Annotated in this window: 43 protein-coding genes, 1 tRNA gene and 1 pseudogene (2 of these 45 cut by a window edge); 29 read left to right on the forward strand and 16 right to left on the reverse strand. The window is 40.3% G+C overall.

The window, feature by feature from the left end; all coding sequences use genetic code 11:
• Together DOD25_RS01845 and nox are read right to left on the reverse strand one after the other, a co-directional pair.
• A protein-coding gene (locus tag DOD25_RS01845) for a 4-hydroxybutyrate dehydrogenase (RefSeq protein WP_004107157.1) crosses the window boundary here: on the reverse strand, window positions 1-650 show its 5' portion. It extends 481 nt beyond the left edge of the window; the window shows 650 of its 1131 coding nt (coding positions 1-650); its start codon is at window positions 648-650; its stop codon lies beyond the left edge, outside the window.
• A gap of 192 nt (window positions 651-842) precedes the next feature.
• Complete coding sequence (nox, locus tag DOD25_RS01850; RefSeq protein WP_032842526.1) at window positions 843-2183, reverse strand: H2O-forming NADH oxidase; 1341 nt, start codon at window positions 2181-2183, stop codon at window positions 843-845.
• 408 nt (window positions 2184-2591) lie between these two features.
• Between nox and DOD25_RS01855 the strand changes: the two genes are divergently transcribed.
• On the forward strand, window positions 2592-3197 hold the full coding sequence (locus DOD25_RS01855; RefSeq protein WP_112928595.1) for a pyroglutamyl-peptidase I: 606 nt from the start codon (window positions 2592-2594) through the stop codon (window positions 3195-3197).
• Between the two features lie 63 nt (window positions 3198-3260).
• On the opposite strand, the gene DOD25_RS01860 is transcribed toward DOD25_RS01855, so the two are convergent.
• Window positions 3261-3704 (reverse strand): toxin-antitoxin system HicB family antitoxin, encoded by a 444-nt coding sequence (locus DOD25_RS01860; protein WP_004119931.1) that lies wholly within the window; start codon window positions 3702-3704, stop codon window positions 3261-3263.
• Between the two features lie 153 nt (window positions 3705-3857).
• Between DOD25_RS01860 and DOD25_RS01865 the strand changes: the two genes are divergently transcribed.
• The 5 genes from DOD25_RS01865 (at window position 3858) to DOD25_RS01885 (ending at window position 10045) form a co-directional block, all read left to right on the forward strand.
• Window positions 3858-4595 carry a hypothetical protein gene (locus DOD25_RS01865; RefSeq protein WP_032842525.1) on the forward strand — a complete coding sequence of 246 codons (738 nt, stop codon included), beginning with the start codon at window positions 3858-3860 and terminating at the stop codon, window positions 4593-4595.
• Window positions 4585-7188 carry an HAD-IC family P-type ATPase gene (locus tag DOD25_RS01870; RefSeq protein WP_112928596.1) on the forward strand — a complete coding sequence of 868 codons (2604 nt, stop codon included), beginning with the start codon at window positions 4585-4587 and terminating at the stop codon, window positions 7186-7188. Before DOD25_RS01865 ends, DOD25_RS01870 begins: the two co-directional genes overlap by 11 nt.
• 85 nt (window positions 7189-7273) lie before the next feature.
• Window positions 7274-8806, forward strand: coding sequence for an L-serine ammonia-lyase (locus tag DOD25_RS01875; protein WP_112928597.1), 1533 nt, complete (start codon window positions 7274-7276; stop codon window positions 8804-8806).
• 280 nt (window positions 8807-9086) lie between these two features.
• Window positions 9087-9494, forward strand: a complete 408-nt coding sequence (locus DOD25_RS01880) for an FKBP-type peptidyl-prolyl cis-trans isomerase (protein ID WP_004107148.1) — start codon at window positions 9087-9089, stop codon at window positions 9492-9494.
• 71 nt (window positions 9495-9565) lie between these two features.
• On the forward strand, window positions 9566-10045 hold the full coding sequence (locus tag DOD25_RS01885; RefSeq protein ID WP_004107146.1) for a GreA/GreB family elongation factor: 480 nt from the start codon (window positions 9566-9568) through the stop codon (window positions 10043-10045).
• A 231-nt stretch (window positions 10046-10276) separates the two neighbouring features.
• On the opposite strand, the gene lexA is transcribed toward DOD25_RS01885, so the two are convergent.
• Window positions 10277-10951: a transcriptional repressor LexA gene (gene lexA / locus DOD25_RS01890; RefSeq protein ID WP_100066613.1), complete on the reverse strand. Its 675-nt coding sequence runs from the start codon at window positions 10949-10951 to the stop codon at window positions 10277-10279.
• 217 nt (window positions 10952-11168) lie between these two features.
• Here lexA and DOD25_RS01895 point away from each other — a divergent pair, with 217 nt between their 5' ends.
• Both DOD25_RS01895 and nrdR read left to right on the forward strand, forming a co-directional pair.
• Window positions 11169-11546, forward strand: coding sequence for a LysM peptidoglycan-binding domain-containing protein (locus tag DOD25_RS01895; protein ID WP_004119920.1), 378 nt, complete (start codon window positions 11169-11171; stop codon window positions 11544-11546).
• A 232-nt stretch (window positions 11547-11778) separates the two neighbouring features.
• Window positions 11779-12234, forward strand: a complete 456-nt coding sequence (gene nrdR, locus DOD25_RS01900) for a transcriptional regulator NrdR (RefSeq protein WP_004119918.1) — start codon at window positions 11779-11781, stop codon at window positions 12232-12234.
• Window positions 12235-12295: 61 nt separating this feature from the next.
• Here the strand turns inward: nrdR and DOD25_RS01905 are convergent, their stop codons facing one another.
• Both DOD25_RS01905 and DOD25_RS01910 read right to left on the reverse strand, forming a co-directional pair.
• Window positions 12296-14572 (reverse strand): HelD family protein, encoded by a 2277-nt coding sequence (locus tag DOD25_RS01905; RefSeq protein ID WP_112928877.1) that lies wholly within the window; start codon window positions 14570-14572, stop codon window positions 12296-12298.
• A gap of 112 nt (window positions 14573-14684) precedes the next feature.
• On the reverse strand, window positions 14685-15611 hold the full coding sequence (locus tag DOD25_RS01910; protein ID WP_112928598.1) for a hemagglutinin: 927 nt from the start codon (window positions 15609-15611) through the stop codon (window positions 14685-14687).
• Window positions 15612-15860: 249 nt separating this feature from the next.
• On the opposite strand from DOD25_RS01910, the gene DOD25_RS01915 reads away from it, so the two are divergent.
• Window positions 15861-17318: an MFS transporter gene (locus DOD25_RS01915; protein WP_004107137.1), complete on the forward strand. Its 1458-nt coding sequence runs from the start codon at window positions 15861-15863 to the stop codon at window positions 17316-17318.
• Window positions 17319-17460: 142 nt separating this feature from the next.
• Here DOD25_RS01915 and hrpA read toward each other — a convergent pair.
• A pseudogene (gene hrpA, locus DOD25_RS01920) lies at window positions 17461-21573 on the reverse strand (ATP-dependent RNA helicase HrpA); the annotation flags it as partial.
• Window positions 21574-21591: 18 nt separating this feature from the next.
• The gene (locus DOD25_RS01925; RefSeq protein ID WP_004107129.1) at window positions 21592-22293 is read right to left on the reverse strand and encodes a class I SAM-dependent methyltransferase; all 702 of its coding nucleotides are present in this window, start codon (window positions 22291-22293) and stop codon (window positions 21592-21594) included.
• A gap of 264 nt (window positions 22294-22557) precedes the next feature.
• Here DOD25_RS01925 and hflX point away from each other — a divergent pair, with 264 nt between their 5' ends.
• The 4 genes from hflX (at window position 22558) to DOD25_RS01945 (ending at window position 27186) form a co-directional block, all read left to right on the forward strand.
• Window positions 22558-24012: a GTPase HflX gene (gene hflX / locus DOD25_RS01930; protein WP_112928878.1), complete on the forward strand. Its 1455-nt coding sequence runs from the start codon at window positions 22558-22560 to the stop codon at window positions 24010-24012.
• Window positions 24013-24155: 143 nt separating this feature from the next.
• A complete protein-coding gene (locus DOD25_RS01935) occupies window positions 24156-25118 on the forward strand; it encodes an L-lactate dehydrogenase (RefSeq protein ID WP_004107125.1) in 963 nt (320 codons plus the stop codon).
• 124 nt (window positions 25119-25242) lie between these two features.
• Window positions 25243-26727 (forward strand): sensor histidine kinase, encoded by a 1485-nt coding sequence (locus tag DOD25_RS01940; RefSeq protein WP_004107121.1) that lies wholly within the window; start codon window positions 25243-25245, stop codon window positions 26725-26727.
• A gap of 186 nt (window positions 26728-26913) precedes the next feature.
• Complete coding sequence (locus DOD25_RS01945; protein ID WP_004107118.1) at window positions 26914-27186, forward strand: WhiB family transcriptional regulator; 273 nt, start codon at window positions 26914-26916, stop codon at window positions 27184-27186.
• Between the two features lie 7 nt (window positions 27187-27193).
• On the opposite strand, the gene DOD25_RS01950 is transcribed toward DOD25_RS01945, so the two are convergent.
• The 3 genes from DOD25_RS01950 to DOD25_RS01960 form a co-directional block, all read right to left on the reverse strand.
• Entirely contained in the window at window positions 27194-29017 is a 1824-nt protein-coding gene (locus DOD25_RS01950; RefSeq protein WP_112928600.1) for an FtsK/SpoIIIE domain-containing protein, read from the reverse strand.
• A 235-nt stretch (window positions 29018-29252) separates the two neighbouring features.
• Window positions 29253-30551, reverse strand: coding sequence for an LCP family protein (locus tag DOD25_RS01955; RefSeq protein ID WP_032842522.1), 1299 nt, complete (start codon window positions 30549-30551; stop codon window positions 29253-29255).
• A gap of 103 nt (window positions 30552-30654) precedes the next feature.
• Entirely contained in the window at window positions 30655-32088 is a 1434-nt protein-coding gene (locus tag DOD25_RS01960; RefSeq protein ID WP_196776777.1) for an LCP family protein, read from the reverse strand.
• A gap of 321 nt (window positions 32089-32409) precedes the next feature.
• On the opposite strand from DOD25_RS01960, the gene DOD25_RS01965 reads away from it, so the two are divergent.
• A complete protein-coding gene (locus tag DOD25_RS01965) occupies window positions 32410-35811 on the forward strand; it encodes a glycosyltransferase family 2 protein (RefSeq protein WP_112928602.1) in 3402 nt (1133 codons plus the stop codon).
• Window positions 35798-37384, forward strand: coding sequence for a DUF5719 family protein (locus DOD25_RS01970; RefSeq protein WP_004119870.1), 1587 nt, complete (start codon window positions 35798-35800; stop codon window positions 37382-37384). Before DOD25_RS01965 ends, DOD25_RS01970 begins: the two co-directional genes overlap by 14 nt.
• A gap of 76 nt (window positions 37385-37460) precedes the next feature.
• Here DOD25_RS01970 and DOD25_RS01975 read toward each other — a convergent pair whose 3' ends face one another.
• Window positions 37461-37889: a metallopeptidase family protein gene (locus DOD25_RS01975; RefSeq protein WP_004119868.1), complete on the reverse strand. Its 429-nt coding sequence runs from the start codon at window positions 37887-37889 to the stop codon at window positions 37461-37463.
• Between the two features lie 119 nt (window positions 37890-38008).
• On the opposite strand from DOD25_RS01975, the gene DOD25_RS01980 reads away from it, so the two are divergent.
• On the forward strand, window positions 38009-38830 hold the full coding sequence (locus DOD25_RS01980) for an HAD-IIB family hydrolase (RefSeq protein ID WP_004119866.1): 822 nt from the start codon (window positions 38009-38011) through the stop codon (window positions 38828-38830).
• Between the two features lie 91 nt (window positions 38831-38921).
• A complete protein-coding gene (locus DOD25_RS01985; protein ID WP_112928603.1) occupies window positions 38922-39815 on the forward strand; it encodes a ComF family protein in 894 nt (297 codons plus the stop codon).
• On the opposite strand, the gene DOD25_RS01990 is transcribed toward DOD25_RS01985, so the two are convergent.
• The 3 genes from DOD25_RS01990 to glgB all read right to left on the reverse strand — a co-directional run bounded on the left by DOD25_RS01990 (window position 39812) and on the right by glgB (window position 44091).
• Window positions 39812-40987 carry a sensor histidine kinase gene (locus tag DOD25_RS01990; protein ID WP_004107079.1) on the reverse strand — a complete coding sequence of 392 codons (1176 nt, stop codon included), beginning with the start codon at window positions 40985-40987 and terminating at the stop codon, window positions 39812-39814. The genes DOD25_RS01985 and DOD25_RS01990 overlap by 4 nt on opposite strands.
• 61 nt (window positions 40988-41048) lie before the next feature.
• Window positions 41049-41801: a response regulator transcription factor gene (locus DOD25_RS01995; protein ID WP_004107076.1), complete on the reverse strand. Its 753-nt coding sequence runs from the start codon at window positions 41799-41801 to the stop codon at window positions 41049-41051.
• A gap of 16 nt (window positions 41802-41817) precedes the next feature.
• Complete coding sequence (gene glgB, locus DOD25_RS02000) at window positions 41818-44091, reverse strand: 1,4-alpha-glucan branching protein GlgB (protein ID WP_064340691.1); 2274 nt, start codon at window positions 44089-44091, stop codon at window positions 41818-41820.
• Between the two features lie 134 nt (window positions 44092-44225).
• Here glgB and DOD25_RS02005 point away from each other — a divergent pair, with 134 nt between their 5' ends.
• On the forward strand, window positions 44226-44822 hold the full coding sequence (locus DOD25_RS02005) for a CarD family transcriptional regulator (RefSeq protein ID WP_180946758.1): 597 nt from the start codon (window positions 44226-44228) through the stop codon (window positions 44820-44822).
• A gap of 214 nt (window positions 44823-45036) precedes the next feature.
• Here DOD25_RS02005 and DOD25_RS02010 read toward each other — a convergent pair whose 3' ends face one another.
• Window positions 45037-46089, reverse strand: a complete 1053-nt coding sequence (locus DOD25_RS02010) for a metal ABC transporter solute-binding protein, Zn/Mn family (protein ID WP_004119288.1) — start codon at window positions 46087-46089, stop codon at window positions 45037-45039.
• Window positions 46090-46211: 122 nt separating this feature from the next.
• Here DOD25_RS02010 and DOD25_RS02015 point away from each other — a divergent pair, with 122 nt between their 5' ends.
• The 11 genes from DOD25_RS02015 to pulA all read left to right on the forward strand — a co-directional run.
• Window positions 46212-47096, forward strand: coding sequence for a bifunctional methylenetetrahydrofolate dehydrogenase/methenyltetrahydrofolate cyclohydrolase (locus DOD25_RS02015; RefSeq protein ID WP_064340688.1), 885 nt, complete (start codon window positions 46212-46214; stop codon window positions 47094-47096).
• A 146-nt stretch (window positions 47097-47242) separates the two neighbouring features.
• Window positions 47243-48745, forward strand: a complete 1503-nt coding sequence (gene rpsA, locus DOD25_RS02020) for a 30S ribosomal protein S1 (RefSeq protein WP_004107061.1) — start codon at window positions 47243-47245, stop codon at window positions 48743-48745.
• 211 nt (window positions 48746-48956) lie between these two features.
• A complete protein-coding gene (locus DOD25_RS02025) occupies window positions 48957-49283 on the forward strand; it encodes a TM2 domain-containing protein (RefSeq protein ID WP_004119289.1) in 327 nt (108 codons plus the stop codon).
• 67 nt (window positions 49284-49350) lie between these two features.
• Window positions 49351-50061 (forward strand): dephospho-CoA kinase, encoded by a 711-nt coding sequence (coaE, locus tag DOD25_RS02030; RefSeq protein ID WP_064340202.1) that lies wholly within the window; start codon window positions 49351-49353, stop codon window positions 50059-50061.
• A gap of 6 nt (window positions 50062-50067) precedes the next feature.
• Window positions 50068-52182 (forward strand): excinuclease ABC subunit UvrB, encoded by a 2115-nt coding sequence (gene uvrB / locus DOD25_RS02035; protein ID WP_064340200.1) that lies wholly within the window; start codon window positions 50068-50070, stop codon window positions 52180-52182.
• Window positions 52183-52482: 300 nt separating this feature from the next.
• The gene (locus DOD25_RS02040) at window positions 52483-52755 is read left to right on the forward strand and encodes a type II toxin-antitoxin system RelB/DinJ family antitoxin (RefSeq protein WP_004107052.1); all 273 of its coding nucleotides are present in this window, start codon (window positions 52483-52485) and stop codon (window positions 52753-52755) included.
• A complete protein-coding gene (locus DOD25_RS02045; protein WP_004107050.1) occupies window positions 52752-53033 on the forward strand; it encodes a type II toxin-antitoxin system YafQ family toxin in 282 nt (93 codons plus the stop codon). The genes DOD25_RS02040 and DOD25_RS02045 overlap by 4 nt, the downstream gene beginning before the upstream one ends.
• A gap of 397 nt (window positions 53034-53430) precedes the next feature.
• On the forward strand, window positions 53431-54870 hold the full coding sequence (gene pyk / locus DOD25_RS02050; RefSeq protein WP_004107046.1) for a pyruvate kinase: 1440 nt from the start codon (window positions 53431-53433) through the stop codon (window positions 54868-54870).
• Window positions 54871-55102: 232 nt separating this feature from the next.
• Window positions 55103-55176, forward strand: a tRNA-Leu gene (locus DOD25_RS02055).
• Between the two features lie 224 nt (window positions 55177-55400).
• Window positions 55401-56960 carry an alpha-amylase gene (locus tag DOD25_RS02060; protein WP_064340201.1) on the forward strand — a complete coding sequence of 520 codons (1560 nt, stop codon included), beginning with the start codon at window positions 55401-55403 and terminating at the stop codon, window positions 56958-56960.
• A 247-nt stretch (window positions 56961-57207) separates the two neighbouring features.
• Window positions 57208-57671, forward strand: partial view of a type I pullulanase gene (gene pulA, locus DOD25_RS02065; RefSeq protein WP_112928604.1) — the beginning only. The gene runs 5494 nt beyond the window's last position; the window shows 464 of its 5958 coding nt (coding positions 1-464); the start codon lies at window positions 57208-57210; its stop codon lies beyond the right edge, outside the window.

Genomic DNA, 57671 nt, shown 5'->3' on the forward strand with positions numbered 1-57671 from the left:
ACTCGCATATAACTTTGCAAAATAAGTCCGCAAGCCTTGTAACTAAACATTTTTGTAAGCTCTGTTGCAATAGGAGAAAGTGCGGACTCAATCGAATGTGTAAGAGCGTCAATAGAGCTGGTTGCAAAAACGTAATCCGGTAGGCTCTTTAACAATTCCGGAATAAGAACCGCGTCCGTAGCGTAGCAAGCATCGTTTGCCAAACCTTTCTTGGTATTGCGCTTAGTAAGCGAGAACACGGCAACGTTCGTAACTTCAGAACCGGTTCCGCAAGTAGTTGGCACAAGAATAAGATCAGCGCCTTTTTGTGCAGGAATCTTGCCGTCGACCAAGTCTTCAAGCGGGCTAGTTTGTTTCAACGCACAAACCTTCGAAATATCCAAAACAGTGCCGCCACCAATGCCAATCACGCGCTTTGGAGTTGTGTGAATGTCGCTAACGATTGCATCAACCATTGCATCGCTCGGCTCACCCTTGCCGTATTTCTCTTGGAAAATAACGTCGCAATCAAGATTCAAATCACCAAAATAAGGCTCCCAAATGTATTGGTTTGTAATAACCAAATCACCCTTGCCGAGCTTGAATTCTTGCGCAAAGTCGCGTGCCTGCTCGAACTTATGAATAGTTGGTTTAATAGAAAGCTGCTTCATCCTAGACTCCTTTGTTTTAATCTGCATGTCTTACGCTAATATGCGCGTCGTGTGCGCGCTTTTGTGCGCGGATGATTAAAAAACCAAGCAACTGCTCCATTATAGAACAGATTGCTTGGTTTAATAAATGCGATTTAAGCTAATAGCAGAAGCTAATCGCAGAGATTAATCATCAAAGATTACAGATATTAATCATCCCTTCAACAAAGCAGTGTAAGCAGCCATCGTAATGTAGTTGTATGGCTGGTTGAAGTGAGGCATGAAGAAGATGTCGCACAAAGCAAGTTCCTTAATCGTGACTTTCTTCTGAATAGCCAGCGAGAACAGGTGAATTGCGGCAGACATATCGTAGTTAGAAGCCAATTGGCAACCAACAATAACCTTCGTATCCTTCTTGTAAACGATGCGAATCTTCACCTCTGGATTCTCAACTTCCATAAACGCAGGCTTTTGAGTATCTTCGAAATCAACGTAATCAACATCCATGCCCTCTTTTTGAGCGGCAGTTAAGCTCAAGCCGGTGCAAACAAGCTTGTAGTCGTAGATCATCATTGCGCTAGAACCTTGCACGCCCTCGGTTTCTACAGGAGTTCCGCAAACGTTGTGACCTGCAATCAAGCCGCTTCGAACTGCGTTAGTAGCGAGCGCAATGTAGTTTACGCGGTCTCGAGCGTTGTCGTAGATTGTAGCGCAGTCGCCAATTGCGTACACGTCCGGATCGGAAGTTTGCTGCTTCTTGTCAACGAGGAAAGCGCCATTAGCATACTGCTTTAAGTGATCTTTGCCGAGCGCAACGTTTGGGTGGAAGCCAATAGCGCAAATCACCATGTCTGCATCGTAAGTGCCTTTGCTTGTTTTAACAGCCTTGACTTCAGTGTCTCCAACAATTTCTTCAACAGTTTGACCAAGTTCAAACTTAATGCCTTTATCTTCCATAATTTGCTTCAAATTATCGGAAAACTCTGGGTCAAAGTAGCCGTTAAGAATATGGTCTTCCATGTCAATAAGAGTTACGTTCTTGCCAAGGCGCTTAAAAGCTTCTGCGAGTTCCACGCCAATGTAGCCTCCGCCAAGAACCACGACGTTACGGAAATCGCGCTCTTGAAGCTTAGCGATAACAGTTTGAGCGTTCTGGAAAAGCTTTACCATTTGCACGTTTTCCAAGTCAATGCCCTTAATGCGAGGCCTGTTTGGAAGGCTGCCGGTAGCAAGAACCAGCTTGTCGTAAGAATCGTGAATAACAGTGCCGTCTTTAAGTTCGACTGTTACTTCTTTCTTTGCGTAATCAATGTCGAGAACTTTACTTTCAAGATTTACCTTAGCGCCTTTTTTAACGAAATCTTCTGGCTTCTGATAGAACAGTCCGTCGCTGCTTTGAATTTGCTTGCCAATCCACAAAGCCATGCCGCAACCAAGGAAGGAAATATTACTATTCTGATCGTAGATGGTAAGCTCGTTTCCTGGGTAGCTCAAAATGGTGTTAGCGCAGGCAGTGCCGGCGTGATTTGCGCCAATCTGAATGATCTTCGTCATCGGTAATCTCTTTTCGTCGTTGAATCTAGTTTAATTTTATTTATTTCTGTTGAATTCTGCTGAAATTAATTTAATTTAGTTAATTTAATTTCGCTAAATTCTGTTGAAATTATTGTATGTGCTTCAACTGCTTTGTTTAATTCACGCTGCGGCGCGAATGCACATCCAATGCATAATACTATTACACGAATGCGAGTCTTACCAATTTTGATTTTGTGCGTGTTGTGGGGGGAGTTGTGTGGTTATTTCACAATCTGACTATCACTAATCTTTTCGCGAACATGAATTACATAGTAGAATCCTGAAGTTTGTATACAGTTTATATACAGTGACATTCACATATGTACAGTTTTTTGTGATGCGTTTTAATGTTTTAATAAAGTGATATTCGTGTGAAGGGGTATTGTGATGCGTATTTTGATTACTGGTTTTACGCCGTTTAATAATGAGTCTATAAATCCGTCGTGGGAGATTGCACAATCAGTGCATGCGCCTGAGGGTGTGGAACTTGTTCGTTTGCAGATTCCTACGGAATTTAACAAGGGCGCGCGAAAAGTTATTGAGAAAATAGAGGAAGTTCAGCCGGATGCTGTGCTTTCATTAGGACAATTTGGTGGTTCTGCTTGTTTTAACGTTGAGTATGTTGGAATTAACTGTAGAGCTGCGCGCATACCAGATAATAGTGGGTATAAGCCTTGGTATGAGCCTGTTGAGCAGGATGGTGACGTGGCGTATAAAGCGACTTTGCCAGTTGTGAATATAGTTGAGGCTTTGAATAAGGCGAAATTGCCGGCGTCTGTGTCTTTTTCTGCGGGCGCGTACGTGTGCAATGACGTACTTTACAGTGTTTGTTATTATTGCCAGACTAGGAAATTGCCGATTAAGAGCGGTTTTATTCACGTTCCGTATTTGCCTGAGCAAGTTCTTGATAAGCCGACTACGAGTTCTATGAGTTTAGCTGATATGCTTCGAGGTATTGAAGTTGCATTACAAGTAATTGCGGATGATTGCTAATAATTGCAAGTAATTACTAATGAATAGTGTGAAATTTTGGGGAATAACCCGAAATTTTATTCTCTATGCTCGCTCAAGCACGCGTTCAATAGCGTTATTTTGCGAAAGAAGATACACGCAATACTGGTTCATGCTTATGCCTTCGGCTTGAGATTGCTCAGCCAACTGCCTGTGTAATTCTTTAGGAAGACGTAACTTGAATTGTCCGGAATAGTCATTTAATTCAGTGCGAGACGGCTCTTTTATGTTGATTTTGCTTTCAAGTGCTGCTTCAATCCAAGCGTGCTTAGCGTCCTGCGCATTTGCTGCTGCTTCCTGTTCGGAGTCTCCCGAACTTATGCATCCTGGCAAATCAGGGTAGTAGGACACAAATCCGCCTTCGTCTGGATCCTTTACAATTTCCAACTTATACGGTAGTGACATGTAGTAGCTGAGTGTTTTATTTGTTAGTGTTTTGGCGTTGTTTTTATGAGTGATATTTTTGCTAGCTTTATTTGTTTTAGTCATATTTGATTTCATATTATGCTGATTTTTAAAAGTTTTATAAAAGTATAAGTGGTGTTATATGTGGTGTCAATGTGTTAATGTATTACAATTTGTAGAATTGCATGAAATACCCCAAAACCACCACTTATGTTGAAGGTGTGGTATAAAAGTCTTATGTTTTCTAAACGCGCTATTACCATTTTTGCGACTACTGTCGTAACTGCTTTAGCGCTGGGTGCGTTGAGTGCTTGCGAGCCGCAGGGTAAAGCTGTGGGGAATACTGGTCGCGTTGGAGACATAATTCACGACGGTGTGGATATTGACGATATTCATCTACTTGTAATTGGTTCAAAATTAGCTGCGCTTGATGACGAAGTTATGAAGCATTGTAAAACGTCAAAATTGAGTGCCTCTTATGTGCCGCTATCCAATGTTGCTAATCCTAACGAAGCTGCTCAGCAAGCTATTCGCGCTGCAAGCGAGCAGCCTGTTTCATTAATACTTATAGACGCGCTCGACGTAACAGGCGTTGACGACCTGCATAATGCTAATAATCAACCTAATATAAAAGAGAATAACAAGCTTAATAACAGCACTCGCAATAAACAAAACGAAAGCAAAGCATGGATTTCTGCGCTGCAATACGCGCGTTATGCTGGAGTGCCAGTTGCGTTAATAAATCCTGTAAAAGCGCCAAAAGACGCAACTTTATACGCCGCTACTTTGTATTTTGATGGCGATGGAAGTGAAATCGGCAAAAATATTCATGAATCTGATTTATCAAAAAATAGCGAATCTTTAAACAATAAAAGCAAGGGATCAAAATTTGAGCGTTCGTCTTTGCTAAGCATTGTTCGAGCAATAATTGACAATACGCCACACAGCAGGGAAGTGATTATAAATGACAAATAACGAACAAAATGCAATAGCGTCTACAGAAAGCAGCAAAAATAACGCTATTGCGGTGCTTCCTAAAGTAGAAATTTCTGGTTTGAGTGACGAAGAGGTTGCGGAGGCAGTTTCTCGCGGAGATGTGAATATTACTTCTAAGCAGACTTCTCGTTCTTTAATGGATATTGTGCGCGCGAACGTGTTTACATTGTTTAACGCGATTATTTTCACAGCAATGGTTGTCGTGCTTGCCACGGGTTCGTGGAAGGATGCTGTTTTTGGTGTAGTAATTCTGGTAAACACTGGAATTGGCATTGTGACTGAGTTAAAAGCAAAGCACACTTTGGATAGGCTTTCTATATTGATTGCCGCTCGCGCAATGGTGCGTAGAGGCGGAGAAAATATTGAGATTGCGCACAAAGATATTGTGCTTGGGGATGTTTTGTGGCTCAGAGCCGGCGAGCAGGTTCCAGCAGACGTAGAAGTGCTGGAATCGTGGGGATTGGAAATGGACGAGTCCATGCTCACAGGCGAATCTGCTACAGTTCGAAAAGCCCAAGGTGACGACGTTTATTCCGGATCTACTGCAGTTTCTGGAATGGCTTTAACGCGTGTTACTGCCGTAGGTGAGCACAGTTATGCTGCAAAATTGGCTGCGCAAGCGAAGGTTTATACCAAAACAATTTCCGACTTAAGTCGTGGAATTAATACGATTTTGAAGTATATGACGATGGTTGTGGTGCCTTTGTGTGTGCTGCTTGTGTGGTCGCAAATGCACAAGGTTGGCGGATTTGTTGAAGCTTGGCAGACTGGTGCTTGGAGGGGAGCTGTTGTCTCTGCTGTTGCAGGCGTTGTTGGCATGATTCCAGAAGGATTGGTTCTTCTTACTTCGCTTAATTTTGCGGTGGCTGCTATGCGACTTGCGCGTAAGCAAACGTTAGTTCAGGAGTTGGAATCTGTAGAAACTTTAGCGCGCGTAGACTGCTTGAACCTAGACAAAACTGGCACTATAACCGATGGTGGTATTGCATTCGTTGGTGTAGAAAATCTAGATAATAGTAGTGTAAAAATATCTTTACAGACCAGCTTGCAAACTAATCAAGCTTTATTTGATTTATCCAATGAAGAAAATCCTAACGCAACAGGCGTTGCAATTATGCAAGGGCTTGATGCTCAAGGAGTTGCAGCTAGCGCGCATGTATCTAATCGTCTTCCATTCTCGTCTGCTAGAAAATGGAGCGCTGTGCAATATGTGCAAAGTAGTGGAGAGCGTGCAACTTGGTATATGGGTGCTCCGGAAGTGTTGCTAAGTGCGATTAATTATGCAAATTCTAATGAACTTTTAGCGAAAGTTAATTCTTATGCTGAGCAAGGCGAGCGCGTGCTGCTTCTTGCAAAAGTAAGTAGCGTTGAAAGTAACGAGGTAAATAGCGTAACAGAAACAGATAAAACTTTTGGCAATTCTCCTACTATTTGTGCAAATGCTCAGCCTGTTGCTTTAGTTCGCTGCTCTGAGCGTATTCGTGAAGACGCTCGTAAAACTCTTTCATGGTTCCGTGAGCAGGGTGTGCGGTGCCGCGTAATTTCAGGAGATAATCCTAGAACTGTTGCGGCTGTTGCTGCAAAAGTTGGCTTAACAGGAGATCGCAAGCCTGTTGCAATGGACGCTAGAAAACTGCCAGAAGATATTAACGAATTGGCTAAAGTGCTTGAAAATGTGGATGTGCTTGGACGTGTGCTTCCTCATCAAAAGAAAGCGATTGTTCAGGCGCTTCACACTCAAGGTCATGTGGTCGCTATGACTGGTGACGGCGTGAACGATACTTTGGCTCTTAAAGAAGCTGATTTGGGCGTTGCTATGGGCAATGCTGCTCCTGCTGCAAAAGCTGTATCCCAAGTGGTTCTTGTCGATTCACGATTCTCGCATTTGCCTGATGTTGTTGCTCGCGGTAGGCAAGTGATGGCAAATATGGAACGTGTGGCTGGCTTGTTCCTTGTAAAAACTGTTTATTCTGCGCTTATTTCTGCAGGAGTTGTGCTTCTAGCGTTACACTTCCCGTATTTGCCTCGTCACATTACTTATATTGGTTCTTTAACTATTGGTATTCCAGCATTTTTGCTCGCTCTGGCGCCTAATACTCGTCGATATATTCCAGGATTCTTGAAGCGAGTTGTTCGTTTTGCTGTTCCTAGCGGATTTGCTATAGCTGCTTCTGTGCTCGCTACTGCTGTTATAGCTCCACGAGTTTTGGGATTAAATCTTGACGATGTTGTTGCAAATAATTTGATAGCATCTCGTTTTATTGTTTCGAACGTGCAAGCTTTGGCAACCACTCGCAGTATTTGTTCCGTAATCGTATTTGTTCTTGGCATACTCGTGCTTGCAAGCGTCGCCAAGCCTTTGTGCTCGTGGAGAGGAATTATGGTTGCGCTATTTGCTGCAGCTGGAGTTGCTGGAGCTTTTATACCGTTTACTGCGAAATTCTTCGAAATTCACGTGCCGACTGCAGGAAGTGCGTTTACGGTAATGCTTATAGCTGTTGTGTTAGCTGTAATCTTATGGTTTGCGTGTGTGAGTTTAGCAAACTTGTTATCTAAACAAAGTAAGAAGTGAACAATCTAACATATTTCTCATGTAATTAGTGTGTCGACGTGAGCTTAATAATGCTTACAATAGATACGTGTTTAGTATTTTAGAGATGTTTTCAGTTGGAGTTGGTCCTAGTTCTTCACATACAGTAGGTCCTATGCGAGCTGCATGCTCGTTTGTTTCATCGCTTAAAAAAAGTGGTAGTCTTGCAAACGTTGCGCATGTAAGTGTGACTCTTTACGGATCGTTGTCTTTAACGGGTCTTGGTCATGGTACTGATCGTGCTTGCGTTGCAGGTCTTGAAGGAAATCTTCCAGATAATGTAGACACTGATCATATGCTTACTATTCGTCAGGAATGCAAAAAAACTGGCACTTTAATGCTCGCAGGTGAACATACTATTGCTTTTGATTACGATAAGGACGTAATTTTTGAAAAATGGATGCGAATGGTTGTTCATCCTAATGGAATGCGTTTTGTTGCAACTGATTCTGACGGAAATAAAATCGATGAGCAAGTTTGGTATTCAATTGGCGGCGGATTTATTCGTCAAGGGTGTGCAGATGATGCAATGGTTGGCTTGCATGAGCGTGTTACTGAGCAGGATGAAAATAATGCCAATAAGAATGGTGTAAGCGAGAATAATAGCGAAAGTAATAACGAGAATAATAACGAAAGTAATAACGGAAATAGTAGCGATAATGCTGCAAACTCCTCAAATCAAACAAAAGATTCCACTGTACCTTATCCTTTTACTTCATGCGACGAGCTTATAAATATTTGCCGAGAAAAGCATATGTCAATAAGCGATGTTGTGTGGCAAAACGAGCTTGCATTGCATGAAGGTGATGCCGACTACGTGCGCAACTATTTGCTGCATGTTTGGAAAGTTATGAGTAAATGTGTAGAAAACGGATGCAACTCAAAGCAACCGATTTTGCCAGGAGGCCTTGATGTGCCTCGTAGAGCTCCTCACATGTATGAGCGCTTAGCTGCAAATTCAGACATGCTTCGCAACAATCGTCGTCGTTCGGATGCTGCTTTAGAAAGTTCAGACTCTGCGTGGGTTAATCTTTTTGCGCTCGCTGTTAGTGAAGAGAATGCTGGTGGTGGGCGTATTGTTACTGCTCCAACGAATGGTTCTGCAGGAATTATTCCTGCAGTATTGCAGTATTATTGGCGATTTGTTGATTCTGCTGATGAAGATGGAGTTGTGCGATTCTTGCTTGCTGCAGGTGCTGTTGGTTACTTATTTAAGCGAAATGCTTCAATTTCTGGAGCTGAAGTTGGTTGTCAAGGAGAGGTTGGTTCTGCCTGTTCAATGGCTGCTGCAGGATTGTGCGAAGTGTTGGGAGGAACCCCGGAACAGGTTGAAAATGCTGCAGAAATCGGTATAGAACACCATTTGGGATTAACTTGCGATCCTGTAGGCGGTTTGGTACAAATTCCTTGTATTGAGCGCAATGCTATGGCTGCAAATACTGCAATTAATGCCGTTCGAATGGCAATGCTTGGAGATGGCTCGCACATGGTAAGCCTTGACAAAGCGATTAAGACTATGAAAGAAACTGGTCATGACATGATGTCTAAATATCGCGAAACCTCAAAAGGTGGGCTAGCTGTAAACGTTGTTGAGTGCTAATTTGCTAATATTTTTGCATTAATTCGCTAATGTTTTGAGATTAATTTTTGCTAAGTTATACACAATGCGTATATTTCATGTACATACGTAACGTTTCAGTGCTAATCTAGGACAGGTTAATCTAGGAAGTGTTAGTCTAAACTGCATTTATTCGAATGTGCATTTACTTAAATGTACTATTTAAAATGCGCTGCTTTAGTAATGCAGGATGGTTAAAAGCTGTCTGTGTAGATGTTATACTGTTCAGATTATACTGTTTGGAGTTTGTAAAGGAGGAAATATGGCACAAGATATGCCAGAAGTGATTGCAGAATTTGGCACTACGCCAACGGTGACGTTCCCTGAATCTGAACCGCCAGCAGGTCTTAAAGTTGTTGAATTAGTTGAAGGTAATGGTCCTGTAGTTCGTGCCGGTGACACTGTAACTGTGAATTATCATGGTGTGGTTTGGGGCAGCGACAAGCCATTTGATTCAAGCTTTGCTCGTCATACTCCAGCTAGTTTTGGTATTGGTGTCGGTCAAGTGATTCAGGGCTGGGATCGCACTGTTCCAGGTCATAATGTTGGATCTCGTTTGTTGATTTCTATCCCTCCAGAGTATGGTTATGGCTCTCGTGGCATACCGCAAGCCGGTATTGGTGGCGGAGACACTTTGGTATTTGTTGTTGATATTATTTCAACTCGTTGATAGAAGAGCGTGAATTTTATTTTCGCGCGAATAGTTTTTATTTTTAGAGATTGTTGGATAAGGAGGTAGCAATGGCTGAAGAAAAAACTATTTTACTTACGCAGGAAGCGTATGACAAACTAAAAGAAGAGTTAGCGCATCGTGAAGGTGAGTATCGAGAAGAAATCACTGAGCGTATTGCTGCAGCTCGTGCTGAAGGTGATTTGTCTGAAAATGGTGGTTATCAGGCTGCTCGCGAGGAGCAAGGAAAGAATGAAGGTCGCATTAATGAGCTTATTGTGAAGCTTCGTAATGCGAAGATTCTTGAAGCTCCGAAGGATGGCACTGTTGGCAATGGTTCTTTGGTTACTCTTGAGCTAGCAGGTCGAGAAATGACTTATGTTCTTGGTTCTCGCGATATTGCTGTAGCTACAGATTATGACGTTATTAGCCCGGAATCTCCAATTGGAGCGGCTATTATGGGTGCTCATACTGGTGATACTGTTAGCTATGCGGCTCCAAATGGACGTGAAATTTCAGTGACAATTAAGGATTCACATCCACTTGCGTAAGTAAGTATTAATCTCCCCACCTAGTTCGTTTGTGAATAGGTGGGGAGATTTTTTTAGGGTTTGGGTTTTAAGTTTTAGGGTTTTAAGTTTCAAGTTTTGCGTTTTGCATTTTATAACTTGTTTTTTTTTATGGTTTGCAATTTATGTTCTCTGCTGCTTTAGCTCTATGAGCTAATGACAACTTACAACTTATTGTGTTAAATTCTATTGTTTGTTCAGCAGTTATATTTGTTAGATTTTTCGCAATACTGTAACAACTTTTCCCATAATAGTTGCGTGTGATCCGTCAATAGGAGAGTACGCCGGATTATGTGGAATAAGCCATACGTGACCATGGTCATTTCTGAAAGTTTTAACAGTTGCTTCGTTATCTAGCAGTGCTGCAACGATGTCTCCATTTACAGCCTCATGCTGCTCTCTAACTACTACATAATCGCCATCGCAAATAGCGGCGTCAATCATCGAATCGCCGTGTACTTCAAGCATAAAAAGATTTCCTGTACCTGTAAGACGTTCTGGCAATCGCATTACATCTTCAATATGCTGTTCTGCTGTTATTGGAGCTCCTGCTGCGATTCTTCCCACTAGAGGAACATCTCTAGAATTTATAACAGAATCAGATTCGTATGCGCTAATATTGGCAACTCTTGAAGAATTTTTATTAATTTTGTTATTTGAATTGTTTTCAACAATTGAATTATCAAGAATTTCAATAGCGCGACCTTTATTTGCATTAATTCGCAAAATCCCTTTATCTTCAAGTGTTCGTAATTGATGTTTCACAGAAGATGGGCTTCTAAGTCCAACTGCTTCTCCGATTTCGCGGAAAGAAGGAGGGAATCCATGAATTTTTATATTGTTTTGGATGGCATTGATAATATTGCGTTGGCGGTCAGTAAGTGACATTGCGTTAATATCGCTAGCATTAATGCCGTTGTTATCATTATTTGTGCCATCGTTATTCATGGTGCTCCTTTCGCTTTTACTATTTTAACGCACTTTCTTAGAAAAATCAAACATCTGTTCGACACGCCGTTGCAACTATCGAACAAATGTGTCATTATTAATACACCTGTTCGATAGAACAAATGTTCAGTCGATTAAGGAAGGAGAAAGGACAGTTATGAGTACGTCATTAATTAGAAGTGGCAGGGAAGCTAGAGTAGGCATGCAAGAAAATACTTATTTGATTCGTAAACGCTGCGTTTCTAATAAGCATGCGCGCAAAACTAGAGTTTTTCGTGTAGCTGTACTTTTGATGACAGCAATAACATTCTGTACATTGTTTATGCCAAAGACTGCTGTTTCTGCGATACCTGAAAGAGTTGTTACATATACAGTTCGTCCTGGAGATACGTTATGGAATTATGCTGCTACTATTACTCCTAAAAACGGTGATATATCAGATAATGTAGAGCGTTTAATGGCTTTAAATCATCTTTCTTCTGAAGATTTGGTAATCGGACAGTCTATTAATGTTCCATTAAATGATGCTCAATAGTTGATTGAGTGCAAATAGTATGAAATTGGGGGGAATATGAGAAGGGAAAATATTACTATATTTGAAATTGAAACTGATGAGATAAGTTTTACTGAAAATGATGATGTAATATTCAGTGTGTTTTATGGAGTATTTCGGATTATGGACAATAAAATCGTATAATATTCGGAAATATTTGAATAAAGTGAATAATATTATGTAGTTTTTCGCTATTTTTTAGTATGCTGAATATATGCATTGTCCTTTTTGTAAAAATTCTGATACGAAAGTTATAGATACTCGTATCAGCGAAGATGGTTACTCTATTCGCCGTAGACGTGAATGCCAAGTTTGTGGTAATCGATTTACTACAGTAGAAACAACTCAGTTGCTTGTAATGAAGCGTTCAGGCTCTATTGAACCTTTTGATCGAGCAAAAGTTGTTGCCGGTGTTAGCAAAGCATGTCAAGGACGCCCTATTAATGCTGAGGCATTAAAGACGATTGGTATGCGAGTAGAAGCTGATTTGCGAGCACGAGGTTTAGCGCAAGTTACATCTGAAGAAGTTGGCAAAGCTATTCTTAAGCCATTGCGTGAATTAGATGAAGTTGCATATCTTCGTTTTGCAAGTGTGTACCAAAACTTCACGGGTCTTGAAGATTTTGAACATGCCATTGAAGATTTGAAGCGCAGTAAAACAGAAGAATAATAATTTTATCGATTATTGTTACAGAATATCTATTCCCTGCGCTTTTGCATTATTTTGAGTTCTATTTCTCAAAATTTGCGTCATCTTTAGTGCGTATTATATGCAATTTTTGAGTTGGTCTAGTCATTGCAACATATAGATTGGCTGCAGCAGCTAGTCTAGATGCTGCTTCCTGCTCAATTTGAGAAGGTTGCAACACTATGACAGCGTCATATTCAAGACCTTTTACTTCCTCAGCTGTGCAAACGCTGCATTGGCAATCATCGGCATTTTGTTTGTTTAACTGATTCCATAATTTTTCAGGTAATGCATGTTCTAATGCTTGGTTTACAACCTTTTTAGCATGGCTAACCATGCTGTTAGGAGTAATGATTGCAATACGACCACTACCATCATCAGAGACAAATTTTTCGAATAGTTTTGTACAAGATTCTGCAAGTGCAGTATCGAGTTCATCTTGTGATTCAACCGTTTGTGATACAAGTGAATCAGGTACTGAGCGAACTGCATGAACAGTAGAAATGTATAATCCTGAATCTGTTGCAACCTTGCTTGCTGCTTCAGAAACTTCACTAGGATTTCGATAATTAATTGTTAACTCGTAAAGATCCCAATTTGGTTCTCCAAATAGAGAATTCATATTCTTCTGCCATCTGTGAGTTCCTCCGAGCGCAGAAGTTTGTGCAACATCGCCAACAATAGTAAAGGAGCGTGAAGGACAACGACGAATAAGCATTCTCCAATCCATTGCTGTGAGCTCTTGAGCTTCATCGACAACTACGTGACCATATGTCCACTCGCGATCAGAAGCTGCTTTACGGGCAAGCATTCCTGCATCGTCGCCTTGCAGATTATCAAGAAGCATATCGGCGGTTACTATGCCATTTCCAATACCAGCTTGTGCTAGAGTGTCAGCTGCAAATTGCTGTTCTTCAAGTTTTTTTGCTTGTGCTGCAGATCTTTGAGCGTCAAGTTTTGGATCAGGACCAAGCAATTCCATAGCTTCATCAAGTAATGGAATATCAGAACGAGTAAGCGGGCTGCCTTTTGGTCTAGTAAGTGAGTTGATATCTTCGTTGCTTAACCAAGGTGCGTATGTGCGTAATTTGTCAGGTTTAGCAAAAAGTTGGTCAATAAGCCATTCTCCAGTCATAGGTAACCATGCAAGATTTAAAGTAATGCGCAGTTTATCGTCAAGACGAAGTTGAGAAGTTATATCGTTTAATTCAACTTGATCTGGAACATAATCAAGCTTTTCCAAATAACGATTTTTCAATATGCTGAGCACAGTTTTTATAAAAGTATTTCGCGCCTGGTTATGCGGCTGGTGAGTCCGTTGAGCATCTGATTGAGCTATCTCAATATCTTCTTTTAGAAGAGGAATACTAAATCCTCCAACATGAATTGTTGGAAGATTTTTAGGAACGCGAATACGAGCGGCAATTGCATTCGCAATAACTGTTCGCATACGATACATTCCCTTTAATTTTGCTGCATATGGAGAATCTCCAGCTGTAGCACAAATTCCAGGAATTAAGTCGGAAATAGTTCTACTTACTACACCTGTTTCACCAAGAGAAGGGAGTACTTGATCAATATAACGCAAGAATGCCGAACTTGGACCAACAATAAGAACTCCTGAACGCTCAAGTTTGCGCCTGTGAGTGTATAACAAATAGGCTGCTCTGTGCAAAGCAACAGCTGTTTTTCCTGTGCCAGGACCTCCCTGTACAACAATAGTGTGATCAAGAGGAGCGCGAATAATTCGATCTTGTTCTGCTTGAATAGTGGCAACAATATCAGTCATTTTGCCGGTTCTGCGAGAACCTAAAGATGCGAGCAGTGCTCCTTCGCCAGTAAGAGTACCTTGTTGTGAAGCTTTTCCTATTTCATCAGAATGTATGTCAAGTACTTCATCTTCAACACCAATAACGTCTCTGAAACGGAGTGTAATGTGACGACGCATAACAATATCGCCATGATGCGAAGGGGTTGCCTCATAAAAAGGTCGTGCAGCTTCAGCGCGCCAATCTGTAAGAATAGGATCATGGTTTTCGCTAAGCAAACCAATGCGACCAATGTATCGCCTAATGCCTTCTGTGTTATCAAGCCTTCCAAAAACAAGACGATCCTCAACAGCTCGTAATTGTGTAAGACGATCTTCGTACATGGTTGCGAATGAGTCGCGCTCTGTGCGCTGTGTTGGTGAACCGTGCGAACCTGACGCGCGCACAGCGTCTAAGCGTGCGCGAATAGTATTACGCAAATCGTCTAGACGGCTATAAGCTCGGTCAACAGCTTGTTGTTCTTCACCAAGTTGTGAGGAATAGGTAGACATACGCATCCATTCTTCGTAAAATACCGCAACCAATTGTGCCAAAAATTAGGCATCTAAGTATATCTCGACGCTTATACACCAAAATTGTATTTCTATGTTGATCTAACGAATATTATTTGCGAGGATCTCCGAACCATGCAGAGTAAATCAATGAAAAATTGCGATTTCCATATGCTGAGCACGAATTTCCTTCGCCGTATCCAGCTTTTAACGATTCTATATTTGGCTGATAAGGAGTATAGATATAAAGCAATGCAGTAGCCTTATTTTCGATATAAACATTGCTAGATCCGCATGATTTATTTGGCGAATATTGAATTGTGTTAATCGTGTTAGGGTGGTAGTTATATTGATCGTTATGAAGAAGATAATATCTATATCTTCTTGCGGAACCAATTACTTGTTTAAAGAATCCTGCAAAACGTGGGTTGCAATGAGAATCATCTGGACAATCTAATCCCATAGCTGATTTGTATTGGAAATCGCTAGGATCAGTGTCTGTTACAAGATGTTGTTCTTTTTGCAGCATTGTAAGTAATACTTGTTGACTGATATGACATACTTTTGCTGATTTGTATATTATGTCTGCAGAAGATTCTTTGCTTACACCTTGATACTTTGAACATAGTGAATCGGCAGGAATAGTGTGAGTATTAAAGTACGCATTTTTTAAGCAATTTTTACCAGTGCATTTTGCTCCTTTTTTGCGTATAAAATTGCGTACTTCATCTTTACTCATTGCGTTATCGTCAAAAAATTGAGAATCAGAAATAATATTGCCTGGATTAAAATCAAAGCGTGACACAAGTTGTTCTTGTTTGTTGCGAAGACCAGAAACAGTCTGTTCCCAACGTATCCACTGAACAACAGGAATGATAATAGCAATGCCTATGACAGCAATAATAATGTTTCGTAAAATTTTATTGGAGTAAAACTTATGCTTTAAAGAACTGTTGTTTTTATTGTGATGAGCACCACTATTATGTTCACTATTTAGGTTGACATGAATAGAATCATGTTTCTTTCTTCTCTGCACCATGTTTCCTCCTACTTAGCTTGTTACATTATAAGTGATATGCGAATCATTTTATTATTGTGATTATTTTTTAAAATTGTTCCCAATTTTATTGTTGATTGTAACTATCAAACTGTAGAATTATCCGATTGAGTAGCTACGCGCGAAGAATTTGTTGCGATTAACTTTAGATTGTTAGGGCAGATTGATTTATTTGCAGTAGTTTTCTGCACAAATGTTGGAATTATTAGGATGTGGCAGGAGAGTAAGATAATGATGATTGGAACTAAACGAATTGATTGTTCTTCTATGGATCCTTATGATGACCCAGAAATGCGCAATAAGGTTGCTGTTCGTGCGTTAATACTACTGCTTATTACATTTATTATTAGCACGTTGTGCTTGCAAGGTTTCAACCTTGTTTATAAACAAGTTGGTATAGATGTGAAAGCTGTTGATCAAGCGCCTCTTATAACAGGTTTACCTGGCATTATTTTAGGAATCGTATGCTTTATTTACGGTTCTTTAGGCGACTTTGTGTCATTAAAAAAGCTAGTAACCATTGGATTAACATCTTTGTTTATAGGCTCAGTTTTTGGATTTGTAGCTAATTCTTGTTTTGAGCCAAATTTGTGGACAGTTATTGCTGCTCGTATTATGCAAACAACTGGTGAACAAGTAGCAGGTTCATCATTCTTAGTAATTGCAACAAAATATTTGCGAAATGATTTGAAAGTTATCTTCTTCGGATTATTTACAGCATCGTACCAGCTTTCTGCATGTATTGGAGTGTTTTCAGCAGGATTGTTAAGCTCTATTGCTTGGCAATATTTATTCTTAATTCCAGCATTAACTATTCTAATATTGCCGGCATTATTGCATTATTTACCAACAAAAAACGGCAATGGTAAAAAAATTGATGTTGTTGGTTTTACAGTCTTTGGATTTGCTGTTGCATCTCTTACATTGTTCATTTCATACAGAAACTTGTTGATGCTTATTTCAGCAATTATATTGTTTATAATTTTTGGTATTTACATTAGTAAAGCTAAAGAGCCATTCGTTACGCCAGCTTTCTTCAAGAATATTCGTTGGCTTTCTGGCATAATTTTGATGGGCATAATATACTTCACGAATTATTGCATAAGTCCACTGTTCAATAGAGTTGGAAAAACTTTGTATAATATGACTACTTCACAAGTAGCTTCTTATTTAGTTTGGGCTTTTATTGTTGCTGCAATATTCGGTTCATGCTCAGGCTTAATAATTAGTCGTATAGGAAGAAAAACAGGTTTATTATTAGCAATATTGTTTATACTTTGCGGATGGATTGGTATTGCAGTATTAATAAATTCTGGATTCTTGGCTATAGCTTTGTGTGCATGCATTTATTATGCAGGTTGTGGAATGGTGTATTCTCCACTGGCCTCAACAATTCTTTCATCTCTTCCAGTTGAAGAATCTGGCAGAGGGTGCGGAATGAATGATTTAGCTATTAGTGTTTCTGCGTCTGTTGGTGTAGTAATTTTTGACGGAATATTAGATAAAAACATGTTGAGTGGGGATTCTATAACCGGTGCTTCTGGTATTTCGTCTGGATTTGCAAACATATCTCTTATGTGTGCTGCTGTTGCATTATTAGGAATTATCGTATTTACATTCAGAAACTTTATCACTAAAGAAAGCAATGCAATCGAAGTAGACGAAGATCAAGAACAAGACCAAAAATAATAGTGAAAGCAAAAGCAATAGAATTATAATTGGCAATAACTTAGCAACTGTGCAAATAAAGTTTGTTTGCAACGTTATGAGCAATATTGTTTACAACATTGCAAGCGCTAAGAAAAATATATGCATATATGCGAAACAGTTTTCACCTTCCGTCAATCATCTTTCGCATGCGTTGTATGCTAATCGGATATGCAGTTCCCAATTCTTGCGCCCAAAGAGACACATAGAATTCTTCGCACATCCAACGTAATTTCTCAGCGATCATTTGCGACTCGTCATGAGCGGGTCCCGCTGGGATTTTCTGAGTGTCTTCTTGAGTTTTTATTACAAGCTTATGTGCTTCATCTGCTTGCCAAGCCCAACGTACGTCACGGTTTTTATCTGCTTTAGCTTTAGTAAGACGAATCACGTCTGCATGCAAGTAGCGTTCAATACGAGGTAGAGAATCAGATGGAGTTTTGGCAATAAATCCTTCGTATACAAGACTTGCAGTGTGTTCTCGGATTGATTGCAACACTGAAAGCAACGGTAAATCAGCCTTGCCGGAAACAGCTTTACTTGATTCTGCTTGACGCTTCAATATTGCGATCACATCGTGTGCAACAGCATAAACAGTGTCTTCATATACTTCAGATACGTTTGCAACAGTTTCGCGTAATAAATTGTCGTCAGTAATATTATCCGTGTTCGCAATTAGTCGTTTTACTGCAGCCATTTGCAAGTCTTCTGCTAAAGCATTAGAAGTTGAATAAGGTGCAGCTGCGAGCATTAAAGCTTCAGAACCAAGCCAGCGAGAAGTAATACGCTTATTGTCTAAATGCAGCATATTCAATGCGCTTTGCCAAACCATTTGTGCGCGTGAAAGGTTTGTAGCACCAGATTTGTGTAATAAATCTGCTCGTTCAATTACATGACCAGCTTGTGCTGCTTTATTTGCTTTGATATTTACAACTTCTCGTGCAGATTCTTGTGCTTCTTTCGCAAAACGCTGTTGCAATGCAATTAATGATTTGTCTGTTCCAAGAAGAGTAGGTTTTACGTGATTAGAGTACTTGTTGCGACCTGCAAGTTTATTGCGACTTTCGTTAGCTTTTCTCTCTTCAACACTAAACGTCATGCGCAAGTATGGCGAAAGTCTGCTTATTTGCTCGTCATCGAAAACTTCAGGATGTATTTGCGCGCCAACTACACAAATTGCAGCTTTAGTGAAAACTTCTCTAAAATCTTGCCATTCGCTTTTTATATTGCTTTCTGTTTCTCCAGTCCCAGGAAGCTCGTCGTAATGTTCGTCAATCCAAGCGCGAATTTTTTGAGCAGTGTCAGGAGCTGGAACAAACTGTACTCGTAGAGCTTTAGGCAAAGATTTAATCATGCCAATAATAAGCTCATCAAGCAAACCTGGAACATTCCAAGTAAATTCTTCAGGAGTTAAACGCGAAAGTACGTAAAGCGGCACATGCACTGTTACGCCGTCCAAAGGATTAGCCGGATCATACACATAACTTAAACGCAACCTTATAATCTGACCGTCTGTACCAACTGTATTCCAATGGTCAGGATAATCAGCTAAATCAGTGCTTTGCGTAGTTTGTAAACGTTCAACTTCATCGGGATTAAAGTCTAACTTGTGCGGATCTTCTTCGCGGTTATCTTTCCACCATTTTGCAAGAGCTGCAATAGTAGTTGCTTCTTGAGGAATGTGAGTGTCGTAAAAAGTAAATAAATCTTCGTCGTTTACAGTTTCGCTTATTTGGCGAGTGCGATTTGCTTGATTATCTGCATCTTCAAGCACATTGTGATTATTTAAAATAAACTCATCGTGTGCAAAACGCTGTTGCACATCTGCCTCAACTAAGCCTTGACGAATCATAATCATTCGAGCTTCGTAAGGATTAACTCTAGCCCATTGAACTGTGCGATCTTGAACAATAGGCAATCCGTATAGTAATACCTTAGATTTTGCTACAGCAGCACCTTTAGAAGCGCTCCAATGAGCGTCTGAATACGTGATTCTAGTAAGATTTTTAGCAAGAGGCTCAGCCCAAGCAGGATCGATTTGCGCGCAATATCTTGCCCAAAGTCTAGATGTTTCAACTAATTGCGTACACATAACCCATGAAGGAGTTGTTTTAGAAACAGATGAAGCTGGGAATATTGCGAATCTTCCTCCGCGCGCGCCTTGATAGTCGTTTTTAGCCATTTTTTGAGCGCGTTTCATAGCGCGAATTTTTGCTGATCCATGCAAATTGGCAAAATCTGAAGCTTTCGGTTCACGCACTACTTGCATTCCCAACATAGAAAGCAATCCTGCAAGCATCGACGAGTGTATTCCTTGCGAATCCCAAGAGCAGCACAAGCTGTGAGCAGCCTGCTGATTATTAGGAAGTTGACGAATTTCCAAAGATACTCTTTTAGATGGAATAGGCTCGCCAACTTTATAATGTAATTCTTTACACAAATCTTGAAGTTGATTAACTAAATCTTTCCACTGTTTTAAACGCAAAAAGTGGAAGAATTCCGCTTTGCAAAGTTTGCGAAGAGCATTATTGCTCATATTTCCGTCTGCTTGGAAAATATAATCCCAAATATTTAAAGCAGTTAAGAAATCGCTTGTTTCATCGGCATAACGATTATGAAGTTTATCTGCTTCTTCACGCTGTTCTTCAGGGCGCTCGCGAGGATCTTGCAAACTCAAAAACGCAACAATTACCAGCACAGCAGCAAGAGTATTCGGAGTGGTTTTACGAGCTGCTTCAACAATCATGCGTCCTAAACGAATGTCAATAGGCAATTTCGAAAGCTCGCGTCCAATATGAGTTAAAGTAATGAAACCTGATTTTCTGCTTATTGCGCCAAGCTCGTTAAGCTCATTAAAGCCGTCGCTTACTGCTTTCATATCAGGAGGGTCAATAAAACCGAAATTCGTAATATCTTCGCCAGTTTTAGCAACGCCTACTGAAAGCATGTGTAATACTACTGCTCCAAGCGAAGTGCGCAGAATCTCAGGATCGGTAAAACGAGGTCGAGTTTCGTAATCTTCGCGCGAGTAAAGTCTAATAGCAATTCCGTCCGCGATTCGTCCGCATCGTCCAGAACGCTGATCTGCGCTCGCTTGAGAAATCGGCTCTATAGGAAGCCTTTGCACTTTTGCAGACTTAGAATATCTGCTAATTCTCGCAAAACCAGGATCGACAACGTATCGAATCCCAGGAACAGTAAGCGAAGTTTCAGCAACGTTCGTAGCAATAACAATGCGTTGATGAGAGTGATGTTCAAATACGCGATGCTGATCTTTTGCAGAAAGACGCGCAAAAAGCGGCACTATTTCAATAGCATCCGCTCGTTTCATATCACTTGCTCGAGTGCCAAAATATGAGCGTAATCCTGCTTCAAACTCTCTAATATCGCGCTCGCCGGAAGCGAAAACCATAATGTCGCGCGCGCCTTGCTCGTGGCTTGAATGAATAACTAATTGAGCGCATGCGCGAGTTACTGCAGATGTCATATCTTCATCTGTAATATCGTCTCGATTGCTTTCGTTAGATTGGCTTTCTGCGACAGTTTCCTCATCCATTGTTATGTCTGCAAAGCCGGGGACATGTCGCATAAGTGAAGGCGCGGAGCCAAGCGGCTCATAAAGCACTCTCACAGGGTACGTGCGTCCAGAAACTTCAATAACAGGAACTTTTATGTGTAAAGCTTGTTCGAAATGTTCACGGAATTTTGCAGAATCTATTGTTGCCGAAGTAATAATCAGCTTCAAATCGCGTCTTTGCGGAAGTAAAGTTGTTAAATACCCTAGCAAAAAGTCAATGTTAAGACTGCGTTCGTGAGCTTCGTCAATAATAATCGTGTCGTATTTAGTAAGAAGAGGATCTCGCTGAATTTGCGCAAGTAAAATACCGTCAGTAACAATTCGAAGCTTCGTTTTAGGTGAACTTTCGTCGGTAAATCGCACTTGGTAGCCGATTTCTTCACCCAGTTTTACTTCCATTTCGCTTGCGATTCGCTCAGCAACAGTGCGTGCAGCTAAACGGCGAGGCTGAGTGTGTACGATTTGCTTACCTCTTCTGCCTCTTCCAAGCTCAAGCGCCATTTTTGGGATTTGCGTAGTTTTACCGGAGCCAGTCTGTCCGGAAACAATCACGACTTGTGAAGACTTAATTGCTTCTATTATTCCGTCGTGTGCTGCGCAAATAGGAAGCTCAACAGGGTAGTCGAATTTCATAGTGTATATTTCTTTTCGTAAATTTTTTACTTTTTTGGTACTTCTTTAGTGCTTACTTTTTAGTACTTCTATAATTCGGTATCCTTTAGAGCTTGCATATTTTTCAACGTTGTAGTTTTCGCCAAGATTTTCAGCAAGCCAAGGAATAAGTGAGTCTGAGCCAAGATTTTTTTGCACAACTAAGTAAGCTGCTCCTCCCACTTTTAAACGCGGAATCCAAGTCATCAAAATGTCGTGCAACATTTCTTTTCCAACGCGAATTGGTGGATTGGACCATATGAGATCAAAATTATTAAATTCCAAAGTATTATTTTCTTTTAAAGCGTCATCTACTAAAGAAGTGCGAATATGCTTTAAGCCAGCGTTTTTTGCGTTTAGTTCAGTAAGCTCTAGCGCTCGCTCATTTACATCTACAGCTACAATTTCAGCTTCTGGAGATTCTAAGCCCATTGCAATGCTTATAGGACCCCATCCGCATCCAATATCAAGGAATTTGCCATTTTCTGGTGGTTTTGGAGCATGTTTTAGTAGCACAGACGTGCCTAGATCAAGCTTAGAAGCACTGAATACTCCGTTTGAGACTTGTATAACAGTTTCATGATTTCTCAAAGTTACATGTAACGTTCTTCGCTCATCGCAAGATGATGGTGTTGCAGAAAAGTATTGTTCGCCACTGATTTTTTGCGTTTTTTCTGATTTTGGTGATTTGGTTTTATCGTATTGTTTAAATTGTTGATGACTTTCCATGATCTCGCTCAAAAATACCGTATTTCGCCTATAAATTTAAATTTATTAATATACTTTTTACTATTGTATCTTTATTTACATATCATACATATAGGTTGTGTTCATATATTGTCGTCTCAAGTCACCATAATAAGACAAACGTTGTAAAACGCTATTTACAATGAAATAGAGGAGGGACAGTTGGCGGATAGTAATGTGGCATCCGGGCGAGATGATGTGCTTAATTCAAACGATCTTTCCTCCCTCGAAAATGATTCTAATAATATGAATGAGCATCATCTCACCAATAATGCAGTGCTTTATGCTCATTCGGATGTGCTTTTAGACACTACTTCTGACAGTGAAAAGCATGATGAAGCTTGGCAGGAGCGTGAATCTCGTAATGCTTTAAAGCGTGTAGCTGGTCTTGGCGAATTACAAGATGTTACCGAAGTTGAGTATAGAAAGCTTCGTCTTGAGCGAGTTGTGCTAGTAGGAGTGTGGTCTAGCGCAAAAGGAACTCTTGCTCAAGCTGAAGAATCGTTGCGTGAGCTTGCAGCGTTGGCACAGACTGCTGGTGCTGTTGTTTGCGATGGCATGTTGCAACAAAGATATAGGTCAGATGCTGCAACTTATGTTGGTTCAGGTAAAGCGCGTGAGCTTGCAGCAATAGTTGCTCAACATGATGCAGATACGATTATTGTTGATGATGATTTACCACCTAGCCAGCGTAGAGCTTTAGAAGATGCAACCAAAGTTAAGGTTGTCGATCGCACTGCTGTTATTTTGGATATTTTTGCTCAGCATGCTACAAGCCGTGAAGGTAAAGCTCAAGTTGAGCTTGCTCAATTGCAATATATGCTACCTAGGTTAAGAGGCTGGGGTGCTGCTCTTTCCAGGCAGGCTGGTGGTAGAGCTGCAGGAGATGCTGGTATTGGTTCTAGAGGTCCTGGCGAAACTAAAATCGAAATGGATCGTCGAGCTATTCGAAATCGTATTTCTAAACTTCGCCACGATATTGCAAATATGGCACCTGCGCGCGATGTAAAACGCGGTTCTCGTAGACGACAAGATATTCCAACTGTAGCTGTTGTTGGGTATACGAATGCTGGCAAGTCGTCTATTATAAATCGTCTTACTGGTTCACAAGAATTAGTAGAAAATGCACTGTTTGCAACTCTTGATACTGCAGTACGTCGTTCTCAAACTCAAGATGGTAGAAGCTATACTTTGGTAGATACTGTTGGTTTTGTTCGCAGACTTCCAACTCAATTAGTTGAAGCATTTAAATCCACTTTGGAAGAAGTTGGACAAGCAGACGTTATTTTGCACGTAGTTGACGGTTCGCATCCAGATCCTATTTCGCAAATTAATGCAGTAAACGAAGTTCTCGCTAATATTTCTGGTGTAGAAGATATACCTCAAATTATGGCATTGAATAAATCAGACATGATGAGTGATGCTGCGCGAGAACGTTTTTCTTCTCTTTATCCTGATGCTGTTATTGTTTCTGCATTCAGTGGCGAAAATTTACAAATATTGCGCAATCGTTTAGAAGAATTGTTACCGTCTCCTCGTGTTCGTGTAGATGTAACTTTGCCGTACGAGTTTGGTGGATTATTATCAAAAGTTCGTGAAAATGGTGTAGTTGAAAAGGCAGAATATGTAGATTCTGGGGTTGAACTTATTGCTTGGGTCGGACCATCGTTAGCTGCAAAACTTATGAAAGTAGCATTGTAATAATAAATTCCGGTGGTGCGATTAGAGTAAAGGTGTTCATACCAAAAGCTCTTAATGTGAGAGCAGCCCTTAGTAATGCATAAATCGTGGTATTTTGTGTGCTTATAAGGGTGTGATAGGTTGTTGAAAAGAGGTTTTTGCTCATGGTGAGTTCGCAGGTTAAGCCAACTAAGCTTGCAATTATTGGTGCCGGCGCAGTCGGATCTACTCTCGCTTTCGCTGCTGCTCAGCGTGGTGTTGCGCGTGAGATTGTGCTTGAAGATATTGCTAAGGAACGTGTTGAAGCTGAAGTTTTGGATATGCAGCATGGTTCTAGCTTCTATCCTGCAGTTTCTATTGCCGGTTCTGACGATGTGGAAATTTGCCGTGATGCTGACATGGTCGTGATTACTGCTGGTGCTCGCCAGAAGCCAGGTCAGACTCGTTTGGAGCTTGCAGGAGCCACTATCAACATCATGAAGTCAATCATTCCGAACGTTGTGAAGGTTGCTCCTAACGCAATTTACATGTTGATTACTAATCCTGTTGATGTTGTTACGCACGTTTCTATGAAGCTTTCTGGTCTTCCAGCAAACCAAATGTTTGGTTCTGGTACCAACCTTGATTCCGCTCGTCTTCGTTTCTTGATCGCTCAGCACACGGGCGTTAATGTTAAGAACGTTCACGCATACATTGCTGGCGAACACGGTGACTCTGAAGTTCCTCTGTGGGCTTCTGCAACCATTGGTGGTGTTCCAATGTGCGATTGGAACGCTCTTCCAGGTCATGAGCCACTTGATGCTGCTAAGCGCGAAGAAATCCATCAGGAAGTTGTTAACGCTGCTTACAAGATTATCAACGGTAAGGGTGCAACAAACTACGCTATTGCTATGTCTGGTGTAGATATTGTTGAGGCTGTTCTTCGCGACACTAACCGCATTCTTCCAGTGTCTTCTTTGCTCGATGACTTCCACGGCATTTCTGATGTGTGCATGTCTGTGCCAACATTGCTTAATCGCAATGGTGTAAACTCTCGTCTAAACACTCCAGTTTCTGATCGTGAGTTGGCTGCTTTGAAGCGTTCTGCTGAAACTTTGCGCGAAACTGCTGCTAAGTTTGGCTTCTAGTTTTAAAGAATAATTTATAAATTATTAAACCGCTTCTTCTCTTATTGAGGAGGAGCGGTTTTTCTTGTTCAAAACAACAACATGCCTCACAGAATTTTCTGTGAGTTCGATATATTATTACATTATGGCTGATTTTTCTAACATTCTTGCTACTCGTCCTGATTTTAATGACAGTGATCGTGAGTGGCTTCATCATTTGGTGGCCGATTGGCAGGTTATTGCAGATTTGAGTTTTGCAGATTTGCTGCTGATTATTCAAAATGGTGACGGTGATTATGTTGTTGCTGAACAATGTCGTCCTTCAACAGCTATTACTTTACGTACTGATGATTTGTTAGGTAAAAAATTAGATGATTCTTTAGTACCTGAGCTTAATGAGGCGATGAAATCTGAGACAAGTTTCCACTCTTCAACCTTACGTTCTATTGGTAGAGCTACTGTATGCTACGTTTACGCTCCAGTTCGTCATAGGGGTAAAACCATCGGATTAGTTATGCGCGAAACTAATTTGGCAACACGTGAATCTAACGGTCGTTATGAAACCGAAAGTATCAATGCTGGTAAAACTTTATTTGACATGATTCCTCGTGAACAATTCCCATATCATGAATCTGTATTAAATCAGCGACATAATGCTCGAGTATCCGATGGTTTTATTGTGTTAGAAGACGATGGAATAGTTCGTTATGCTTCCCCTAATGCCATTAGTTGTTTCCGCAGACTCGGTGGATTAAATACTATGCAAGGTGAATATTTAAGCGAATTTGGCACTAGGTTGTTGCATACAAACGATAATGTTCCCGAAAGTTTACCTCTTGTATTAACTGGAAAAGCTGATGTAGATTGTGAACTTGAAGCGAACCATTCTATAGTTTCCATGCGCTCCTTGCCTCTGTGGGGTCCAAATAATCGTGTTGGAGCTGTAGTGTTATGTCGTGATGTTACTGAAGTTTTGCGACGTGAGCAAGAATTGCGCACTAAGAATGCCACTATTTCTGAAATACATCATCGCGTAAAAAACAATTTACAGGCTGTTTCTGCTCTTTTGCGTTTGCAAGCCCGTAAAACAAAATCTATTGAAGTTAGAAAAGAACTTGAGGAAGCTCAACGTCGTGTGCAAACTATAGCACTAGTTCATGAAGGCTTGAGTCAAACTGCTGACGAAATTGTTGATTTTGACAAAGTTATTTCGAGTTTGTTGAAGATGTCAATTGAGTTGGCGTCTCAGAATCAAAATATTGATATTGATTTTGTTGGAAAATTTGGCAGATTAGCAGCTCAGGATGCTACACCATTATCTCTTGTTTTAACTGAGTTAGTGACGAATGCAGTTGAACATGGTTTTGAAGGTCGTGAAAAAGGTCATATTCGTATTGCAGTTGGTAGGGGCGGAGACAATCTTAATATTGTCGTTGAAGATGATGGAGATGGTATAGATAGCGAGTCTTCTCATGGAATGGCTAAACCATCTGGCTCTGGCCTTGGAACGCAGATCATAAACACATTTGTCACTAACGATTTTGGTGGTACAGTTCGTTGGTCTCCTCGAAGAGAAGGCGGAACTAGGGTAGTGTTAGACATTAAATTGCGCGTATCTGGTATTGAGTAGCTTTAGTAAAAATTGTTTTCCAACGTGCATTAAATGTTATACATTTAGTGTAAAAAGTATAGGAACAATTAAAATTGCTAATAAAGATGCAAAATACCTTGAAAAAACTTTCTTTTCATGATTTCCTTACATTCAGGGGAACTTCTAAAGCTCACCGTTGTAGGTAAGAAATGAGGATAATAATTCATGAGCAACTCGTTTGATTGGCGCACAACAGCAGCATGTAGTGACAAAGATCCTGAACTGTTCTTTCCTCTTGGCAGTGCTGGTACAGCAGTTCAACAGCTTGAAGAAGCAAAAGCAGTATGTCGCTCATGTGATGTTGCAACAGAGTGCTTAAAATGCGCATTAGAAACTAACCAAGATTACGGTGTGTGGGGAGGATTAAGCGAGGATGAGCGTAGAACTCTAAAGCGTAGAGCAATGCGCGCACGTAAAAGTCAAGATGCGTCACTATGAATAAATTTTATTCTAGGTGCACTATTTGAGTTAAACTTGCTGATCCTGGAGTGATTAAAACACATCGTCCTGGAAGTTGATAGTCTTCAATATCAAAACTTTTAGATAAAGCAGAAGGTATTCCAAGCATTGTATCTGTGCCAATATCTCCTGTTGGAAATATTATCCTCACTGGTGCTTGCTCAGGTAAACGTAAGTAGCGAGAAGTGCTAGTGCTCATAATAACTGGGTATTGTTTACTATTTAATCTTTTTTGAAAAGCAATAGCAGTTTGTCTCGTATTTAGCGGATCAAGCAATTCATCCGCATCGTCAATAATGATTGGCGTATTTTCGTTGTAAATGTTATTAATGTTTTGTTCGTATAGTGATTTTCCTGAATATATTGGCAGGTTTAAAGTTTTAGAAATTATTTTTAATATTGTTGTTTTGCCTTGTTTTCTACTTCCAATAACAGCGATATTTCCAAGGTGAATTGGTAATAGAGCAGGATATAAGTGTATGGTATCGTCTTGCAAACCAATAATAATATGCTTCGTATGAAATTCTTGAGTACGTAAACTTTGAGATATTTTTTGCTCCGAATTTTTGTATTTGTAATTATTTGAATACTCTGCAAGTTGTTTTGATGAAAGAATCGACGGCAATGGTTTGCTAAATAATTCTGGAGAATGATCATGATGGCAGAATCTACCAGCTAACTGTATTGCTCGTACTAAATGTGCAGGATTGCTGCTTTGAGCACATCGCAAAGCAGCTACTCCTTCTCCAATATTGTAATATGCGGCTCCTGGTGTATTTGGGCTTATTCTAGCTGCATGCGCTGTTCCTAATAATTCTTGCGATTGCATTCCGTCTCTAACTCTCAAGCAAATATTAATAGAAATATTAGCTTTCATATCTGCGCTTACTTGTACGAGTGGATTTTGAGTTCCAGCAATAATATGCATTCCCAAAGATCTGCCTACTGATGCAATTCGTATAAGACGAGGCATGTAGTCGGGAAGTTGATCTTTTAAAGCATGAAATTCGTCAATAACAATAAGCAATGAAGGCTCAGCTGGAGTTACTTGTGCAATATTATTACACCCATGATGAGCTACTAGTCTTTCTCGTCTATCTAGTTCTAGTTCGAGACCTTTTAGAGCGCGTATTGCGTGTTTAAGATTTAAATCCCCTACGTTTCCCATAGCATGTGGGAGTTTAGATAGTATGTCAAAAGTTGATCCTCCTTTAAAATCCATAAAAACAAACCGTAGCTGCTGTGGGCCGTATTGAAAAGCCAAAGCTAAACACCAAGTCGTAAGAAGTACTGATTTACCAGAACCAGTTGTTCCAGCAACTAAAGCATGTGGTCCATTGTTAATTAAATCTAAATAGCAGTATCCATTATTGCTTATTCCAAGTGGAGCTATAAGGTGTTTAGTTTTTGAATTAGGTAAGTAGTTATAAATATTTGTATTTAGATTTTCCTTCATACTATTAGATTGGTTTTTTGTGTCGTATGTTCCTGCATTTTTTAACCATGTTTGCAATACTTCTTTCCAGTGATGTTGCGTATTAGAAATTGCATTTCTTCTCATAAGTAATGTTTCTAAACTTACTGGTGTAATAGTATCTGGCAAACTTTCTATAGTTTGTTGATTATAAGTTAAGTTATTTGACGATTGCGTAGTGTTTAATAATTGAATTTGCTGATTTTGTTGAACACTTTGAATAGAATTTTTCTCAGATATGTATTGAAAAATTTGTGGAATAAGACTTGCTATGTACATCATAATGCTTGGAATAATCATGGTTAGCATCATCCAATTATTTTGCATCCATGCCATTATAGCCAATGCTATGTGAGCGAATATGGGAACTATACTCGCTGCCATCTGTACATGCATAAGTACTTTAGTTGTAGACATTCCTGTATTAGATTTGTTACTCATAAATGTATGAGACAATATTTTTGATTTTTGTGCAATACTTATGCAAGATTGTGGTTAAAAGATACGAGTTTAGTGCTTTCTAAGTTATGGTATCTAATTGAAGTGTTGTTTATACAACAATACTTCGAAATTATTGTTGCTCAGCAAGAGTTCCAACTGATCCAGGTTTATGAGTGCCTGATGCAAGTTGGTTGAATAAATCTAAGTTTTTAGCATCATCGAGAAGCACAGATGAACCAACTCCTGGAACTTGATAGTCAGGATTCGTCCAATATACTGTTCCAGATATGCCTGACGGTCCAGTTGCTTCTTTGAATGCTTGAGCCATTTCCCATAATGTTCCTGGATTGGTTTTCTCGTCAAAAATAACTGAAGCAAGTCCCGTTTCAGCAAGCTTTTTTACTTTTCCAAAATTCAATAATGTATTGTGATCTAAAGCTTTTTTCATAATAGCTGCAATAACCATTCGTTGACGTGCAGCTCGTCCAAAATCAGATTCTGGATCTGCGTATCGCATTCGCGAAAATGCTAACGCTGTATTCCCATCAACGTGATGGCATCCAGAAGTCCAATTTAACCCACTAAACTTATCGCTTACGGTACGGTTGTAGCATAAATCAATGCCGTCTATAGCGTTAACAACATTAGTAAGACCGCCAAAACGTATTTCTGCAACATGGTCAATGCGATGACCTGTAATTTTTTCTATTGCTGCTGTTAATGCTTTATTTCCAGCTGCTTGCGCAACGCTATTAATTTTTACTTGTTCGCCATTTAAAGAAACAAGAGAATCTCGAGGAATAGAAATTAGAGAGCTGTGACCATTGCTCGGCTTTGTCAATACAAGAATAGTATCTGTTCTAAATCCTGTTATCTCTTTAGCTTCTTCGCCTTCTCTTTGATCAGAACCAAGAATAAGCCATGCTTTGCCTTGAGTGCTAGGAGTATTAGTAAGCCAAGTAGTGCGGTTAATTCTTGAGTCAACCCAGTTCCACGAATATACCCCAAAACCAGTTACACCTACTGCCAGAACAACAAAAAATGCAATAAATGCATGTAAAATTCTGTGCGGTTTGTGCGGTAGTATTTTTGCTGCACTTCCAACTGCTTTATTTATAGTTGTTGGAATACGCATTTGTGAAATAGAACTTGTGCGCGGTGCTGGTCTTGGTTGCAATTGCGATGTGTAAGAAACAGGTCTAGAAGAACATTGTTCTGGACTTTTTAAGATTCTTGTTCTTTGAGTTGTAGGCGCAAAAGACGGCGCTTGTGATGGAAGCGCATTAGACTCTATTTTGCCTCTTTTTACGCGTTTTGGAGTGAAACTAGGAGGCACGTTTGAGTTAGATGAATCGTTATTATGAGAAGGAGTGAAGATAGGTGGGTTTATATTATCTTCAGAAGGGTCCTCATACAATCTAGAATTCATTCATCCTCCAAAATAAGCATGTATCTTCAATGACTATGAATATATAATATATAAATTTTATGCTCGTACATTAATATTCATAGATTACATCTTGCTTAATTGTTTACTTTTTTCTAGGCACAGCGCAAAGTACATTGTTTGCATACTTGTCTGCAAAGCCAACGTATTGTCCTGTTTGTGGATCGTGAATAGTTCCATTTTCAGGATTTACAATTCCTCCAGTATTTGGATCAATAAGTTGTCCTTGAGAATTTTTTATTAATCCTGTTTTTGGATCAACATGTCCCATCTTCTTTGGATTTGTAGTTTTATTAAGTTTGTCGTTTTCGCTTATATTGCTATTGTCATCCGTATCTTCATTGTCTTGATCGTTCGTATCCTTAGGCGAATTATTGGCATTCTTTTTGTTAGTGCCGTTAGTTTTATGATTTAGCGATAGCGGTTTATTTTCACGCATTAAATCCCAAATATTGTCTGCTTCGTCAGACCATACAACACGATTTGGATCATAAGGATCTGGAATAACAGGAGTAGTACGAGCATAAATATGTGAAGAATCTAATTTACGCATGCTTAATGCCAAACCGACCAAAGTGGTAGGATTGGCCAAGCCTTCACTTATATTTAATGCTCCCAACGATGCTTTTGCAAGCTGGTAAAGCTCACTTGTCTGAGTAAATAAGTTTTTAGACAGTGCTTGATGTAAAAGCTGTTTAATCAAGTATTGCTGTCTTGTTGTTCGCATTATGTCAGAGCCATCGCTTGCTGTATCGTGGCGCATTCTAGCGTATTGAGTAGCAAGTCGACCATTAAGATGCTGCATTCCTTGTTTGAAATTTACACCCGTATAGGCATCGCGAGTTGCTGTTGGGATGCATACGGATACTCCACCAACTGCATCAATCATATTGCTTAATCCACTGAAATCAGCGACTATAAAATGATGGATATTTAAACCAGTAAGTGAATTAACAGCTTTTAACGAGCATGATGCTGCTGAGGCTAAATCTCCGCCTTGTGTATATCCTAAGGCGAAAATTGAATTAAACATCACATGTTTTCTTGCAGGAATATGTCCTTTTGTAGTGTCGCATGCTGGTGCGTTTACCATAGAATCTCGTGGAATAGAAACGATATTCATGTATGATCTATCTGCGCTAATTTGAACTACCATAGTAGTATCTGACTGATGATCACCAGTTTCACCGTCGTGTGTGAAGCTTTGATTGTTCCCATCTCGAGAATCTTGACCTAAAACAAGAAAAGTTACTGGTTTGCCTGCGTTAATATCAAGTGTCTGATTAGCTTCTGGATCTTTAGATATGACGTTTACAACTCTGTTACTTACAGCAGAAGAAAAATCTAACCACACTGCAGCTATGATTGTTGAAAAGAATGTAAGTACTGAAATAACAAGCATACACAGTATCTTGCGCGTGCGGTTAATCATTCTATAACCAAGACTATGATGAGGAGTTGAATTCCAATCTTCGCCTGGTTGGTACCGCATGCCTTCATGATACCGTGAAGTTGTCATCGTACCTTCTTTCTCAATAATGAGGAACCTTTTAGGTTGTGGCAATATCATTTCTTTTGCCATCGAATAAATCAATATTCAATGGACACATATAACGCGCCATTATAGTACATGGCAATGAGATTTATGACACCTGGTTGTGTTGAATATTATTTGATCTTTTAATGAAAATTTTAATAAGTTTAAGCAAATATTCTAATTAAATTTATATGGAATGCACTGGTTAATATGAACAAAAATATTAATAAAATATGTATAAATTTATTTAGAATTACGACTTGTGTTTTGGTGGATACATACCCCCTGCGTAAACTGGTAAGTATGGATTCGATAACCGCTCATAATCTTACATTTGAAGACGAAGTTTTACAGGTGCTGTCATCTGCGAAAGATGCGCATCCTCATGATGTGGATTCGTCCATTATGGCAATGATGTGTGTGGAGCGAGATACTCGTTTTTATGTTGATACGTTACATGCAGTACTAAGTCAATCAATTCTTCCTGGAACTTTGGTAATAGTCGATTGTGCTAGTCGAGTAAAACAGACTATGCAAACGAATTTACAAATAAAAATTAATTCATCTATGCTTGCGGGAGCAATTAATACTAGGAAATCATTATTGCAGAATGCTAATAATATCGATTCCAATAATGCAATTGATAGCGATTCAAAATATAGACCAAATACTAATCGCGTAAATAATACTCGCGTAAACAATAGTGAAGATAAATCTGTACGCATAATTATTATTCCCATTTCTTATGCTCATTCTTTTGGAGATGCAATAGAAAAATCTTTGCGCAAGATTTTGCCTTGTGCAGGAGTTTCTGCATTATGGCTTTTGCATGATGATTCTCGTCCTGCAGACTTCCATTGCTTAGAATATTTGCGTGAAACTTGGCGCAATACTCCGACTGCATCAGTATTGGGAGCTAAACAAGTTGATTGGCAAGGAAATATCTTGCACAACGTTGGAATGTATGCTTGGCGTCACGGTGTTCATACTCTTACTGTTGACGGCGAGCCAGATCAAGAACAGTATGATGGGCGTGGAGATGTGTATGCAGTATCGCTAGCAGGTGCTTTAGTCACATTAACTGCATGGCAGACTTTACGCGGTACGCAACCATGGATGACAACTTTTGGCGAATCAAGAGATTTTTGTCGTAGAGTATGTCTATCTGGAGGTCGTGTTGTTGTAGTTCCTTCAGCTCGTATCGCACACAGGCGTGCAAGGTTAGAAGGTATCCGTACTCGTAACGGTGATGCTAGAAATCATAATAATTCAGGATCTAAATATGGTGTAGCAGCTTCTCTCGTAGCTAAGCAGCGTTACAAATACACTGATATTAGTATTTTTTTGTGGCCTCTTATATGGATTCTTAGTTTGCCTGCTTGTTTCGTTGGCGCTTTGCATTCGCTGTTTGCTAAACATCCTTATATAGCGTGGATCCGTCTGCTTTTGCCATGGCTTGCTATTATGCAATTACCTAGAGCAGTTTTTGCTCGCAGAAGGATTGCAAGGAATACTCGTGTTCCATTAAAGCGACTTGTTCCTCTTATCGCAGATCGTCATCAAGTTGCACGTTGGCGTGATCGTAGTTCTGCTTTCCAAGCTCAACAGCATTTCGTGCTGTTAAGTCCTCTAGCGAAGCGGCATTTGCATATTCGAGTGTTGCGTAGGTGGAGTGCTGTTATTCTTGCGTCTCTTCTTCTTTTTGCAGTCATATTGAATTTATATGGCTCTCCATGGCGTGAAATTTTAAGTGGCGCTTCTTGGAATGCGCAGCAATGGTTACCAACGGGTGCAGATTTCAATCAACTATGGAATTCTGCTATTGGTGCATGGGTTCCTGATGATGGTTTTGGACCTGCAATTCCTCCAGCACCATGGCTAAGTATTTGGGCAATCGCATCAACTGTGGTTGGTGCTAACCCGTTATTGGCTGTCACATTAATGTTCTTCTTAGCTGCTCCAGCTATGTGTTTAAGTTTTTGGGCTCTTGCTGGCGTATTTACGCGCTCGGATACTGTACGTGTATGCGCTGGTATTTGCTGGACTATGATTGCTATTGCTTTTGGTTTGTTTGCACGCGGTGATTTGCCAATGTTAATGACTATGGCATTTTTGCCTGCAGCATTTGCTTTTGCGTTCCATGCTGTTGGAATGTACGTAACAGAAGATCCTGTGCGTCCTGTTAAATCCACTCAATGTGCAGCATGCGCAGCATTATGCTTTATGGTTCCAGTAGCTGCAGAACCGCAGCTTGTTTTGCCTCTTATTGTTATTTTTATTGCAGCGTTTATTATGGTGCGCTCTCATCGTATTATGTTTGCGCTTATGCCTATACCATCGATAATTGTTCTGCTTCCTACAATAGGAAGTGCTATTAGATATGGCGGATCTGGAATGTGGCGTCAATTGTTCTCTAGTATGGCTTTGCCATTGAGAAGTGTGCAAGGTGCTCCACGCGTAAGCGATTACGCTGATGTTTTGTTGCACGCTTTTAATATGGCTTCTCCTAATGTTGAAATTAATATGCCATTGATGAGCTTAAGAACAATAATAATGGTAATTTTTGCAATTCTAGCTGTTGTTATGGCTGTTACGTCATTAACTTTGCCTTTTGCTTTGCGAGTTTCTCGAATGATGTGGGTTGTGATTATTTCCGGAATGCTGTTATCTCTTATTGCTGCTCGTGTTGTAGTTGCATCCGATATTTCGGGACCTGTTGCTGCAAGCGTTTTGCCTGGAGTCGCATTATCTACTGTCGGCATTTTATCTTGTATGTGCATGGTTGCCGGTCAAGCTGTTCGACGCTTTGAGCCACTACGTACTTCGAAGGAATCTGAGTCCCAAATTTTTGATAACTATAAAACTCGTGCAAGTAGACGTGCTGCAATGCGTCGTTCTGCGGCACAATTGTTGCAGCACATAATTCGCGTAGCACGCGCTGTTCTTGCAAGTGGCATGTTGACTATGGCGGTTCTTTTGGGTCTTTTTGCTGTATTGAGCGGACCTGCTACATCTATTTGCGCAAATAACAATGAGCTCCCTATGGTTGTTTCTGATTATTTGCGAAAAGACGATACTCGGCGAATACTTGCTTTAAGAGCTCAAAGTAGCCATGATTTGTCAATCTCTATTATGCGAACATCTAAGGGAGATGCAATAGACGAATCTCCAGCACTTCGTGTTAGACAAGTAATGTTTGGTGATTCATCAAGTAATAAAGCAATATATCGCGCCTCAGCACAATTGTTATCTCATGCAGATAATGGCGCAATTTCAACGTTAAAGCAACTTGGAATTGGCGGTATTTATATTGTTAATAGTTCAGAAAATAAGCAGGTTTCCCATAAAACTTCTATGTCAATACAACAATTGTTACATCCTTCTGTGCAAACTGTAAGTAATGTTAACAAAGAAGCTACTGAACAATTAATTGCACACGTTAACGCTTCTGACGGTACACAATTAGTTGTTTCATCACCGCAAGGAACTTATTGCAGATTTGATGGTGTGCCTGATTCTAAGTCGTTGTCTTCTACATCTCCGTATTATCGATCTAGGCCTCTTGCGTGGAGAGTTCCTTGGATTATTGTTTCTTCTATGGTATTACTGCTGTACTGTATTGTTGCCGTGCCTCGATTTGGCAGACATGCAATGATAGAACGTTCAGATGACAGGCATGAGGAGGAATTAGATGAACTGGCATAAAAATCCTCATGAGGGCTCTAAGCATGGTGAAGTAAATGCAGATGTAGATATTAATCGCAAGAACAAAATAGTCAGTATTGTCTCACTTGCTATTTTTAGTGCAATAATACTTATTGCTTCTGCATGTGTTGTTGCATTATGCTTACCAATGCCTCACTTTGTAGATAATCCTAATACTCCATCTAGTGGCGTTATAAGTAGTGTTGGTTCTACTCGTTTGCAAACTATTTGTCCTATTCGATTGTCTCTTCCAGATTTGACTCAATATGGTGATAGCGAATATAACGAATCAGAAGGCGATTTACAATCTTCTGCTCGTTATGGTGCTTTTGGAGATGTGTATAGTTCTAGCTTGCGTAACATACGAGATAACAATGATCAATCTATTACGTTGAATTCAAAATCAACTGATGATGATACGTCAGCTTTTATTGCTAACAATAATGTAAATCATGACGCTCAAGTTCTAGAAGGACATTTATCACGAGTTGGATCTGGCACTGGAATATCTGCTTCCATGGTTTCATGGGCTACTAAAGGTGACGTAAAAGGTTTATCTGCAACTACCTGTTCCATGCCGTCTATGAAACAGACATTCCTAGTTCCAGAATCTGCTGATGGAATTTCTATTCGTTTAGAAGCATTTAATGCTGCTTCAAAATCTACTGTTGTTCGTGTTAAAGCTTGGTCTGCAGAACATGGCAACAATCAGTTAAATCTTTCTACAGGAAGTGCTTTTACTGTTCCTGCTCGTTCTCACGCATATTTTGATCTTGCTGCTGCTTCTCCTAAGACTTCTGGATTATACGTGCAAGTTGAAAGCGAGCAGACACCTATAGCATCATTTGTAAAAGTCGTTCATATGAGTGGCTTATCTGTAAAAGGTGTAGATATTGTTCATGAATTAAGCACTCAATCTAACACAAATATTCTTTCAGGTATTAGTGAAGGCGATCAATCTAAGTTATATGTATGGCCAAATAAAGATGGTAATGTAACACTTTCATGGATGAATGATACAGGTTCTAAAGAAGTAAAGAATTTGACGTTAAAAGCACACCATTTGCAAGTTGTCGATCTTGGAAAAGTTCCAGAGCATGTTAATGCTTTGAGCGTAAGTGGAGATGTTCCTACTCAAGTAATGATGTCTATTACTAAAGATGGCAAAGATAATCAGTCAGATGTAGCTTTTATTACACCATCTAACGTGCAAGGTAGTGGCGCAATTGTTTCACCTGTTTCTGCTAATGAAACAGCTCTATACCTTTCTTCTTCAAGCGATAAAGATACTTCTGTGCGTTTGCAAGGATTTGATTTAAATGGTGTATTAGCTGCTACAAAAAACGTAACGATTCCTGCGAATGCATCTTTAAGAATTCCTGTTTCAGACATTTCGCACGATGTAGTTATGTTTATTGCGAAATCGCATAGCAAAGTTTCTTTGTCTGCCCGTATTCATAAAGATGAAATCGATAAGGCTGGTATAGCAGGTATTTCTTGGCTTTCTGCGCAATCTTTGGAGCCGCAAGAAATGAAGGTATACGTTAAAACTGACAATCATATTGTGCAATAATACGAATAAAAATATTGCTATAAGCGACTATAAATTAATTAAAATACTTGATAATTTTAATTAATTTAAAAATTGTTTACAGACCCCAATCTGGATCAATTTCTTCTGGTCTGCGACCGTATAGTTCTGCTAAGCGTTGCACAAGCTCATCTCTGATAGCATATTGAAGTTCACTTCTGCTGCTTACATGAGTGCATAGCGGAAGCCTATACAATACAATTCTAGATTGCATACCACGGCTAGCTGGAAACGCTTGTGAAAGTATTCTGCGGTTTTGTTCCCATAACAGTGGTTGTGAAGGTGGCACATCTTCTACTGCAAATTGAACGTCTTTAGTTAATGCTCTCCAAGCACTGTTAAGACGTCTAATTTGAGCCGCTACCATAGCATCGAACATTCCGCTAGCGGTTCTATATTGTGGCAGGCGAGTACCAAATATTGGTGCCCTAAGACCTCTACCATGCCTATTTCTATAGTGACGTTCTTCCCAAATTAGACCTGTCATGCTTCCACTTTACGAGAAGGCTAGGGCAATAATATGTAAATAATTAATATGCGGTGTGTGAAATACGCTCACACTATAGAATACTGTATATATGGTTTTAAAAGTCAGGAGGATTTGTAATGCTCAAACCAATAGTGCATGATTGGAATGAGTTTAATCTTGACTTGAGCATTGCTGAATCGTCTCTTATTGCTTTTGATTTAGATAACACACTGGCATGTTCTAAAAAACCTATGCTTAAATCGATGGCTGAATCATTAAGTAAACTGATTGATATAATTCCTGTTGCTGTAATAACAGGTGGCTGCTTAGAGTTAGTTAAGAAGCAAATTTTAGATATGCTAACTACTGGCACTAATCTTAAAAATATTCACATAATGCCCACTAATGGAACTAGTTATTATCGTGTGAATAATGACATGTCATTGCAATGTGTTTATGAGCATAGTATCGATTTTAAGCAAGCGCAATGCGTTATTGATGCAATACACAAGTGTGCAAAAAATATGGGCGTTTGGAAAGAACCCGGCGATCCAATGCTGTGGGGAGAACAGATAGAGAACCGCGGTAGTCAAATTACTTTTTCGGCACTAGGACAACTAGCTCCTATTGAATATAAAAAAACTTGGGATCCTAGCGGTTGTTTGAAAGCTCAACTTGCACAAAGCATTTCTCAAGCTTTACCTAATTTTGCTGTACGCGCTGGAGGAGATACTAGCATCGATATATACAGGCGCGGTGACGATAAAGCTCAAGCTTTGCGAATGCTATCTCAATATTGTGATTTTAATATTGAAAAAATTACTTTTATTGGCGATCGTATGTATCCTGGAGGAAACGATTATCCTACTGCCTTTACAGGAGCGTTAGTTGTTAAAGTAAGTAATCCTTCGGATACCTTAGAGCTTTGTAATAAGGTACTTAATATTTTAGAAATATAGAATTTTATTAATTTTTCATTTTAAAATACCTTTTATCCACAATAACATTTTTTATTTGCATAGTTAATAAGCGATCGCATATGCTGTCATTATGGTTGGGAGACGCAAGGTTATAAACCACCAAAACAAAAAGAAGTATAGAAGCGTGACATCTCATGGGGGATTAGCATGTCACGCATCTGTACCTTGTGGTGTATGTGAAAACAAGGATGTTGATTTTATAAATTGGCGTTTTGCTAGTTGGAAGAATGTAGCGATTGCTTTATTTAATTTATTTTTGCCTCGCGCATGTGCAGGCTGTGATACTCCAGATTATATATTGTGTGAAAACTGCAAGAAAGCGTTGCAATGCTGGAAACGTGTACCATTTACCAGAACACTATGTGGATATCGCTACGCTTGCGGCTTGTATTCTACGGTTGTTCGTCGCGCAATATTGTTATGGAAGGATCATTTCGATATTGCATGTGACAAAATATTTGGTGAACTTATTGGCGATTTAGTAGTAGAAGTTATATCTAAATTTTTGCGCTCGCATTCTTGTTATATAAGTGAAAATCCTATATTTGTTATACCAGTTCCGTCATCTAAGTATTCATCAAGACATCGTGGGCGTAAACATATGTTGCCTGTTGCAAATTGTGTTGCTAAACGATTGTGTAATAGTGGCATTAGGGCATACGTTTTAGATATTGTAAGTATGAATGCTAGAATTACTGCGAAATCAGTGCAAACTTCCAGTTTTCGTGGAAGGTCTAACAGAATTTCTAAAGCGTTTAGCATCGATTTCAAAGAATTGAGAAAGCAAAAGTCTGAAAATCAACGCGAGTACAAAGCTATTGTATTGGATGATATTGTAACTACTGGCTCAACTATGAATAGCTGCGTTTCAACTCTACAGAGTAGTGGAATTACTGTTTTGGCATGCTTTTCTTTAGCGTGTGTATGCAATAAGGATGATCGTACAGCAGATTACGAATGTTAGTTTACTATTGTATTGCTATAGTTTAGCGGAAGCGTAATCTCAAAGTTTGGACCACGCTTATCGTCTACTACTTTTACAGTTCCATGGTGCAATTGTGCAGCCCAACGAGCAATTGACAATCCTAATCCTGTTCCTCCTGATTCTGTGCCAATTCGCTGATTTCCTTTAACAAATCTTCTGAAAATATCGGCGCGATCTTCTTGAGGAATTTGTTCTCCAAAATTCACAACATTACATATTACAGAGTTTTGGTTGTGATTAATATGAGCACTTATAAGGACACGAGTTCCATCATCTGAATGTTTTAGAGCGTTGGAGATAATATTAGTAAAAAGTTGCGAAAGGCGAGCTTGATCTCCTGTTAATTCAATCTCATCATTAATTTGAACTTCAATATTATGATTATGACCTGAATCAGCTATTTCTAGTGGCTCAATAATTTCGTCAATAAAGTCTGTGAAATTAAATGAAGTTATATTAAGGCTTTCCGCACCTGCTTCAACTCTAGATAAATCAAGAAGGAAAGTAATAAGATCAGCAAGTCTATGAGTTTGGTTTAATATAGCTTCCATATTAGATGGAGTAGGATCAACAACTCCATCTGCAAGATTTTCAAGCATTGCTTGTAAAGCAGAAACAGGAGTGCGTAATTCGTGGCTTACGTTTGCTATAAGCTCTCTACGCATCTGATCTGCATGTTCAAGTTCTTCTGCCATTTCATTAAATGCAAGAGTTAATTTACCTACTTCGTCACGACGATTTTCTACAGCAACTCGTACAGAGTAGTCGCCGTCAGCCATGGCTTCTGCAGCATTTTTCATTTGACGAAGTGGTGCTGTAAGTCCTCTAGAAAAAATGTATGTAATTCCTAGAGCAACAATAAGCGTTAATGGCATTGCAATCCAGCCATTTAGACCAGTTTTAAGTAAAAACCATGCCATTACAAAAGCAATTGCTGTTGCAAAAACAATAATTGCCGAAAGTTCAATTTTTAGAGATGAAAAAAATCCGACAGGTCTATTTGGATAATTATGCTTTATAGAAGAATTCGTAAATCGAGTTTTTGACTTATTTCTAAGTTGAGGATTTGAGTTTTTATTTAATAAATTACGTTGTTTAGTATTTTTATATTGTTCAGAATTAGCAGTATCTATTTTATTTTTTAATACCATTTACGAATTTTCCGAAGCTAAAGTGTTGTAACTATTTACTATTTATGAAAGTTATAACTATTTATGAAACTTGTGATTGCAGAACTTTGTCGTAATCACTAATAGGTGGCTCGAATGCGTATCCTATTCCGTGTACAGTACGAATCCATTCCGATCCAATTTTATGCCTTAAAGACTTAATGTGCGAGTCCACTGTGCGAGTTCCAGAGGCATCTGGCCAATCCCACACCTCTTCAAGTAACTCTTCACGCTTAAATACGGTATGAGGATGACGAGCTAGAGTAGCGAGCAAGTCAAACTCAGTTGGTGTAAAATGTACCTCTTTGTCGTTTAAAGTTACAAGTCTTTGACGAGGTCTAATAATAAGTGACCCAAAATTAATTGTTCGTTCATGTTCCATTGTCTTTGCTATTTGCGATGCGCGTTCTACGCGTCTCAGCAATGCTGCGCAACGAGCAATTAACTCACGTGGCGAAAATGGTTTAGTCATGTAATCATCTGCGCCTGCGCTTAAGCCAACAATTTTATCGGCTTCTGCATCGCGTGCTGTTAACATGAGGATAGGAACAGGCATTTTGGAGATAATTCGTCGAGTTGCTTCAATCCCATCCATAATAGGAAGCATAACATCCATAATTATGAGATCGGGTTTTAGTTGTTCAGCAGCTCTAACAGCAGACGCTCCATCTGCAGCGACTCTTGCTCTCCAGCCTTGTGCAGTAATGCGTTGTGCAATTGCTGTAGCAAGATCTGGCTCATCCTCAACAACGAGAATCGTACGAGCATTTACGCTAGCTGATGGAGCGTTTAGCATATTTTAAAAAGACCTTTCAGTGTTGTACTGGTTTCAAGAATACCGCACCTAACGCTGGAACAGTGATTCTTGCAGAGTATGGTCGAGAATGATACTCTTCAGCAGCAGCAGTGAATGTGCCGTTGTGAATATTAGATCCGCAATACTTTGCATCATCAGTTGTGAGTATCTCTTCCCACTGTCCACCTTTTGGTAGCGCAACCTGATAGTCTTGCCATGCTTGACCTGAGAAGTTTACTACTACAACGATTTCTTCTCCGTTGTCGCCAATACGCATGTAGCTTAAAGTATTGTGATCGGAATCGTCGCTCGTAAGCCACTGGAAACCATCAGGAGTAAAGTCTTGACTCCAGAATGCACGAGAGCTCTTATACAGAGTATTCAAATCTGCAACAAGCTTTTGCACACCTTGATGGAACGGCCATTGTAGCTCATTCCAGTTAAGTGAAGTATTGAAGTTCCATTCGCTGGATTGTCCAATTTCCCCACCCATGAACAGAAGATTCTTTCCTGGATGAGACCACTGGTATGCAAGCAATGCGCGTAATCCTGCGAATTGTTGCCATTCGTCGCCTGGCATCTTTCCAAGTAACGAACCCTTACCGTACACAACTTCATCGTGGCTTAATGGCAACACATAATGCTCAGAGTATGCATAAACCATTGAGAATGTAATTTCGTTATGATGCCAACGACGGTTAATTGGTTCTTCTTTAAGGTATTGCAAAGTGTCGTGCATCCAGCCCATATTCCACTTCAAACCGAATCCTAAGCCGCCCATATCGGTTGGTGCAGTTACGCCTTGGTAAGCAGTGGATTCCTCAGCAATCATCATGATGCCAGGATTATTCTTGTATGCAGTTGCGTTTGCTTCCTTAATGAAGTCAATTGCTTCAAGATTTTCGCGTCCGCCGTAGATGTTTGGTCTCCACTGTCCTGCTTCACGGCTGTAATCCAAGTAAAGCATTGAAGAAACTGCGTCAACGCGCAACGCGTCAACATGGTATTCGTCAAGCCAGAAGCAAGCATTAGCAACCAAGAAGTTACGAACTTCATGACGACCAAAGTTGAAGATGTAAGTACCCCAATCAGGATGCTCGCCTCGCATAGGATCAGGATCCTCATACAATGCTGTGCCATCAAAACGACCGAGTGCAAAGTCATCCTTAGGGAAGTGAGCTGGAACCCAATCCATAACGACGCCAATACCTGCTTTATGGAGTTTATCTATCAAGTACTTAAAGTCATCAGGGGAGCCAAGGCGAGAATCGACTGCATAATAACCTGTTACCTGATATCCCCAAGACCCAGAGAATGGATATTGCGTCAGCGGCATGAACTCGACGTGAGTAAAGCCTTCTCTTTGCACATAATCAACTAAATGATCAGCAAGTTCGCGATAATTACTCAGATCGCGATTCCAGCTGTTAGCTTGCACTTCGTAAATGCTTATTGGACCGTTGTGAGCGTCTGTTTTCGCGCGCTTATTCATCCAATCGGTATCGTGCCACTTAAACTCAGAATCAACAACAACAGATCCTGTGTTTGGTGGAACTTCATGAGAGCGCTCCATTGGATCGGCTTTCATAATCCAATTACCAGATTGCGTAAGAATTTCGTACTTATATACTTCGCCCGCTGTAACTCCTGGAATAAAAAGTTCCCAAATGCCAGAAGAGCCGAGCGAGCGCATAGCGTGGCGACGACCATTCCAGTAATTAAAGTTACCAACTACGCGTACTGCACGAGCATTTGGTGCCCACACTGAGAAAGCAGTACCAGTAACTTTCTTTACCATCTTTCCAGTTTCAGGAGATATAAGCCCCCATGAATCTGTTATTGTTTTGACATGTGCGCCTAATGCTTCCCAAAGACGTTCGTGACGACCTTCTCCAAATAAGTACATGTCAAGTTCGCCAATTTGAGGCAAATAACGATAAGGATCGTCATCTGTGGATTCAGAACCGTCTATTTCCACAGTGTAAACGCGATAACTAGGAACAGACCAAGACTTTGTTTTTGTGTGCTTTACTGCAGGAATAACAGCTGTAAAGATGCCGTTATATTCGTGTTTAGCTTCGTATTCACCGTTCTTAGTAAGAATAACAACTTTCTTTGCCATAGGGCGCAATACGCGGACGGTTACAGTGTCGGCACCTTTGCCAGTTCCAAGGTGACCTCCGAGAACCTCATGTGGATTGTAATATTCTGCATTGCTCACCGCAGCTAATACGTCCTGTCGGACTGGGACTGCGACTGCATCTTCATTGATGTTAGTAACTGTACTCATGCTGACTATCATACATGCTTTATTGCTGTAAGTCGCGTGTGTTTCGCGCTATTGTGAAAAAAATATGAAAATTTTTTCAAGTCGTGACCTTATGGGAAACTGTTATGAGTTTTTCTGTGCATACGGAGGGTTCTGTGGAATATCAAGTCGGCGATATGGTCGTCTATCCTCGTCATGGTGCGGCTCGTGTTGAAGAAATTAGTGAGCGCACCGTAAAAGGTGTAACTCGTCAATATTTACGATTGGTAGTGTTATCATCTGATGGTTTAGAAATTAACGTACCTGTCGATAATGTTAAAAAAGTTGGCGTGCGAGACATTGTTGGAGCGCAAGAAGTTGCAAAAGTTTTTGAGATTTTGCGTACTCCAATAGTTGAAAAAGAAATGAATTGGTCTAGACGCTACAAGCTTAATGTAGAGAAGATTGCTACTGGCGATGTTAACAATATTGCTGAAGTAGTTCGTGATTTATCTCAGCGAGATGTTGATGAGCATGGTTTGTCTGCAGGAGAAAAGCGAATGCTTGCTCGCGCTCGCAGTATTTTAATTTCCGAAATTGCTTTGTCTGAAAAGATTGATGAGATTGAGGCGGAGCGACTTTTAGATGTGAATCTTGGATACAAGGAGCCTCAAAAAGGCGATGAAAATCACCATACTGTAGCTCCAGAAGAGCCTGCATCGCGAACTTTAGCGCTGTTAGAAGAGCGTAATAAGAAATCTAAGAAAAAGTGATTTGCGTTATGCAAAATAAATAGATATTAATTGTTCATATTATTTTAAGCCCTTCTAAACGTTGGTATATTGGCGAGTTAGAAGGGCTTTTGCTTATATATTTGCTTACGTATTTATTGTATGTTTTGCTTTTGTTCTTGCTTAAAACAGATAATAAAAAATCCTTGCATTTACAAAATGCAAGGATTTTTTATTTTAACAGATTCACCTAAATTTACTTACCTGGATCTTGTTGACCTTGGTTAGAATTTTTAGGATCGGTATTCTTTGCTACGTGTGGCTTCTCAGTGATTGGCTTTTTCTGAGGCTCTTTGTCATCAATGTCTTTACGCATATCCTTTGTTGCTTTTACAGCATTATGTAGGTCGTCACAAATCTTCATAATCCATTTATCAAGCTGATCTGCGTATTTTGGCATAAGTTCGCTTACTCGCACTGTGGACGTATAGCTGCGTCCTGCGATTCCGTTTAGCAAGTTTAGAACATCGTTTCCTTGTTGGCTATCGCTAATCAACACATCGATTTTGCGACCTTCAATAAGCTTCTGAAACTCCTCAACGCTTGAATGTTCTGGTTCATTATTGTTATTTAGTGCGTCAGCATATTCTTTAGGTGAGCTATCTTTCAAATTGGCATCAGACATTAGCCAGAAAAGAATAGGAGATGTAGAAGCATACTTTGCGTTACCATTTTCTTTAGAGAAATCACTTAAGTAGGTGGTTAATTTCTTTTCCTTTTCCTGCCATTGTGCTAGTCGCTTAGAAAAAGCTTGTTTTTTTGATGGCAAAACTTTGGAGAAGGTGTCAGCCATGGCAGATGCCATTGCGTCCCTAGCATCGTGAGAAAACCAAAGATATGGATTGTCTCCGTTAAGTGCTCCTACAGTACCTGCTGCACTAAGCACTTCAGCTTTAGCTGGGTGTACTTTGTTTGCCCAATCATCGTAGCCTGCACCATTTGTAACTAATACTTGTGCATTCTGCATATTTTTTAAATCTTTTGAGCTAGGTTTAAACGACGATATGTCTGTATCTGAGCCAGTCATAACTGATTCAACTTTGACGTCAGAGCCACCGATCTCTTGAGCTAAGCTACCCCAGGTGTCAACAGTGGATACAACGGAAATATTTGTTGCAGCTTTTGGTTTTTCTTTTGGTTTTTCCTCAGTTTTTCCACAAGCTGCAAATCCAAGTATTACTGCAGAAGCAATAAGGCATGTTATGGCAGTTTTTCCAAACTTCTTTACTGCACAAAGAACGGTACGCATCACTGTGACTCCTCCCGTGATAATGGTGCGTCGGCGCACGCAAAATTGTTAGTCGACCCATATCTTCTATACTTCACGATAGCCTATCCTTACGAATTGTGCGAGTTGGGAGGAAATTTTTTATGGCTATTGTGTTAGATGGTAAAGCTTTAGCTAGTAAAATTAAAAAAGATTTGGCAGCGCGCGTTGCTATTTTACATAAAAAAGGCATTAATCCAGGTTTGGGCACGTTACTTGTAGGTAGTGATCCTGGTTCGTTGAAATATGTTGCTGGTAAGCATCGTGATTGCGAAGAAGTGGGGATTAATTCTATTCGTTGCGATCTGCCAGAAGATGCTAGTGAAGATGAGATTCTTGCTGCTTTACAGAAATTAAATAATGACCCTCTTTGTACTGGATTTATTGTGCAACTGCCATTGCCAAAAGGAATTGATGTTCAAAAAGTTATTTCTTCTATTAATCCTGCAAAAGATTGTGATGGAATGCATCCGTATAATTTGGGTGAACTTGTTACGCATATTTCCGGTAATATTACAACACCTTTGCCGTGCACGCCGCGTGGAATTTTAGCTTTGCTTGATGAGTACGGTATTGAACTTTCTGGTAAGGAAGTTTGTGTGCTTGGTCGTGGCATTACGGTTGGACGTACTATTGGTCTTCTTTTAACCCGCAGGGGAGTAGATGCAACTGTTACGTTGTGCCATACACATACTCGGAATGTGCAGGAGATTATGCGTCGTTCTGATGTAATAATTGCCGCAATGGGTTGTGCTGGTTTTGTTAAGCCAGAAGATATTAAACCTGGTGCTGTTCTTGTTGATGTAGGCGTATCTCGTGTTTTTGATGAAGAAGCTGGTAGATACCGCGTAAAAGGTGATGTTGATTCAGCTTGTCGCGAAATTGCTGGAGCGTATTCTCCGAATCCTGGTGGAGTAGGTCCGATGACTCGAGCTATGTTGCTGGCGAATGTTGTAGATATGGCTGAGCGAGCACTTAATTGCAAATAAAATGCGACACGCCCGAAGTAAAACGTAAATTTTGGCTATGCCTGTATATAAAATCGACAAAGCGTGTGCATGGCATACATGCGTAACGTAAATACATAATTAAATATCGAGTAATATCCACCCCAAGAAGAAACCACTAATAACTAATGGCAGAGAATAATAACGAAGTCGCCAAGGTTGCGATTAATGATATTGGCACCGAAGAAGACTTCATCAAGGCAGTCGATTCAACCATCAAGAATTTTGATGATGGTGATTTAGTTGAAGGTACCGTCGTAAAGATTGATCACGACGAAGTATTGCTGGACATCGGCTACAAGACTGAAGGTGTAATTCCTTCCCGTGAACTTTCCATCAAAAAAGACGTTGATCCAGATGATGTTGTCGAGGTTGGCGACACCATTGAAGCCCTTGTTGTCACTAAGGAAGACAAGGAAGGACGTCTTATTCTCTCCAAGAAGCGTGCACAGTATGAGCGTGCTTGGGGTGACATCGAGAAGATTAAGGATGCAGACGGCATCGTTGAAGGTACCGTTATTGAGGCTGTTAAGGGCGGCTTGATCGTAGATATCGGTTTGCGTGGCTTCTTACCAGCATCCTTGGTTGAAATGCGTCGCGTTCGCGATCTTTCTCCATACATTGGTCAGAAGATTAAGGCTAAGATTCTTGAGCTCGATAAGAACCGCAACAATGTTGTGCTTTCTCGTCGTCAGTTCCTCGAGGAAACTCAGTCTGAAGTTCGTGAGACCTTCCTCTCGCAGCTTAAGAAGGGTCAGATTCGTGAAGGCGTTGTGTCTTCTATCGTAAACTTCGGTGCATTCGTTGATCTCGGCGGTGTTGACGGTCTCATTCACGTTTCTGAGCTTTCTTGGAAGCATATCGATCACCCATCTGAGGTTGTTAAGGTTGGCGATAAGGTTACCGTTGAGGTTCTCGACGTTGATCTCGATCGCGAACGTATTTCCCTTTCCCTTAAGGCAACTCAGGAAGATCCATGGCAGCGCTTCGCTCGCACTCATGTTCCTGGACAGGTTGTTAAGGGTAAGGTCACCAAGATCGTTCAGTTCGGCGTGTTTATCTCCGTTGAAGATGGCATTGAGGGCTTGGTTCACATTTCTGAGCTTGCAAACCGTCACGTAGAGAATCCAGAAACTGTTGTTAAGGCAAATGAAGACGTATTCGTCAAGGTTATTGATGTTGATCTTGATCGCCGTCGTATTTCCCTCTCCTTGAAGCAGGCTAATGAGGCTGTTGATCCAAATTCTGAAGATTTCGATCCAGCTCTTTACGGTATGCCAGCTGAGTACGATGCTGAAGGCAACTACAAGTACCCAGAAGGCTTCGATCCAAACACTAACGAGTGGATGGCTGGTTACGAGCAGCAGCGCGAAGAGTGGGAAGCTCAGTATGCTGCAGCTCACGAGCTTTGGGAAGAGCACAAGGCTTTCGCTGCTAAGGAACTTGCAGCTGCAGCAGAATCTGCTGCTGCTGACGGTCAGCAAGAAGAAGCTGAAAAGAAGCCAGCTAAGGAAGAAAAGAAGGAAGAAGTTGCTTCCAACTATTCTTCTGAAACAACTAGTGAAGGTGCTTTAGCTGATTCTGATCAGCTCGCAGCTCTGCGCGAACAGCTTTTAAGCGAAAAGAAGTAGTTTTCTACTAAAAGCGTATGAACAAGATGCCCTGTGAGTAATCATCAGGGCATCTTGTGTATTTCGATTATCACAATGTGCTCTAAATACTCTGATTTTATAATTTATATTCTGTAATTAAATGTGAGTACAACAAATTTTCTTTTAAGAAGCACGATTATATGATTTTGTTAAAGCATTAATTAAGTTATTAAGAGGATTGGTGAAAATTATGAGTACATTTGATAACAATCAGAAGAATGCTCAGTTTCCTTCATACGATGGAAATAATTCAGCGAATAATGCTACTTTAGTAAGTTCTCGACATAAGCTTGCTGCTGGTCTTTTAGCGATTTTTGTAGGTGGTTTAGGGATTCACAATTTCTACCTTGGCTTTAAAGGCAAGGCTATTGCCCAATTGTTGATTTCTGTTCTTTCTATTGGTTTGCTTGCAGGTATTTCGATTATATGGTCATGTGTTGAAGGAATTTGCATTCTTTGCTCAAAGCCTGGGACTAAGTGGCATAAAGATGCTGATGGTGCAGAATTACAAGATTAACCATTTGTTTTCTTTTAATAACAATGCCCTGGTAATTATTTACTGGGGCATTACTTATAATTTATATATGACAATATTGCGGATTGCGGTAACAGGCGGAATTGCAGCCGGAAAATCTACTGTAGTAAACCATTTGCGTTTGCTTGGTGCGTTTGTTATTGATTACGATGTTTTAGCGCGTAAAGTAGTGGAACCGGGAAGCGCAGTATTGCAACAAATAGTAGGTATTTTTGGGGAAAATGCTGTTAAGAATGATGGTTCTTTAAATCGTGCGTTTATTGCAGAGCATATTTTTGGAGATGGCTATGAACGTAAGCAAGCATTAAGTAAGATTGAGTCTATAATTCATCCTGCTATTTATGATTGCGCAAAGCTTTTAGAAAGCGAGTATATTAGTAAAATTTCTAAGGAAAATTGCAATGCTAAAGAAAATCGCAATGAGGTAAGCAGCGTAAGCTCGGTTATTGTGCACGACATTCCACTTCTTGCGCAAGTAATCGACAGCATTCCATTTAGTTTTGATCATATTATTACTGTTGAAGCGCCTCAAGAAATTCGCGTTAAGCGAATGATAAGCGAGCGGAACATGACTGAGAGTCAGGCTTTAGCGCGCATAAATAGTCAACTTCCAAGTAAAGTTCGAAAAGATATGGCGGATTTTGTAGTTGATTCCACTAAACCAATGGAATCTATGCTTAACAGTGTTGACGATACGTTGAAATCATGGTTGCGCGAAATAAACAATAAAAGTGCTGAAATTGCGAAACTGGGGAAGTAAAAGATTATGTCGAATAAAATTCAGCGCACAAACAAGCCTTTTGTAGTAAAAGCGCCGTATGCGCCTTCGGGTGACCAGCCGCAAGCAATCGAAGAGTTAGCGAATCGCATTGAAAACGGAGAAAACGACGTTGTTTTAATGGGTGCTACTGGAACTGGTAAAACTGCTACAACCGCTTGGCTTATTGAGCGTTTGCAACGACCGACACTTATTATTGAGCCGAATAAAACTTTGGCAGCTCAGCTTTGCGCGGAATTTCGCGAGCTTATGCCAGATAATGCCGTGAGCTATTTTGTGTCTTATTACGATTACTATCAGCCGGAAGCGTATATTCCGCAAACAGACACGTATATTGAAAAAGATTCGAATATTAACGACGATGTTGAGCGGCTTCGTCATGCTGCTACAGCGAATTTGCTTACTAGACGCGATTGCGTTGTTGTGGCTACTGTTTCTTGCATTTATGGACTCGGTACTCCAGAGGAGTATGCCGAGCGAATGCTTATGCTAAGCGTTGGCGAGCAACTTGAGAGAGATGATTTATTGCGTCAATTTGTGAGTATGCAATACAAACGCAATGACATTGCCTTTACGCGCGGAACTTTTAGAGTGCGCGGTGACACAGTTGAGATTATTCCAGTGTACGAAGAATTAGCTGTGCGAATTGAGTTCTTTGGTGACGAAATCGACAGAATTACCATGTTACATCCTCTTACAGGAGAAGTAATTCGCCAGGAGAGTAGTGTTCATATTTTCCCAGCATCTCACTACATTGCAGGACCGGAGCGCATGGAACGCGCGTTGGAGGCGATTGAAAAAGAGCGTGACGATAGAGTAGCGCAGCTTAAAAAGCAGAATAAATTGCTGGAAGCTCAGCGTTTGGAAATGCGAACTACGTACGATTTGGAGATGCTGCGTCAGGTTGGTGTGTGCCCAGGAGTGGAGAATTATTCTAGGCATTTTGACGGACGCGATGCAGGCACACCTCCGCATACTTTGCTTGACTTTTTCCCAGATGACTTTTTGCTAGTTTTAGACGAGTCGCATGTAACAGTGCCGCAAATTGGAGCTATGTATGAAGGTGATGCTTCGCGCAAAAGAACGCTTGTGGAGCATGGTTTTAGGCTTCCTTCTGCAATGGATAACCGCCCGTTAAAGTGGAAAGAATTTTTGGAGCACATTGGTCAAACTGTGTATCTTTCTGCAACGCCTGGAGATTATGAGCTGGGGCTTTCAGATGGCGTAGTTGAGCAAATTATTCGCCCTACCGGCTTGCTTGATCCTAAGATTGAGGTTCGCCCTGTAGAAGGTCAGGTTGACGATTTGCTTGCGGAAATCAAGGAGCGAGTAGCAAAAGATGAGCGCGTGCTTGTTACTACGCTTACAAAGAAAATGGCGGAAGACTTAACTGATTACTTTTTGGAGCTTGGTATTAAAGTTGAGTACTTGCATTCTGATGTTGATACTTTGCGCAGAGTGGAGCTTTTGCGTGAGCTTCGCGAAGGCAAAATTGATGTGATTGTTGGCATCAATTTGCTTCGTGAGGGTTTGGATTTGCCGGAAGTCTCGCTTGTTGCGATTTTGGATGCAGATAAGGAAGGTTTCTTAAGATCCTACCGTTCGCTCATTCAAACGATTGGCCGTGCTGCTCGTAACGTTTCTGGAACTGTGCTTATGTATGCGGATACTGTTACGGATGCTATGAGCAAGGCGATTAGCGAGACAGAGCGCCGCCGTGAAAAGCAAATCGCATATAACAAGGCTCATGGAATTGATCCTAAGCCTTTGCGAAAGAAGATTAGCGATGTGAACGATATGCTCGCTAAAGAGGATGTTGATACGCAAACTTTGCTAGCAGGCGGTTACAGAAATGCTAACAAGGCTGGGAACTCGCATTATGGCGTGCCAAAAGAGCCAAATCTTGGGCAGCAAAGCAAGGAAAAGCGTATGGCGAATATTTCTGAGCTTCCGCAAGACGATATTATGTCGCTGATTAAAAATTTGAGCGAGCAAATGCATGTTGCTGCTGAGCAGTTGCAATTCGAGCTTGCAGCGCGATTGCGCGACGAGATACGCGATCTAAAGAAAGAATTGCGTCAAATGGATGCGGCTAATAAGTGATGCTAATAAATGAGCATTGCAAATTGATGAGCGTTGCAAATCAAAAATGTTCGTGCAATTGATTACTTTTATCTACTGAAAATATTTGACGCGTATGTCAAAATATTTATTGATTTTTCTAACATGATGTAATTTTGGGTTTAAAACTACTTAATTAGTAAGAGAGTTTAATTTATTCAATCATGTGAATTAAAGATTATTGGATTACTTTAGTCAGTTTAAGTTATATACAATGCAATGACAATATGTTGAATGTAAACGAATGTTTGCGTATAGTAAAAGAAGATGGAGGTGTCGTATATGACTACTACGAATTTAAATATTAGAACAGATAAGGGAATTAAAGAACAAGCTGATAAGATTTTTTCAGAACTCGGGCTCAATATGACAACAGCGATTAACATGTTTTTGCGAACAACTATTCGTGAGAACGGGATTCCATTTTCTCTTAAATTAGAGGTTCCAAATGATACAACGATTGCTGCTATTGAGGAAGGTAGACGGATTGCGTCTGATCCTAGTGTAAAGGGTTATCGGAATATGGGAGATCTTAAGGTGGCTCTTGATTTATGAAATATGAAGTAAAATTCACGAATCAATTCAAAAAAGACCTTAAATTAGCTAAGAAGCAAAATAAAAATACGGATAATCTTTTAAAAGTAATTGATGTTTTAGCTAACGGTGGTGTACTAGAAGCTAAATATTGTGATCACGGTCTGACTGGAAAATATAGCGGAACAAGAGAATGTCATATTGAACCCGATTGGCTTTTAGTTTATGAAATTAAAAATGAAATTCTTGTTTTGATGTTATACAGGCTTGGTACGCATTCAGAATTATTTAAGAAATAAAAACACATTTTAAATCTACAGCTTTTGTTGATAAAAGGTTTAGTGTGTGGCTGCTTTAGGCTGAGCTTGTGCAGAATAAGCAGGTTGCAAAGTAGTCTGGCTGGTATAAATCGTAAGCATGCTAGGCATTTGCGCTAGCTAGTGTTAGCTATATAGTGCGCTAATCGCGGCTAATCGCAAGCTAAACGCGATTAATAAGAGAGCGTATCTAGTCGTGTTTAATCGTAGTAAATAGATATTCCTTGAGTATTTTTTGTGAGCGTTCACAAAACGCCGAATAAATACAATAAGCGGTCACAATACGTTGATACACTGGAAAGCGGAATTGGGCGTTTTATGGTTTTATCATTAAATCGCCCATAAAAAAATAAACAGAAATAGAAAATAGGTAGGCATTATGCGTAAAGCCAAAATCGTTGATACTATTGGTCCAGCTACCGAATCCTTGGAAGGTATTACCAAGCTTGTTGAAGCCGGTATGGATGTTGCTCGTTTGAACCGTTCTCACGGCACTCCTGAAGATCATTTGCGCGTTTACAACAACGTTCGTGCAGCTTCCAAGTCCACTGGCCGCAATGTTGCTGCTCTTGTTGATTTGCAAGGTCCAAAGATTCGCTGCGGATGGTTCAAGAAGAACGCTGAAGGCGAAGATAAGGTTTATTTGGAAGAAGGTCAGGAGTTCATCATCACTACTGATGATGTTGAAGGTGACGAGCACCGTACTTCTACAACCTTTAAGGGCTTGCCAGGAGATTGCCACGCAGGCGACCCAATTCTTATCGATGATGGTAAGGTTCGCCTTGAGGTAACTAAGGTAGAAGGCAACGACGTTCACACTAAGGTTATTGTTGCTGGTCCAGTTTCCAGCCACAAGGGCATTAACCTCCCAGGCGTTGCAGTTTCCCTCCCAGCTTTGACTGAAAAGGATGAGGCTGATCTTCGTTGGGCTATTCGCACTGGTGCTGACATTATTGCTATGTCCTTCGTGCGTTTCGCTACCGATATTGATCGCGCTCACGAAATCATGGACGAAGAAGGTCGTCGCATTCCAATCGTCGCCAAGATTGAAAAGCCACAGGCTGTTGAAAACTTGGAAGAGATTGTTAAGACCTTCGATGGCATTATGGTTGCACGTGGTGATATGGCTGTGGAAATGCCTCTCGAAGAGGTTCCACTTGTCACCAAGCGCTGCATTGAGCTTTCTCGTCGCTATGCAAAGCCAGTTATCGTTGCTACTGAAGTTCTTGGCACAATGGTTAACTCTCCAGTTCCAACCCGTGCAGAAGCTTCTGACTGTGCTAACGCTGTTCTCGACGGTGCTGACGCAACAATGACTTCTAACGAAACTGCTGTTGGCAAGTATCCAGATGTTACCGTTAAGACTATGTCTCGTATTTCTCAGTATGCTACTGAGCACGGCTATGATCGCATTCCTGCTGTTGAGCTTGACATGTCTAGCACCGGTGCAGTTTCTTCTGCAGCTGTTGATTTGGCAGATAAGCTTAATGCTAAGGCTATTGTTGCCTACACTCAGACTGGTCGCACAGTTCATCGCATTTCTCGTGAACGCCCAACCGCTCCAATCTACGGCTTGACTAACAATGAGCACACTTATCGTTGGTTGGCTTTGAGCTGGGGTACTGAAGGCTTCTTGATTGATGAAGATTACCATGACATGAATCGTCACGATTTGATGATCTTCACTGACAAGGTTCTTCGCGAAGCCGGTAAGGTTTCCGATGGTGATCAGATTGTTATCTTGAGCACTGCTCAGGGTGAACGCCAGGCTGGTCGCACTGACTCCATCTACGTTCACACCGTCGGTGCTTGCGACTAATTGCTTGATTCTGCGTTCTTGTACTAATACGCTAGTTCTTCTAGTTTAAGTGCATTTGCGCAGTAGTATAGTTTGCATAATGCGCGCTAGCTGTTTTGCAGTTTGCGCGCATTATGTTATGTATGATCAATATTGTTGATTTGCGACACGCGCAAAACGCTTTAACTATTTGCATGTGGCTTAAAGTGTGCTATAGTCAACAAGTCGCAAAAAAATGCGGAAAATTAAAAATGCCCCTGTATCCCAATTGGTAGAGGAAACAGCCTCAAAATCTGTGCAGTGTGAGTTCGAGTCTCACCGGGGGCACGTGCACGACGTCGCTTAGCTTGCTAGGCGACGTTTTTATTTTATATTTTAATGTCTCGTACATAAACAATAAGCGTATAATAATAAAAGTATTCTCGCACAATGAAAGTGCTGTACGTGATGTGAAAGGAACAACGATGATCCACAGTGCACGATTGCAAGTAAGTGAGCGTAAAAGAAGTAATTATGCTTGCGAATTAATCAATAATTACAAGCGCAATGTAATGTGCTCTTTTACTGCAATTGCTGCAATTGCTGCTGTAGCAACAGTATTAATGTGTATTTTTGCTATTGTTCCAAACTCTTCGGCATTTGCTTCAACTAAATCAACAGACGGTCTTCCGCCAAAAGGTGTGATCGTTACTGCTTTTCAGCAAAATTGGAAAAGTATTGCAAAAGAGTGTAAGCGAACTTATGGTCCTGAGGGTGTGAGTTATGTACAGGTTTCGCCGCCGCAGGATCATATTAGAGGTAAAGCGTGGTGGACTTCTTATCAGCCAGTTAGTTACAATCTAAATTCAAAGCTTGGCACTGAAGACGAGTTTAAAAATATGATTACTACTTGCAGGGCAGCTGGTGTTGGAATTGTTGTTGATGCTGTAATTAATCACACAACCGGTGATAGTAATAAAGATACTGTAGGTGTTGGCGGTAGTAAGTATGATGCGGCAAATCAAAGCTATCCGGATGCTGGTTACACAAAAGATGATTTTCACCAAATAGATAAAGATATTTACACATATAAAGATGCGCAAGTCGTTTGGAATTATCGTTTAGTTGGTTTGCTTGATTTGGATACTTCTAAGTCTCATGTACAAAAAATTCTTGGTAACTATTTTGCAAAATTGCTGAAAATGGGTGTTGCGGGCTTTAGAGTTGATGCCACAAAACATATGTGTCCTGAAGATGTGAAAGGCATAAAAGAAGCTGCTGCTAAAGCTGCTGGAATGAAGCCTGAAAATATTTGGTGGATGCAAGAAACAATTGGTTTTCCTGAACAAGATCCTAAAATTCAGCCAGATCAATATGTTGGTACAGGTGAAGTAGATGAGTTTGAATACTCGTATCGCTTGCGTAATTATTTCTATGGCTCAATTGAGAATTTGTCTCATATTACAGATCAGCTTATTCCTAATAAGAAAGCAGCTATTTTTGTGACTAACTGGGATACTGAGCGTGACAATTCGACTCGAGTTCTCACTTATAAGGATGGGGCAAAGTACGAGTTAGCTAATGCTTTTATGCTTGCTTATCCGTATGGAACACCAAATATTTATTCTGGATATAAGTTCACTCAGCGCGATGACGGTGCTCCTGGTGCAACTGATACGAACATTCCAGATGTAAAGTGCGGAAAGAATTCTCAGTGGCAGTGCACTCAGCGTTGGACTTCTATTCGTGGAATGATTGGATTCTACAATGCTGTTAAGGGCACGAAAGTAACTCAATGGCAGGATGACAACGATAATAACATTGCTTTTAGTCGCGGAAACAAGGGATTCTTGGCGATTAACAATACTGATAAGCCTAAAAATGTGAGTTATAAAACTGATTTGCCTGACGGTGAGTATTGTAACGTATATGCTTCACGTAAATGCTCTAGCACAGTTACTGTAAATGGTGGGAAAGTAGAGATAACTATTCCAGCTAATTCTGCTATTGCTTTGCATGTTAAGGCTGTAGAGCATTTTGGAAGTACTTCCACGTTTAGTACTGTGGCGATGATTGTAATTGTTTTCGCTGTGCTATTGATTGAGTTAGCTCTGATTCTGTGCAAAAAATAAGGCAGGTTCTAATAAGTAAATTGCGAAGTAAAGGACGATCTGGAAGTAAATTTGTATTGACATTATTACAGTTTTTGTATAGTTATTGCAATATTGTCAATATGTAGATGTTATAATTTTCTCCGCTGATAATGCATGTTTATAACGATGGCTGGCAACATAGTAGTGCTAGCCATCGTTTGTGCATTGAGGCTATTAATGCGCCCAAGGAAGAAGCGTGTTGATACCAATGGAGGAAAGGATACTGATGAGTCATCGTCGACACTTTGCATCGAAGATGGTTGCTGTTGCTACGTCTGTTGCAATGCTTGTAACTGGTTTTGCTGTTACGGGTAGTGCAAACGCTGTTAGCGATAGTTCAAATAAAGAAAATCTAACTCTTAACCGTAAGGGCGTTATTGTTACTGCATTCCAGCAGAATTGGAAGAGTATTGCTCAAGAGTGCACTAAAACTTACGGTCATGAGGGCGTGAAGTATGTGCAAGTGTCTCCTCCGAATGATCATGTAAAAGGTAAGCAGTGGTGGACTTCTTATCAGCCTGTGAGCTATAAGCTTGATTCTAAGCTTGGCACTGAAGCTGAGTTTAAGCAGATGATTCAAACTTGCAAAGCGGCAAATGTTGGAATCATTGCTGATGCTGTGATTAATCACATGACTGGTGCCGATAATAGAGATAAAGTTGGCATTGGTGGAAGTGCATACGATGCTGC

It is taken from the genome of Gardnerella leopoldii (assembly GCF_003293675.1).
GTDB classification, from domain to species: domain Bacteria; phylum Actinomycetota; class Actinomycetes; order Actinomycetales; family Bifidobacteriaceae; genus Bifidobacterium; species Bifidobacterium leopoldii.

Bases quoted from the DNA above. Each gene is read 5' to 3' on its own strand.
- nox (WP_032842526.1), bottom strand. From the start codon at position 2,183: ATGACGAAGATCATTCAGATTGGCGCAAATCACGCCGGCACTGCCTGC.
- DOD25_RS01855 (WP_112928595.1), top strand. From the start codon at position 2,592: ATGCGTATTTTGATTACTGGTTTTACGCCGTTTAATAATGAGTCTATA.
- DOD25_RS01860 (WP_004119931.1), bottom strand. From the start codon at position 3,704: ATGACTAAAACAAATAAAGCTAGCAAAAATATCACTCATAAAAACAAC.
- DOD25_RS01865 (WP_032842525.1), top strand. From the start codon at position 3,858: ATGTTTTCTAAACGCGCTATTACCATTTTTGCGACTACTGTCGTAACT.
- DOD25_RS01870 (WP_112928596.1), top strand. From the start codon at position 4,585: ATGACAAATAACGAACAAAATGCAATAGCGTCTACAGAAAGCAGCAAA.
- DOD25_RS01875 (WP_112928597.1), top strand. From the start codon at position 7,274: ATGTTTTCAGTTGGAGTTGGTCCTAGTTCTTCACATACAGTAGGTCCT.
- DOD25_RS01880 (WP_004107148.1), top strand. From the start codon at position 9,087: ATGGCACAAGATATGCCAGAAGTGATTGCAGAATTTGGCACTACGCCA.
- DOD25_RS01885 (WP_004107146.1), top strand. From the start codon at position 9,566: ATGGCTGAAGAAAAAACTATTTTACTTACGCAGGAAGCGTATGACAAA.
- lexA (WP_100066613.1), bottom strand. From the start codon at position 10,951: ATGTCACTTACTGACCGCCAACGCAATATTATCAATGCCATCCAAAAC.
- DOD25_RS01895 (WP_004119920.1), top strand. From the start codon at position 11,169: ATGAGTACGTCATTAATTAGAAGTGGCAGGGAAGCTAGAGTAGGCATG.
- nrdR (WP_004119918.1), top strand. From the start codon at position 11,779: ATGCATTGTCCTTTTTGTAAAAATTCTGATACGAAAGTTATAGATACT.
- DOD25_RS01905 (WP_112928877.1), bottom strand. From the start codon at position 14,572: ATGTCTACCTATTCCTCACAACTTGGTGAAGAACAACAAGCTGTTGAC.
- DOD25_RS01910 (WP_112928598.1), bottom strand. From the start codon at position 15,611: ATGGTGCAGAGAAGAAAGAAACATGATTCTATTCATGTCAACCTAAAT.
- DOD25_RS01915 (WP_004107137.1), top strand. From the start codon at position 15,861: ATGATGATTGGAACTAAACGAATTGATTGTTCTTCTATGGATCCTTAT.
- DOD25_RS01925 (WP_004107129.1), bottom strand. From the start codon at position 22,293: ATGGAAAGTCATCAACAATTTAAACAATACGATAAAACCAAATCACCA.
- hflX (WP_112928878.1), top strand. From the start codon at position 22,558: ATGAATGAGCATCATCTCACCAATAATGCAGTGCTTTATGCTCATTCG.
- DOD25_RS01935 (WP_004107125.1), top strand. From the start codon at position 24,156: ATGGTGAGTTCGCAGGTTAAGCCAACTAAGCTTGCAATTATTGGTGCC.
- DOD25_RS01940 (WP_004107121.1), top strand. From the start codon at position 25,243: ATGGCTGATTTTTCTAACATTCTTGCTACTCGTCCTGATTTTAATGAC.
- DOD25_RS01945 (WP_004107118.1), top strand. From the start codon at position 26,914: ATGAGCAACTCGTTTGATTGGCGCACAACAGCAGCATGTAGTGACAAA.
- DOD25_RS01950 (WP_112928600.1), bottom strand. From the start codon at position 29,017: ATGGCATGGATGCAAAATAATTGGATGATGCTAACCATGATTATTCCA.
- DOD25_RS01955 (WP_032842522.1), bottom strand. From the start codon at position 30,551: ATGAATTCTAGATTGTATGAGGACCCTTCTGAAGATAATATAAACCCA.
- DOD25_RS01960 (WP_196776777.1), bottom strand. From the start codon at position 32,088: ATGACAACTTCACGGTATCATGAAGGCATGCGGTACCAACCAGGCGAA.
- DOD25_RS01965 (WP_112928602.1), top strand. From the start codon at position 32,410: ATGGATTCGATAACCGCTCATAATCTTACATTTGAAGACGAAGTTTTA.
- DOD25_RS01970 (WP_004119870.1), top strand. From the start codon at position 35,798: ATGAACTGGCATAAAAATCCTCATGAGGGCTCTAAGCATGGTGAAGTA.
- DOD25_RS01975 (WP_004119868.1), bottom strand. From the start codon at position 37,889: ATGACAGGTCTAATTTGGGAAGAACGTCACTATAGAAATAGGCATGGT.
- DOD25_RS01980 (WP_004119866.1), top strand. From the start codon at position 38,009: ATGCTCAAACCAATAGTGCATGATTGGAATGAGTTTAATCTTGACTTG.
- DOD25_RS01985 (WP_112928603.1), top strand. From the start codon at position 38,922: ATGGTTGGGAGACGCAAGGTTATAAACCACCAAAACAAAAAGAAGTAT.
- DOD25_RS01990 (WP_004107079.1), bottom strand. From the start codon at position 40,987: ATGGTATTAAAAAATAAAATAGATACTGCTAATTCTGAACAATATAAA.
- DOD25_RS01995 (WP_004107076.1), bottom strand. From the start codon at position 41,801: ATGCTAAACGCTCCATCAGCTAGCGTAAATGCTCGTACGATTCTCGTT.
- glgB (WP_064340691.1), bottom strand. From the start codon at position 44,091: ATGAGTACAGTTACTAACATCAATGAAGATGCAGTCGCAGTCCCAGTC.
- DOD25_RS02010 (WP_004119288.1), bottom strand. From the start codon at position 46,089: ATGCGTACCGTTCTTTGTGCAGTAAAGAAGTTTGGAAAAACTGCCATA.
- DOD25_RS02015 (WP_064340688.1), top strand. From the start codon at position 46,212: ATGGCTATTGTGTTAGATGGTAAAGCTTTAGCTAGTAAAATTAAAAAA.
- rpsA (WP_004107061.1), top strand. From the start codon at position 47,243: ATGGCAGAGAATAATAACGAAGTCGCCAAGGTTGCGATTAATGATATT.
- DOD25_RS02025 (WP_004119289.1), top strand. From the start codon at position 48,957: ATGAGTACATTTGATAACAATCAGAAGAATGCTCAGTTTCCTTCATAC.
- coaE (WP_064340202.1), top strand. From the start codon at position 49,351: ATGACAATATTGCGGATTGCGGTAACAGGCGGAATTGCAGCCGGAAAA.
- uvrB (WP_064340200.1), top strand. From the start codon at position 50,068: ATGTCGAATAAAATTCAGCGCACAAACAAGCCTTTTGTAGTAAAAGCG.
- DOD25_RS02040 (WP_004107052.1), top strand. From the start codon at position 52,483: ATGACTACTACGAATTTAAATATTAGAACAGATAAGGGAATTAAAGAA.
- DOD25_RS02045 (WP_004107050.1), top strand. From the start codon at position 52,752: ATGAAATATGAAGTAAAATTCACGAATCAATTCAAAAAAGACCTTAAA.
- pyk (WP_004107046.1), top strand. From the start codon at position 53,431: ATGCGTAAAGCCAAAATCGTTGATACTATTGGTCCAGCTACCGAATCC.
- DOD25_RS02060 (WP_064340201.1), top strand. From the start codon at position 55,401: ATGTGCTCTTTTACTGCAATTGCTGCAATTGCTGCTGTAGCAACAGTA.